57 protein-coding genes and 1 pseudogene (1 of these 58 cut by a window edge) are annotated in these 55,375 nt (G+C 62.8%); 22 read left to right on the top strand and 36 right to left on the bottom strand.

What is annotated here, in order from left to right; translation table 11 throughout:
• The 5 genes from FJ958_RS22250 to FJ958_RS22230 all read left to right on the top strand — a co-directional run.
• On the top strand, positions 1-1,258 hold the 3' portion of the coding sequence (locus FJ958_RS22250) for a cytochrome b N-terminal domain-containing protein (RefSeq protein ID WP_140745477.1). 44 nt of this gene lie to the left of the window's left edge; only the last 1,258 of its 1,302 coding nucleotides appear in the window; the start codon falls outside the window, past its left edge; the stop codon is at positions 1,256-1,258.
• A 27-nt stretch (positions 1,259-1,285) separates the two neighbouring features.
• The gene (locus tag FJ958_RS22245; protein ID WP_140745475.1) at positions 1,286-2,143 is read left to right on the top strand and encodes a cytochrome c1; all 858 of its coding nucleotides are present in this window, start codon (positions 1,286-1,288) and stop codon (positions 2,141-2,143) included.
• Positions 2,144-2,279: 136 nt separating this feature from the next.
• Positions 2,280-2,975, top strand: coding sequence for a phosphatase PAP2 family protein (locus FJ958_RS22240; protein WP_140745473.1), 696 nt, complete (start codon positions 2,280-2,282; stop codon positions 2,973-2,975).
• A gap of 139 nt (positions 2,976-3,114) precedes the next feature.
• Entirely contained in the window at positions 3,115-3,570 is a 456-nt protein-coding gene (locus tag FJ958_RS22235) for a hypothetical protein (protein ID WP_140745471.1), read from the top strand.
• Between the two features lie 77 nt (positions 3,571-3,647).
• Positions 3,648-4,193 carry an adenine phosphoribosyltransferase gene (locus FJ958_RS22230; RefSeq protein WP_140610724.1) on the top strand — a complete coding sequence of 182 codons (546 nt, stop codon included), beginning with the start codon at positions 3,648-3,650 and terminating at the stop codon, positions 4,191-4,193.
• Between the two features lie 110 nt (positions 4,194-4,303).
• On the opposite strand, the gene FJ958_RS22225 is transcribed toward FJ958_RS22230, so the two are convergent.
• From FJ958_RS22225 to FJ958_RS22210, 4 genes and pseudogenes are all read right to left on the bottom strand, one after another.
• Entirely contained in the window at positions 4,304-4,771 is a 468-nt protein-coding gene (locus FJ958_RS22225; protein WP_140745470.1) for a MaoC family dehydratase, read from the bottom strand.
• Entirely contained in the window at positions 4,768-5,265 is a 498-nt protein-coding gene (locus FJ958_RS22220; protein WP_181176475.1) for a MaoC family dehydratase, read from the bottom strand. Before FJ958_RS22220 ends, FJ958_RS22225 begins: the two co-directional genes overlap by 4 nt.
• A 229-nt stretch (positions 5,266-5,494) precedes the next feature.
• Entirely contained in the window at positions 5,495-6,469 is a 975-nt protein-coding gene (gene corA, locus FJ958_RS22215; protein ID WP_140745468.1) for a magnesium/cobalt transporter CorA, read from the bottom strand.
• A 308-nt stretch (positions 6,470-6,777) separates the two neighbouring features.
• Positions 6,778-6,999, bottom strand: a pseudogene (locus FJ958_RS22210) (DUF933 domain-containing protein); the annotation flags it as partial.
• A 146-nt stretch (positions 7,000-7,145) separates the two neighbouring features.
• Between FJ958_RS22210 and FJ958_RS22205 the strand changes: the two are divergent.
• The gene (locus tag FJ958_RS22205; RefSeq protein WP_140745466.1) at positions 7,146-8,069 is read left to right on the top strand and encodes a three-Cys-motif partner protein TcmP; all 924 of its coding nucleotides are present in this window, start codon (positions 7,146-7,148) and stop codon (positions 8,067-8,069) included.
• Here the strand turns inward: FJ958_RS22205 and FJ958_RS22200 are convergent.
• From FJ958_RS22200 to FJ958_RS22180, 5 genes are all read right to left on the bottom strand, one after another.
• Positions 8,024-8,776: a DUF5131 family protein gene (locus FJ958_RS22200; RefSeq protein ID WP_140745464.1), complete on the bottom strand. Its 753-nt coding sequence runs from the start codon at positions 8,774-8,776 to the stop codon at positions 8,024-8,026. The genes FJ958_RS22205 and FJ958_RS22200 overlap by 46 nt on opposite strands.
• A gap of 133 nt (positions 8,777-8,909) precedes the next feature.
• Entirely contained in the window at positions 8,910-10,013 is a 1,104-nt protein-coding gene (gene ychF, locus FJ958_RS22195) for a redox-regulated ATPase YchF (protein ID WP_140745462.1), read from the bottom strand.
• Positions 10,014-10,188: 175 nt separating this feature from the next.
• Positions 10,189-10,911: an aminoacyl-tRNA hydrolase gene (pth, locus tag FJ958_RS22190; protein WP_140745460.1), complete on the bottom strand. Its 723-nt coding sequence runs from the start codon at positions 10,909-10,911 to the stop codon at positions 10,189-10,191.
• Between the two features lie 23 nt (positions 10,912-10,934).
• Positions 10,935-11,576: a 50S ribosomal protein L25/general stress protein Ctc gene (locus FJ958_RS22185; protein WP_140745458.1), complete on the bottom strand. Its 642-nt coding sequence runs from the start codon at positions 11,574-11,576 to the stop codon at positions 10,935-10,937.
• Between the two features lie 238 nt (positions 11,577-11,814).
• Positions 11,815-12,243, bottom strand: coding sequence for a MarR family transcriptional regulator (locus FJ958_RS22180; protein ID WP_140745456.1), 429 nt, complete (start codon positions 12,241-12,243; stop codon positions 11,815-11,817).
• A gap of 148 nt (positions 12,244-12,391) precedes the next feature.
• Here FJ958_RS22180 and FJ958_RS22175 point away from each other — a divergent pair, with 148 nt between their 5' ends.
• Entirely contained in the window at positions 12,392-13,249 is an 858-nt protein-coding gene (locus tag FJ958_RS22175; protein ID WP_140745455.1) for an alpha/beta hydrolase, read from the top strand.
• Positions 13,250-13,380: 131 nt separating this feature from the next.
• Here the strand turns inward: FJ958_RS22175 and FJ958_RS22170 are convergent, their stop codons facing one another.
• The gene (locus FJ958_RS22170) at positions 13,381-14,622 is read right to left on the bottom strand and encodes an MFS transporter (RefSeq protein WP_181176474.1); all 1,242 of its coding nucleotides are present in this window, start codon (positions 14,620-14,622) and stop codon (positions 13,381-13,383) included.
• 178 nt (positions 14,623-14,800) lie between these two features.
• Between FJ958_RS22170 and FJ958_RS22165 the strand changes: the two genes are divergently transcribed.
• Complete coding sequence (locus FJ958_RS22165) at positions 14,801-15,691, top strand: helix-turn-helix transcriptional regulator (protein WP_140745538.1); 891 nt, start codon at positions 14,801-14,803, stop codon at positions 15,689-15,691.
• Here the strand turns inward: FJ958_RS22165 and FJ958_RS22160 are convergent.
• From FJ958_RS22160 to FJ958_RS22130, 7 genes are all read right to left on the bottom strand, one after another.
• Positions 15,688-16,623 (bottom strand): ribose-phosphate pyrophosphokinase, encoded by a 936-nt coding sequence (locus tag FJ958_RS22160; RefSeq protein ID WP_140745451.1) that lies wholly within the window; start codon positions 16,621-16,623, stop codon positions 15,688-15,690. The genes FJ958_RS22165 and FJ958_RS22160 overlap by 4 nt on opposite strands.
• Positions 16,624-16,779: 156 nt before the next feature.
• On the bottom strand, positions 16,780-17,412 hold the full coding sequence (locus tag FJ958_RS22155; protein WP_140745448.1) for a hypothetical protein: 633 nt from the start codon (positions 17,410-17,412) through the stop codon (positions 16,780-16,782).
• 43 nt (positions 17,413-17,455) lie between these two features.
• A complete protein-coding gene (locus FJ958_RS22150; RefSeq protein ID WP_140692183.1) occupies positions 17,456-18,607 on the bottom strand; it encodes a Xaa-Pro peptidase family protein in 1,152 nt (383 codons plus the stop codon).
• Positions 18,607-19,401: a peptidoglycan editing factor PgeF gene (gene pgeF / locus FJ958_RS22145; protein ID WP_140745446.1), complete on the bottom strand. Its 795-nt coding sequence runs from the start codon at positions 19,399-19,401 to the stop codon at positions 18,607-18,609. Before pgeF ends, FJ958_RS22150 begins: the two co-directional genes overlap by 1 nt.
• Positions 19,402-19,505: 104 nt before the next feature.
• A complete protein-coding gene (locus FJ958_RS22140; RefSeq protein ID WP_140745444.1) occupies positions 19,506-20,594 on the bottom strand; it encodes a class I SAM-dependent methyltransferase in 1,089 nt (362 codons plus the stop codon).
• A complete protein-coding gene (gene lgt / locus FJ958_RS22135; protein ID WP_140745443.1) occupies positions 20,591-21,451 on the bottom strand; it encodes a prolipoprotein diacylglyceryl transferase in 861 nt (286 codons plus the stop codon). The genes FJ958_RS22140 and lgt overlap by 4 nt, the downstream gene beginning before the upstream one ends.
• A 130-nt stretch (positions 21,452-21,581) precedes the next feature.
• Positions 21,582-21,821, bottom strand: coding sequence for a BrnA antitoxin family protein (locus tag FJ958_RS22130; RefSeq protein WP_140745442.1), 240 nt, complete (start codon positions 21,819-21,821; stop codon positions 21,582-21,584).
• Positions 21,822-22,035: 214 nt separating this feature from the next.
• Between FJ958_RS22130 and FJ958_RS22125 the strand changes: the two genes are divergently transcribed.
• The 3 genes from FJ958_RS22125 to FJ958_RS22115 all read left to right on the top strand — a co-directional run bounded on the left by FJ958_RS22125 (position 22,036) and on the right by FJ958_RS22115 (position 23,541).
• Positions 22,036-22,338, top strand: coding sequence for an accessory factor UbiK family protein (locus tag FJ958_RS22125; protein ID WP_140745441.1), 303 nt, complete (start codon positions 22,036-22,038; stop codon positions 22,336-22,338).
• 323 nt (positions 22,339-22,661) lie between these two features.
• Positions 22,662-23,162, top strand: a complete 501-nt coding sequence (locus FJ958_RS22120; RefSeq protein ID WP_013893499.1) for a YbjN domain-containing protein — start codon at positions 22,662-22,664, stop codon at positions 23,160-23,162.
• A gap of 19 nt (positions 23,163-23,181) precedes the next feature.
• The gene (locus FJ958_RS22115) at positions 23,182-23,541 is read left to right on the top strand and encodes a tRNA-binding protein (protein ID WP_140745440.1); all 360 of its coding nucleotides are present in this window, start codon (positions 23,182-23,184) and stop codon (positions 23,539-23,541) included.
• A 158-nt stretch (positions 23,542-23,699) separates the two neighbouring features.
• Here the strand turns inward: FJ958_RS22115 and FJ958_RS22110 are convergent, their stop codons facing one another.
• The 4 genes from FJ958_RS22110 to FJ958_RS22095 all read right to left on the bottom strand — a co-directional run bounded on the left by FJ958_RS22110 (position 23,700) and on the right by FJ958_RS22095 (position 27,734).
• On the bottom strand, positions 23,700-24,722 hold the full coding sequence (locus FJ958_RS22110; RefSeq protein WP_140745439.1) for a glycosyltransferase family 1 protein: 1,023 nt from the start codon (positions 24,720-24,722) through the stop codon (positions 23,700-23,702).
• A 310-nt stretch (positions 24,723-25,032) separates the two neighbouring features.
• Positions 25,033-26,448 (bottom strand): ATP-binding protein, encoded by a 1,416-nt coding sequence (locus FJ958_RS22105; RefSeq protein ID WP_140745438.1) that lies wholly within the window; start codon positions 26,446-26,448, stop codon positions 25,033-25,035.
• Between the two features lie 46 nt (positions 26,449-26,494).
• Positions 26,495-27,214, bottom strand: coding sequence for a response regulator transcription factor (locus tag FJ958_RS22100; RefSeq protein WP_140745437.1), 720 nt, complete (start codon positions 27,212-27,214; stop codon positions 26,495-26,497).
• Positions 27,201-27,734, bottom strand: coding sequence for a MarR family transcriptional regulator (locus tag FJ958_RS22095; protein ID WP_181173109.1), 534 nt, complete (start codon positions 27,732-27,734; stop codon positions 27,201-27,203). The genes FJ958_RS22100 and FJ958_RS22095 overlap by 14 nt, the downstream gene beginning before the upstream one ends.
• Positions 27,735-27,995: 261 nt before the next feature.
• Here FJ958_RS22095 and FJ958_RS22090 point away from each other — a divergent pair, with 261 nt between their 5' ends.
• The 3 genes from FJ958_RS22090 to FJ958_RS22080 all read left to right on the top strand — a co-directional run bounded on the left by FJ958_RS22090 (position 27,996) and on the right by FJ958_RS22080 (position 30,130).
• Positions 27,996-28,889: a branched-chain amino acid aminotransferase gene (locus FJ958_RS22090; RefSeq protein ID WP_140692193.1), complete on the top strand. Its 894-nt coding sequence runs from the start codon at positions 27,996-27,998 to the stop codon at positions 28,887-28,889.
• A 145-nt stretch (positions 28,890-29,034) separates the two neighbouring features.
• Positions 29,035-29,352: a hypothetical protein gene (locus tag FJ958_RS22085; protein WP_140745436.1), complete on the top strand. Its 318-nt coding sequence runs from the start codon at positions 29,035-29,037 to the stop codon at positions 29,350-29,352.
• 139 nt (positions 29,353-29,491) lie between these two features.
• Complete coding sequence (locus tag FJ958_RS22080; RefSeq protein ID WP_140745435.1) at positions 29,492-30,130, top strand: MBL fold metallo-hydrolase; 639 nt, start codon at positions 29,492-29,494, stop codon at positions 30,128-30,130.
• Between the two features lie 394 nt (positions 30,131-30,524).
• Here the strand turns inward: FJ958_RS22080 and FJ958_RS22070 are convergent, their stop codons facing one another.
• The 3 genes from FJ958_RS22070 to FJ958_RS22060 all read right to left on the bottom strand — a co-directional run bounded on the left by FJ958_RS22070 (position 30,525) and on the right by FJ958_RS22060 (position 31,893).
• A complete protein-coding gene (locus FJ958_RS22070) occupies positions 30,525-30,956 on the bottom strand; it encodes a BA14K family protein (RefSeq protein ID WP_140745433.1) in 432 nt (143 codons plus the stop codon).
• Positions 30,957-31,142: 186 nt separating this feature from the next.
• Positions 31,143-31,355 carry a cold-shock protein gene (locus FJ958_RS22065; protein WP_006202521.1) on the bottom strand — a complete coding sequence of 71 codons (213 nt, stop codon included), beginning with the start codon at positions 31,353-31,355 and terminating at the stop codon, positions 31,143-31,145.
• A 325-nt stretch (positions 31,356-31,680) separates the two neighbouring features.
• Positions 31,681-31,893 (bottom strand): cold-shock protein, encoded by a 213-nt coding sequence (locus tag FJ958_RS22060; RefSeq protein WP_006202520.1) that lies wholly within the window; start codon positions 31,891-31,893, stop codon positions 31,681-31,683.
• A 484-nt stretch (positions 31,894-32,377) separates the two neighbouring features.
• Between FJ958_RS22060 and FJ958_RS22055 the strand changes: the two genes are divergently transcribed.
• Positions 32,378-32,782, top strand: a complete 405-nt coding sequence (locus FJ958_RS22055; protein ID WP_140745432.1) for a Kazal-type serine protease inhibitor — start codon at positions 32,378-32,380, stop codon at positions 32,780-32,782.
• 261 nt (positions 32,783-33,043) lie between these two features.
• Positions 33,044-34,678, top strand: a complete 1,635-nt coding sequence (locus FJ958_RS22050; RefSeq protein ID WP_140745431.1) for a tetratricopeptide repeat-containing sulfotransferase family protein — start codon at positions 33,044-33,046, stop codon at positions 34,676-34,678.
• Between the two features lie 244 nt (positions 34,679-34,922).
• On the opposite strand, the gene FJ958_RS22045 is transcribed toward FJ958_RS22050, so the two are convergent.
• From FJ958_RS22045 to FJ958_RS22010, 8 genes are all read right to left on the bottom strand, one after another.
• Positions 34,923-35,276 carry a DUF1428 domain-containing protein gene (locus tag FJ958_RS22045; protein ID WP_140745430.1) on the bottom strand — a complete coding sequence of 118 codons (354 nt, stop codon included), beginning with the start codon at positions 35,274-35,276 and terminating at the stop codon, positions 34,923-34,925.
• 100 nt (positions 35,277-35,376) lie between these two features.
• The gene (locus FJ958_RS22040) at positions 35,377-35,799 is read right to left on the bottom strand and encodes a glyoxalase/bleomycin resistance/extradiol dioxygenase family protein (RefSeq protein WP_140745428.1); all 423 of its coding nucleotides are present in this window, start codon (positions 35,797-35,799) and stop codon (positions 35,377-35,379) included.
• 149 nt (positions 35,800-35,948) lie between these two features.
• Positions 35,949-36,131, bottom strand: a complete 183-nt coding sequence (locus FJ958_RS22035; RefSeq protein WP_140745426.1) for a hypothetical protein — start codon at positions 36,129-36,131, stop codon at positions 35,949-35,951.
• A 141-nt stretch (positions 36,132-36,272) separates the two neighbouring features.
• Complete coding sequence (locus FJ958_RS22030; RefSeq protein WP_140745424.1) at positions 36,273-37,799, bottom strand: ABC-F family ATP-binding cassette domain-containing protein; 1,527 nt, start codon at positions 37,797-37,799, stop codon at positions 36,273-36,275.
• Positions 37,800-38,052: 253 nt separating this feature from the next.
• Positions 38,053-38,970, bottom strand: coding sequence for a DMT family transporter (locus FJ958_RS22025; protein ID WP_140745422.1), 918 nt, complete (start codon positions 38,968-38,970; stop codon positions 38,053-38,055).
• 387 nt (positions 38,971-39,357) lie between these two features.
• Entirely contained in the window at positions 39,358-42,564 is a 3,207-nt protein-coding gene (gene uvrB / locus FJ958_RS22020) for an excinuclease ABC subunit UvrB (RefSeq protein WP_140745420.1), read from the bottom strand.
• Positions 42,565-42,689: 125 nt separating this feature from the next.
• Positions 42,690-44,336: a DUF2778 domain-containing protein gene (locus FJ958_RS22015; RefSeq protein ID WP_140745418.1), complete on the bottom strand. Its 1,647-nt coding sequence runs from the start codon at positions 44,334-44,336 to the stop codon at positions 42,690-42,692.
• Positions 44,337-44,845: 509 nt separating this feature from the next.
• Positions 44,846-46,102, bottom strand: a complete 1,257-nt coding sequence (locus FJ958_RS22010) for a hypothetical protein (protein WP_140745417.1) — start codon at positions 46,100-46,102, stop codon at positions 44,846-44,848.
• A 152-nt stretch (positions 46,103-46,254) separates the two neighbouring features.
• On the opposite strand from FJ958_RS22010, the gene FJ958_RS22005 reads away from it, so the two are divergent.
• On the top strand, positions 46,255-47,283 hold the full coding sequence (locus FJ958_RS22005; protein WP_140745415.1) for a CapA family protein: 1,029 nt from the start codon (positions 46,255-46,257) through the stop codon (positions 47,281-47,283).
• Positions 47,284-47,513: 230 nt separating this feature from the next.
• Here the strand turns inward: FJ958_RS22005 and FJ958_RS22000 are convergent, their stop codons facing one another.
• Positions 47,514-48,008: a DUF2314 domain-containing protein gene (locus FJ958_RS22000; RefSeq protein WP_140745414.1), complete on the bottom strand. Its 495-nt coding sequence runs from the start codon at positions 48,006-48,008 to the stop codon at positions 47,514-47,516.
• 450 nt (positions 48,009-48,458) lie between these two features.
• On the opposite strand from FJ958_RS22000, the gene FJ958_RS21995 reads away from it, so the two are divergent.
• The 3 genes from FJ958_RS21995 (at position 48,459) to FJ958_RS21985 (ending at position 51,169) form a co-directional block, all read left to right on the top strand.
• Positions 48,459-48,701, top strand: coding sequence for a DUF1344 domain-containing protein (locus tag FJ958_RS21995; RefSeq protein WP_140745412.1), 243 nt, complete (start codon positions 48,459-48,461; stop codon positions 48,699-48,701).
• A gap of 204 nt (positions 48,702-48,905) precedes the next feature.
• The gene (locus FJ958_RS21990) at positions 48,906-50,531 is read left to right on the top strand and encodes an FAD-binding oxidoreductase (RefSeq protein ID WP_140745410.1); all 1,626 of its coding nucleotides are present in this window, start codon (positions 48,906-48,908) and stop codon (positions 50,529-50,531) included.
• Between the two features lie 14 nt (positions 50,532-50,545).
• Positions 50,546-51,169 (top strand): hypothetical protein, encoded by a 624-nt coding sequence (locus FJ958_RS21985; RefSeq protein WP_140745408.1) that lies wholly within the window; start codon positions 50,546-50,548, stop codon positions 51,167-51,169.
• A gap of 45 nt (positions 51,170-51,214) precedes the next feature.
• Here the strand turns inward: FJ958_RS21985 and FJ958_RS21980 are convergent, their stop codons facing one another.
• Complete coding sequence (locus FJ958_RS21980) at positions 51,215-51,736, bottom strand: hypothetical protein (protein WP_140692237.1); 522 nt, start codon at positions 51,734-51,736, stop codon at positions 51,215-51,217.
• Between the two features lie 308 nt (positions 51,737-52,044).
• On the opposite strand from FJ958_RS21980, the gene FJ958_RS21975 reads away from it, so the two are divergent.
• Positions 52,045-52,716, top strand: a complete 672-nt coding sequence (locus tag FJ958_RS21975; RefSeq protein ID WP_140745406.1) for a hypothetical protein — start codon at positions 52,045-52,047, stop codon at positions 52,714-52,716.
• On the opposite strand, the gene FJ958_RS21970 is transcribed toward FJ958_RS21975, so the two are convergent.
• Both FJ958_RS21970 and FJ958_RS21965 read right to left on the bottom strand, forming a co-directional pair.
• Positions 52,710-53,840 carry a hypothetical protein gene (locus FJ958_RS21970; protein WP_140745404.1) on the bottom strand — a complete coding sequence of 377 codons (1,131 nt, stop codon included), beginning with the start codon at positions 53,838-53,840 and terminating at the stop codon, positions 52,710-52,712. The genes FJ958_RS21975 and FJ958_RS21970 overlap by 7 nt on opposite strands.
• A gap of 6 nt (positions 53,841-53,846) precedes the next feature.
• Positions 53,847-54,281, bottom strand: a complete 435-nt coding sequence (locus FJ958_RS21965; RefSeq protein ID WP_140745402.1) for a hypothetical protein — start codon at positions 54,279-54,281, stop codon at positions 53,847-53,849.
• Positions 54,282-54,987: 706 nt separating this feature from the next.
• Here FJ958_RS21965 and FJ958_RS21960 point away from each other — a divergent pair.
• On the top strand, positions 54,988-55,375 hold a 388-nt coding region (locus FJ958_RS21960; protein ID WP_181176471.1), incomplete at its 3' end, for a diacylglycerol kinase family protein.

The following is a 55,375-nucleotide window of genomic DNA, read 5'->3' as shown; positions in this document are numbered from 1 at the left end:
ACGCTGGTTCGATGCCCGCATGCCGCTGCCGCGGCTGGTTTATGACAGCTTCGTCGCCTACCCGGTGCCGCGCAACCTCAACTACATGTGGACGTTCGGCGGCATCCTGTCGATCATGCTGGTCTCGCAGATCATCACCGGCATCGTGCTGGCGATGCATTATACGTCAGACAGCACTCTCGCCTTCGATTCGGTCGAGAAGATCATGCGCGACGTCAACTCCGGCTGGCTCTTGCGCTACATGCATGCCAACGGCGCCTCGTTCTTCTTCATCGCCGTCTATGTCCACATCTTCCGCGGCCTGTTCTACGGCTCATACAAGGCGCCGCGCGAGCTGCTCTGGATTCTCGGCTGCATCATCTACCTCTTGATGATGGCGACCGGCTTCATGGGCTATGTGCTGCCGTGGGGGCAGATGAGCTTCTGGGGCGCCACCGTCATTACCGGCTTCTTCAGCGCCATTCCACTGGTCGGCGACTGGATCCAGCAGTTGCTGCTCGGCGGCTTCGCCGTCGACAATCCGACGCTGAACCGCTTCTTTGCGCTGCACTACCTGCTGCCGTTCATGATCGCCGGCGTCGTCGTGCTGCACGTCTGGGCGCTGCATGTCGTGGGCCAGTCGAACCCGACCGGCATCGAGGTCAAGTCGAAGACCGACACCGTCGCCTTCACCCCCTACGCGACCATCAAGGACGCGTTCGGCATGATCGTGTTCCTGTTCTTCTTCGCCTATTTCGTCTTCTACCTGCCGAACTATCTCGGCCATGCCGACAACTACATCGTGGCAAACCCGCTGAAGACGCCGGCCCACATCGTGCCGGAATGGTACTTCCTGCCGTTCTACGCAATCCTGCGCGCCATCACCTTCAACATCGGGCCGATCAACTCCAAGCTCGGCGGCGTGCTGTGCATGTTCGGCGCCATCGCCATGCTGTTCTTGGTGCCCTGGCTCGACACCTCCAAGGTGCGTTCGGCGGTGTACCGGCCCTGGTACAAGCTGTTCTTCTGGCTGTTCGTGGCCGATGCCATCCTGCTTGGCTGGCTGGGATCGCAGCCGGCGGAAGGCAGCTATGTGTTCATGGCGCAGATGGCGACGCTGTTCTACTTCGCCTTCTTCCTGATCATCATGCCGGTGCTCGGCCTGATCGAGACGCCGCGCAGGGTGCCGAACTCGATCACCGAGGCGGTTCTGGAGAAGAACAAGGGTGGCAGCGGGCATCCAGCGGGCGCCATGGCCGCACCACAGACCAAGGGCTGAGCGGTAGAGAATCTAAGGGGATTTGGCATGAAAAAGATTCTCACCTCGCTTGCGCTGATCGGCCTTGTGGCCGCCGGTACGGCGGCATTCGCGGCCGAAGAGGCGCACAACGCCGGGGCTCCAACGCATTTCCCGATCAACGAGCCGAAGGAAATGAGCTGGAGCTTCACCGGCCCGTTCGGCACCTATGACAAGGCGCAGCTGCAACGCGGCCTGAAGGTCTACAAGGAAGTCTGCTCGGCCTGCCATTCGATGAATTTGGTGGCGTTCCGCACACTTTCGGATCTTGGCTACAACGACGCGCAGATCAAGACGCTGGCGGCCGGATACACCGTCCATGACGGCCCCAACGATGCCGGCGACATGTTCGACCGTCCCGGCAAACCATCAGACCATTTCCCGGCGCCGTTCGCCAATGAGGAGGCCGCCGCTGCCTCCAATGGCGGCGCTGCTCCGCCCGACATGTCGCTGCTGGCCAAGGCGCGCGGCGTCGAGCGCGGTTTCCCGCAGTTCGTCTTCGACATCTTCACCCAGTATGACGCCGGCGGTCCCGACTACATCCATTCGCTGCTGACCGGCTACGACCAGACGCCGCCGGCCGGAATGGTCGTCCCTGAGGGTACGCACTACAACCCGTACTTCATGTCGGGCGTGTCGCTGAAGATGCCCAAGCCGCTCTCCGACGGCCAGGTGACCTATGATGACGGCTCGCCGCAGACCATCGACCAGTATGCCCGCGACGTCTCCGCCTTCCTGTCCTGGGCGGCCGAGCCGCACATGGAAGACCGCAAGAAGATGGGCTTCCGTGTGCTGGTGTTCCTGCTTCTGTTCGGCGCCCTGGTCTACATGACCAAGCGCAAGGTGTGGGAAGGCGTGGCGCACTGAACCGCGCGCATGGTCAAGGGAAACCAGAAAGGGCGCCGCGAGGCGCCCTTTTTGCGTCAGTGAAGACCGCCTGCGTCACATGGCCGTCACCGCATGTGGCGATCCTGCGCTGCCCTCATCGAAAAAGGATCGCGCCATGAAGAAATATGCATCGCTCGCCGCAGCATTTCTGTTGCTCGTCGTCGGCTCGACCGCCCGCGCCGAGGACGCAAAGCCCTTCATCACCAACAAGGATGTCGACCTGACTATGATCCTGCCGCCGCCTCCAGCGAATGATTCGGCGCAGACCAAAGCCGAGCTCGGCGAGGTGCTGACATTGCAGGTGACGCGTACGCCTGAAATGGAAGCCCGCGCGGTCGCCGACGCCGAGGAAAATGTCTGGCGCTTCGCCGACGTCATGGGACCAAACTTCACCAAGGACAAGCTGCCAAAGTTCAGCGCCTTCTTCGATCGCGTGGTCGAGACCGAAGGCGCCGTTGTCGATCCGGCCAAGGACGTCTGGAAGCGTCCTCGTCCGCATCAGTTGAGCGACCTGGTCAAGCCGGCGGTCAAGCTGTCGAGCTCCGGTTCGTGGCCGTCAGGTCACGCGACCGTGGGCACCATGATGGGCATCATCTTGTCCGACATGGTCCCGGAGAAGCGCGCCGAGATCATGGCACGTGCGGCGGAATTCGCCCACAACCGCATCGTCGGCGGCATCCACTTTCCCTCCGATGTCGAGATGGGCAAGATTTCCGGCAGCGTCATCGCGGCGGTCCTGCTCAACCGGGATGACTTCAGGGCGGAATACGAGGTAGCCAAGGCCGAGCTGCGTTCCGGGCTCGGCATGTAGGCTTCTGTCGACCGGATCTCTTGAGAAAGGGCGCCCCGGGCGCCCTTTTGATTCTGGTGTCGTGGCCCGCGATTGTTTCCGAGACGGCGAAATGGTCCTATGGTTCATCTCTCGGCGAGGGTACCGGGAAGGGCCGACCATGCAGGACAGCCAACGCAGCGCCGACGAGGATGCAATCCGGGTTGTCATCGCGCGCCAGTTCGCCAGTCTGAGCTGGGGCCACGATGTCGCGCCGGGCTGGGACGATTTTGCCGGTGATTTCCTCCCCGGCGCCAGCCTTTACCCTGCCGCACGGCCGGCAAGACCGGTCGGTGTCGCTGATTTCGTCGCGCGAATGCGCGCTCTGTCGGAGACGTCGCTGCTGACGTTCGATGAGGTTGTGCTTGGCGTCACCGTTCAGGTCTTCGGCAATATCGCGATCGCGGCCGCCGCCGCCGAGATGACCGAGAACGGAGCCGAGACCAGCCGCTCCGTGGAAATGCTGCTGCTGGTGAAGAGCGAAGGGCAGTGGAAGATCGCGGCGCAGGCATGGGACAGAGCGAGCGAGGCCAATCCTCTGCCGGATGCGCTTGTCTCGGCCGCGACATCGCGCTAGCCGTTGCCGGTCGCGCCGGGTTACGATCGGCCCTGCGCCGTTTCTCACCCGTCAGCTGGATCATCCGGAGCCTCCTCATGAAACCTTCGCTCGAAGACACGCTGCTGGCGTCGATCCGCACCATTCCGGACTATCCCAGGCCCGGCATCCTGTTTCGCGACATCACCACGCTGCTCGGCAATGCGCGCGCCTTCCGCCGCGCCATCGACGAGCTGGTGCATCCCTATGCCGGCCAGAAGATCGACAAGATCGCCGGCATCGAGGCGCGCGGCTTCATCCTGGGCGGCGCGATCGCCCATCAGCTTTCGGCCGGCTTCGTGCCGATCCGCAAGAAGGGCAAGCTGCCCTTCGAGACGGTGCGCGTGGCCTACAGCCTGGAATACGGGCTGGACGAGATGGAGATGCATAGGGATGGCGTTTCACCTGGCGAGAAGGTGATTCTGGTCGACGACCTGATCGCCACCGGCGGCACGGCGGAAGCGGCGGTCAAGCTCTTGCGCCAGATCGGCGCCGACATCCTGGCCGCCTGCTTCGTTATAGACCTGCCGGATTTGGGAGGGCGCGCCAAGCTCGAGGCACTCGGCGTACCGGTGCGGACGCTGATCGGGTTCGAGGGGCATTGAGCGGGCGAGGACGGCACCTGCCTGCCGGGTCCCCGCTGCTTCGCAGCGTCCCGGCGTTCGCCGGCCTTTCATCGTGCCACCGGCACGATGAATTCGCTTACGCGAACCGGCTACTCACCCACCTTCACGAGCACGGCGCTCTCGAATTCCAGCACCTTGTCGCCGGTCGAATCGAAGGCATCCGAACGCAGCGCCAGCAACCGCCAACCGGGGCGTGAAGTGATCGGGCGGTGGGAAACAGCGGTGCGGGTGAAAGTCACCGTCTCGCCGGCATAGACCGGCTTTAGCCATTTGAGGTTCTTGAAACCAGGCGAGGGACCGAATTCCGGCACCGGGCCTGGACCATCCCAGCCTTCGGCGTCCATAGGCTTTTCCAGATTGTATTTCATCCAGGTGGCGGCAGTGTGCCAGCCGGAGGCGCAGAGGCCGCCAAGCACGCTGTCCTTTGCCGCCTCCTCGTCGACGTGGAAGACCTGCGGGTCGTATTTGCGGGCGAATGCCTTGATCTCCTCGGGCTCGAACCTGTGCGAGCCGAGGGTGACGGTGGTGCCGATGCGGAAGAATTCGTCGAGGGTCACGCGACGGCCTCGCGGGTGAGGAACATGCCGGTGTTCTCGAGCTCGAAGACGCTTTCGCCACGCTGGTTGAAGAGCTCGGCGCGCATGGTGACCAGGCCGAGCCGCGGCCTCGACCTGGACAGGCGCTTGGCCATGATGGTGCTGTGGCCGGTCAGCGTGTCGCCGGCCAACACCGGCTTCTTCCATTTGACATAGTCGATGCCCGGCGAACCCTGTGAAGTCGAGTCCAGCAGGAATGCGTCGCACCACATGCGCATGAACATGGCGCAGGTATGCCAGCCGGACGCCGCCAGCCCGCCAAGGATGGACGCCTTGCCGGCATCCTCGTCGAGATGCATCGGCTGGGCGTCGAACTCCGCGGCGAATTCGATGATCTCTTCGGCGCTGACCAGCTTGGTGCCGAGATCGAGCGACGTGCCCTCGACGAAATCATCATAGGTCCAGGTTTTTCCGGGAGCAGAGATCTTTTCGGAAGCAGAGATCTTTGCGGTCATCAGGCAAAATCCGGTTGAAAGACGAGCGATTGCGACGGATCGGAATTCCCGGATGCAGGCCGAAGGCTGTCAGGTCAAGTATTTTCTAGTGCGCCAGGCCCGGCAGGGCCTGCCGCGCGAGGCGGTGAGAGTGGAAACTCCACGAGCACGCCTCTTTCCGTGCAGGCGGGGAATGGGATGGCAAAATCGTAACGGCCTGATCCGCGACCTGCTTGGCTGCCGAGGGCGCTCAGAGCCAACCGCGGCGGCGGAAGTACCAGAAGGGCAGGATCGCCGACAGGATCATCAGGCCGATGGCGAAGGGATAGCCGAGCTGCCATTTCAGCTCGGGAATGACGTCGAAATTCATGCCGTAGATCGAGGCGACCAGCGTCGGCGGCAGGAAGATGACGGCGGCGACCGAGAAGATCTTGATGATGGCGTTCTGCTCGATCGAGATCATGCCGAGCGTGGCATCGAGCAAGAAGGAAATCTTCTGCGACAGGAAGGTGGCGTGGTCGGCGAGCGATAGCACGTCGCGCGACATCGTCTTGATGCGGGCGCGGACATCCTTGCTCATCTTGGTCTGTGTGGCGACATGGGCGAGGAAGCCGGCCAGCCGCTGCAGCGAGATTAGGCTGTCGCGCACGGAAGAGGCGATGTCTTCCTTGCGCCCGATGGCCTTCAGCAGTTCCTGGAAGTCTCTGTTGCGCTTCGATACCTTGGTCGAGCGCGCTTCGAAAATGTCGCGCGAGATCGCCTCCACGTCGCGGCCGGCGCGCTCGAGGATGTCGGCCAGGCGGTCCACGATCGCTTCCAGCAGGCCGATCAGGATGGTGTCGCCGCTGGTGCAGCCCATCGCCACCTTCTCGGCGCGCAGCGGAAAGGTCTTGAACGCCTTCGGCTCATGATAACGAACCGTGATCAGCCTGTTGCCGGAGAGCGCGAAGGTGACCGGCGACATCAGGGGATCGTCGACCTCGGTCTGGGCGGGCAGGGTGGCGGTCATGAAGTAGGCGCCGTCCTCGATGTAGAGGCGGCTGGAGATCTCGATCTCCTCCATCTCCTCGCGGGTTGGGATGGCGATGCCGAGCCAGCTCTCGATGGTGGTTTCTTCTTCCTTGGTCGGATTGATCAGATCGGCCCAGACGACCCTGTCGCCATCTGCCAGCAGGTCGTCGACGATGCGCAGGCGATCATTGTCCACGACAAAAGCCTTGATCATCGCCAGATCTCCCCTGCTGGATTAAAAGGGCGTTTTGGATTGATGCTGTGTCGGAATGCACGGCCCTTCGTCGCATGCGCCGAGCGTGCGTCCGCCGCTTAGACCTGTGACATGACAAAATCAAGACGAGCCCGGACTGGAGCCGGGACGGCATCGCCCGCTCAGAAAAAACGCGTCCAGCAGCCGGTACCAGGAAAGCTTCGCCGGCTCGGCTTCCGGTGGTCGGTATCGTTCAAACCGCCGCTGAACGGCGGTCCGCAGCCGAAGATCGAACGTCACGCGCCACCAGCGGCGCGCCTTCCGTCAGATCAGGTGTTGAACTTGAACAGCATGACGTCGCCATCCTGGACGACATATTCCTTGCCTTCGTCGCGCGCCTTGCCGGCTTCCTTGGCGGCCACTTCGCCGCCCAGCGTGACATAGTCATTGTAGGCGATGGTCTGGGCGCGGATGAAGCCGCGTTCGAAATCGGTGTGGATGACGCCGGCGGCTTGCGGTGCCTTGTCACCCTTGTGGACGGTCCAGGCGCGCGGCTTAACTTCGTTACTCTGATTCCGGTTACTCTTTCGTAGAGGTGAAAAGCAATTCTCAAGATTGCTGCTGTTTATCTCGTGTATGCCAAATTATCTAGACACTTGTCTAATTTCCGGATTGGATAACGCATTCGGATTGGGGGATGAAATTGGCGAAACATATCTTTGGCGGTCCTGATACGTCAAGAAAGCTCAGATGTCTGCAAGAGTATTTACAGGCGTTTTCGATTGCGCTTCAGAATCAGGAGTTCGCTTGCATCTACATTGACGCATTTGCTGGTTCTGGTACGCGCACGGAGGTACGTCCCGGTTTGCCACTATTCGGACCGGATTTTGCAGAGCCAGAGGAAATAACGACACCAGGATCAGCACGGATCGCTATCGAGATCGATCCGCCAATGCATTCTATTGTTCTAATTGAGCAAGACTCGTCCCGGTTCTCAGAACTTAAAAATCTGGTGGATGAGTATCCAGATCGCAAAATCATCGTGCGAAATGGTGATGCTAATAAACTCGTACAGCGTTTGTGCGTAAATACGACTTGGCGAGGTTCAGATATTGTGGGCCGTGGAATACGTGGGGTTATCTTTCTAGATCCGTACGGTATGGAGGTGTCTTGGGAGACGGTAGAAGCAATTGCCAAGACCGAAGCACTGGATTGTTGGTATTTCTTCCCGCTGTTGGGCCTCTACAGGAATGCTCCGCACGATCCGGCAAAACTCGATCTTGCTAAGCAAGCAAGTCTAGATAGGGTCCTGGGTGCCGCTGACTGGCGCTCCCGTTGGTACAATCATGAAGTTATGTTGACAGATATTTTTGAAACTCAAGGGCAAGCGGTGCGTCGGGCCGATGTAAGCGCAATTGAGGCCTATGTGAAAGAGCGCCTCGAAACCACTTTCAAAGGAGCTGTCCTCGATCCAGTTCGGCTTCACCATAAAAATGGCGCACCGCTTGCGTCGCTTTTCTTTGCGGTCTCGAATACTAGCTCAGCAGCTGTGAAGCTGGCGACCAAGATGGCATCTCACATTCTCAATTCTGGTAGGTCATCCCACAAGCGCTCACGGTAGGTACGCCCCGTCGCTTTCTTATTCTTCCCACCCCATTGTTTGAAAAAGAAAGCCGCATCAGCATCAGTACACTGATCGAAAATCTCATCAATCCAAATTGGGTCCATTGGGCGGGCGTTGGGGCCACTCTCTCCGCCGACGATCGCCCAATGAATACCCGCGAGGCTTCCGCCTGCTACGGAGCCGATCAACGGCTCATAGGACACAAATCTGACAATCGCCGGGACAGATCGAAGTTCGTCCAATCTGTAAAGTACACGGCTGTCCTCTACGCTTGTTCCGAGCCAGACGTTTGGCAGCACTTTGAAACTGTCTGTCGACAGGATTTCAGCCATCCTATCTGGCCGCTTGGTTAGGATTTGATAGGTGTGACGCGGGGTGGTTTCCATGACGGACCAAACTTCATGGATAAAGTCCGCGGGCACGCCTGGATGGAAAAGGTCCGACATCGAATTAACGAAAACGCGTCGGGATTTTTTCCACGAGGCCGGAATGTCCAGAGATGAATGGTCAAGTTTGATCTCGCCGGTCCACTTTGCCCTTCCACCGCTTTTTCGAGTTAACCCCGTGTACTTCTCAGCTCCCATCGCTTGGAGGCGGGAGGCCATGCGCATCGCATAGCAGTTCGTGCACCCTGCCGTGAGGATAGTGCATCCGGCAACTGGGTTCCACGTTGCGTCGGTCCACTCAATAGATGTCTCAGCCATCACAAACTCTTCTCTAAGTCGGCTTTGAGACTGCCCGAAAGTTGTAGATACTCGATAATTTGCCCTAGGAATTTGTTCATATCAAGGGCCTAACAGTGTGACGAGTTCACTCGGACACGCTGGCGGTAGGCAATCAAGTGTTGAACTTGAACAGCATGACGTCGCCGTCCTGGACGACATATTCCTTGCCTTCGTCGCGCGCCTTGCCGGCTTCCTTGGCGGCCACTTCGCCGCCCAGCGTGACATAGTCATTGTAGGCGATGGTCTGGGCGCGGATGAAGCCGCGTTCGAAATCGGTGTGGATGACGCCGGCGGCTTGCGGTGCCTTGTCGCCCTTGTGGATGGTCCAGGCGCGGGTTTCCTTCGGACCGGCGGTGAAATAGGTGATGAGCTGCAGCAGTTCGTAGCCGGCGCGGATGACCTTGTTCAGGCCCGGCTCGTCGAGGCCTAGCGAGGACAGGAATTCCATCTCCTCCTCGTCGCTGAGCTGGGCGACCTCGGCCTCGATCGCCGCCGAGATGACGACGGTGCGGGCGCCTTGCGCGGTCGCCATTTTCTCGACGGCCCTTGTGTGCTCGTTGCCGGTGGCGGCGTCGGCCTCGGCGACGTTGCAGACATAGAGCACAGGGTGCGAGGTCAAGAGGTTCAGTCCCTGCAGGATGCGCAGGTCCTCGGCCGAAATGCCCTTGAGCAGGATGCGGGTCGGCTTGCCGGCCTGCAGCAGCTCGAGCGCGGCCTCCATCATCGGCAGCACCGATGTCGCTTCCTTGTCCTTGGTCGAGGCGCGCTTGCGGATCTGCACGATGCGGCGCTCCAGGCTGTCGAGGTCGGCGAGCATCAGCTCGGTCTCGACCGTCTCGGCGTCGGCGACGGGGTCGATGCGGCCCTCGACATGGGTGATGTCGTCATCCTCGAAGCAGCGCAGCACATGCACGATGGCGTCGACCTCGCGGATGTTGGCGAGGAACTGGTTGCCCAGCCCTTCGCCCTTGGAGGCGCCGCGCACCAGGCCGGCAATGTCGACGAAGGAGATGCGGGTCGGGATGATCTCCTTCGACTTGGCGATCTCGGCGATCTTCTGCAGGCGCGGATCGGGCACCGCCACCTCGCCGGTGTTCGGTTCGATCGTGCAGAACGGATAATTGGCGGCCTGCGCCGCAGCCGTTCTGGTCAACGCGTTGAAGAGCGTCGACTTGCCGACGTTGGGCAAGCCAACGATGCCGCATTTGAAACCCATTTTCGTCCAGTCCTATCGGGAAATCGAAATTTGATCAGGGCTATGGGGGTAGGGGTGAGGAACGTCAAGCCCTTCGAATCGGGCCCTTCGAAGATCGGGCCCTTCGAAGATCGGGGGCGATGTAGTTTGGTGCAGCGGTCCGCATCGCCCATATCGACGCCGGCCGCCCTGGTTCCTAGTCTTTTCCGAACAGTTTCTTCAGCATGGCGGCCATCGGTCCGGTTTCGGGCAGCTTGGCAGGCGCCTGCTGCTGCCGCGCCTGGCGGATGTGGCTTTGCTGTTTGGGCGCCTGCTGCTTTTGCGGCGGCTTTTCCGGCTCGGCTGCTGCCTTGCCCTGGACGGCGAGCGCGGCCTTGTTCATGAAGCCGGATTCATCGCCCTTGACGATCATCGCGGCATTGTCGGCGATCGCGTCCAGCAGCGGTTCCAGCCATTCACGGTCGGCCTTGGCGAAATCGCCGAGCACATGGTGCTGGACCATTTCCTTGACGCCGGGATGGCCGACGCCGATGCGCACGCGACGATAGGTGTTGCCGACATGGCCGTCGATCGAGCGGATGCCGTTGTGGCCGCCGGCGCCGCCGCCGGTCTTGATGCGCAGCTTGCCCTCGGCAAGGTCGATCTCGTCGTAGAAGACGGTGAGCGCGGACGGTTCGAGCTTGTAGAAGCGCAGCGCCTCGCCGACCGACTGGCCGGACAGGTTCATGAAGGTCTGCGGCTTGATCAGGATGACCTTTTCGCCGCCGAGCATGCCCTCGGCGATCAGGCCTTGGAATTTCTTCGACCAGGGCGAAAAGGAATGGCGGCGGGCGATGGCGTCCGCCGCCATGAAGCCGACATTGTGCCGGTTGCTGGCGTACTTCGCGCCCGGATTGCCGAGTCCTGCAAACAGCAGCATCGTCAGCTCCGGGCGGGAAAGACTTACTTCTCTTCGGCGGCGGGAGCCGCTTCGGGAGCAGCCGCTTCAGCCGTCTCTTCCGTCTCCGGCTTCATCGCCGCCGAACCGGCAATGGTCGCGATGGTGAAGTCGCGATCGGAGATGACCGGCTTGACGCCGGCCGGCAGCTTGACCGCCGAGATGTGGATCGAATCGCCGATATCGGCGCCGGTGAGATCGACGGTGATGAATTCCGGGATCGCATTGGCCGGGCAGTGGAACTCGACCTCGTGACGCACGATGTTGAGCACGCCGCCGCGCTTGATGCCGGGCGACTTGTCTTCATTGACGAAGTGCACGGGCACGTCGACATTGACTTCGGTGTCCTTGCCGATGCGCAGGAAATCCACGTGCATCGGGAAGTCCTTGACCGGGTCGAGCTGGAAGTCCTTCGGCAGGACCTGGATCTTCTTGCCGTCGACATCGATCGTGGCGACTGTGGTCAGAAACCCGCCGCCATGGATCTTGTAGTAGATGTCCTTGTAGGTGAGAGCGATCGCCAGGGGAGGCTGCTTGTCACCGTAGATTACTGCAGGCACTTTACCGTTGCGGCGAACTGCACGGGCGGACCCCTTACCGACCTGTTCGCGCGCTTCGGCCTTGAGCTCGTAAGCATCGTGGCTCATGGCTTTTCCTTTCGCGTGTTATGGAGCGTTTGCGGAGAGCAGTGTGCCCAAGCCGTAAACGTCGAAAGCCGCCTGTCCTCGATGCCCGAATGCCGGAACCGCGGCGAGCGGATCTTTGTTCGGGATCACAAGGGGAAGGCAGCCTTCCGCCGCGTTGCCTCCAAGGGTGTCTACGCGGGTGGCGGCTCTATAGCGGAAGGCGGCCGGGGGTGCAAGCCATGGCCGGAAACGGCACTGGCTACTGGTCGCCGGTCAGGGCATCGCGCAGCGCCTGGACTTGCCGATTGAGGGCGTTGAGGTCGGCCAGCGTCATGCCCGAGCGCTCGATCAGGGTTTCGTTCAGGCAGTTGCACCGGACAAGCAGAGCGCGCCCGGCGGCCGTCAGGTCGACCTGGACCTGGCGCTCGTCGGTCCGGCTGCGCTGGCGGGTCACCAGTCCGGCCTGCTCCATCCGCTTCACCAGCGGCGTGATGGTGCTCGATTCCAGGGCGAGCCGGTGGGCGATCGTGCCGACCGAGATGCCGTCGGCTTCACCCAGTGCGTTGAGCACGAGATATTGCGGATAGGTGATCCCCATCTCGTTCAGCATGGGTTTATATGTGCGGTTGATGGCCATGCTCGTGGCATAAAGCGTGAAGCAGAGCTGACTGTCCAACGGGAGAGGCACGACGCATTCCTTGTTTTGCAACTTATGGGCTCAGTACCACGAAAATGATATCGCGATACGTATTTTTGTGGACAGAGGGCGTGAGCCGCGTTAGCGATATTAATATCGCGATATTGTTTATCGCGACAACTGTCGAAGGGAGATTGAGATGATAGCGCAGACCAAGTCCGGCTCGGGCAGCGGCACGATCACCACCAAGGACGGCACGCAGATCTATTACAAGGACTGGGGAACCGGTCAGCCGATCGTCTTCCACCATGGCTGGCCATTGAGCAGCGACGACTGGGACGCTCAGATGCTTTTCTTTCTGTCGAAGGGCTACCGCGTCATCGCCCATGACCGGCGCGGCCATGGCCGCTCGACCCAGACGGATATCGGCAACGAGATGGATACCTATGCGGCCGATGTGGCTGAACTTGTCGCGCATCTCGACCTCAAGGACGCCATCCATGTCGGCCACTCGACCGGCGGCGGCGAGGTGGCGCGCTACGTCGCGAAGTATGGCTCGGGCGGCCGTGTCGCCAAGGCGGTGCTGATCGGCGCGGTGCCGCCGATCATGCTCAAGACGCCGGCCAATCCCGGCGGCCTGCCGATCGAGGTGTTCGACGGTTTCCGCTCCGCCCAGGCAGCCAACCGCGCCCAGTTCTTCCGCGACGTCCCGGCCGGTCCGTTCTATGGCTTCAACCGTCCAGGCGCCGAGGTTTCGCAAGGGGTCATCGACAATTGGTGGCGCCAGGGCATGATGGGCGGCACCAAGGCGCATTATGATTGCATCAAGGCCTTCTCGGAGACCGACTTCACCGAGGACCTCAAGAAGATCGACGTGCCGGTGCTGGTCATGCATGGCGACGACGACCAGATCGTCCCGATCGCCGACTCGGCGCTGCTGACCATCAAGCTGCTCAAGAAGGGCGAGATCAAGGTCTACAAGGGTTATCCGCACGGCATGGCCACGACGCATGCCGATGTCATCAACGCCGATCTGCTGGCCTTCATCAAGGCATAGGTCCCGAACCAAACAGAAAGAGCACCCGCCAACGGCGGGTGCTCTTTCGCGGATAGGACGCGGATGGTCTAACTCATTGCTTTCACGCAATTCCGGACGGAAAACCTCTACGCACTTTTCCCGAAATTGCTCTAAGCGGCGGGTTCCACCTTCCGGGCTTCTCTCATGTTGGGCAGGAACACTGTCAGCAGGCCGAGGAACGGCAGGTACGAGCAGATCTGGAAGACGAAATCGATGCCCTTCATGTCGGCGACGACGCCGAGCACGGCGGCCGCGATGCCGCCCACGCCAAAGGCGAAGCCGAAGAAGATGCCGGCGATCATGCCGACGCGGCCCGGCACCAACTCCTGCGCGAAGACGACGATGTTGGAGAAGGCCGACGACAGGATCAGCCCGATCAGCACCGTTAGCACCATCGTCCATTCCATGTTGGCGTAGGGGAGCGCCAGCGTGAAGGGCAGCACGCCGACGATCGAGAACCAGATCATCGCCTTCTGCCCGTAGCGGTCGCCGAACGGGCCACCGAGCAGGATTCCCAGCGCCGAGGCGCCGAGGAACAGGAACAGCATCACTTGGCTCATCTGCACCGACACGCCGAACTTATGGATGGAATAGAAGGTGTAGTAGCTGGCGAGACTGGCGATATAGGCGTTCTTGGTCAGCACCAGCAGCGTCAGCACCGCCAGCGCCCACATCACCTTGCGGCGCGGGAAGGGCGAGACGAAACTTGCCGCCTTGCGGATGCCCTGCGCGGCGCGCAGACGGCTGTACCAGCCGCCGACCTGCCACAGGATGAAGATGCCGATCAGCGAGCCGATGGCGAACCAGGCGATGCTGGTCTGGCCGAAGGGCACGACGATGAAGGCGGCCAGCAGGGGCCCCATGGACTGGCCGAAATTGCCGCCGACCTGGAACAGCGACTGGGCCAGGCCAAACCGGCCGCCCGAAGCGAAGCGGGCGATGCGCGAGGATTCGGGATGGAAGATCGCCGAGCCGATGCCGATCAGCGAGGCGCCGATCAGGAGCAGGTAATAGTGCCCGGCATAGGCCAGCACGACAAGGCCGATCAGCGACGCCGCCATGCCGTAAGGCAGGGAGTAGGGCATCGGCCGCTTGTCGGTGATTGCGCCGATGATCGGCTGCAGCAGCGAGGCCGTCACCTGGAAGGTGAAGGTCAACAGGCCGATCTGCCAGAAGTCGAGGCCGTAATTGTCTTTCAGAAGCGGATAGATCGCCGATAGCAGCGACTGCATGATGTCGTTGATGCAATGGCAGAGGCTCACCGCCAGAATGACGGTGAACGCCGTCGCCTGGGCTGAAACGTGACTGGCGCTCGCGGGTGTCGCGACGCTGCTCGCTGTCGTATCGGTCAAGATAGGCTCCGTAGTTTTTTTGGCGGCAGAGCCGCGGGACTGAGGCTGCGGGGCTTTCTCGCCCCGCAGCGGTAACGTGGCGGGACGCTCCCGCAGGCAGCCTTATAAGCCGGTTGCCAGGCTACTTCTTTCGTGGTTTGGTCCAATAGTTTCGCAAGTGGGCCAGCTGAGCATGATGATACCGCACGGTAAGGAGCTTTTCGGCGCCGGTCGTACGGATCTCGAGCAATTGCACGGGCTGCGTTGGCAGTGGCTGGAGCAGGCGGTTGGACCGGCGGTGGTCTTGCCGACCGAATATCCGGATGGCTACCACGTGCCGCATCACCACCACAGCCGCAGTCAGTTGCTGCATGCGCTGGTGGGCGTCGTGCTGGTGACGACGCGGCACGGGCGCTGGATGGTGCCGCCCGACCATGCAATGTGGATTCCGGCCGGCATCGAACATTCCGTCGAGATGTTGGGCGATGTCTCGATGCGGTCCGTCTATGTCATGCCGCGGGCGATTCCTGGCCTGCCGGAAGGCATGCGCGTGGTCGGCGTCACCGACCTCATGCACAGCCTGATCGTGGAATCCGAGAAGCTGCCGCAAGGTGGCGAACTGGAAGGGCGCGGCGGCCTAATCATGAACCTTCTGCTGCATGAGATTCCGCAGCTGCCGGAACGGCCACTGGGTCTGCCGTTCCCGTCCGATCCCAAACTGGCGGCGCTCTGCCGGCGCTTTGTCGCGGCACCCTCGCCACACGCAACGATCGACGAATGGGCCGATGCCGTCGGCATGAGCCGGCGCTCCTTCACGCGCGCCTTCCAGCGCCAGACCGGATTGTCGCTGTCGACATGGCGCCAGCAGGCCTGCCTGTTCGCGGCGCTGCCGCGGCTGGCCGACGGCGAGCCGATCACCAGGGTGGCGCTCGATCTCGGCTATGACAGCGTGCCGGCCTTCATCACCATGTTCAAGCGCATGCTCGGCTCCTCGCCGCGCGGCTACATGCGCGGCGCGCGCGACAGCGGGGAAAGCCCGCGGCGGATGGCGCCCGATTCCGGAACCAGATTGCTGCCGCCGGGAGCTTAATCGAACAGGCTCGATACCGATTCCTCGGTCGCCGTACGCGAGATGGCCTCGCCGATCAGGTCGGCGATCGAGATGACACGGATGTTGGCGGCGTCGAGCACGGCCTGGGTCGGCTGGATGGAATCGGTGATCACCAGCTCCTGCAGCTTCGAGCCGCTGATGCGGGCGACCGCGCCGCCCGAGAGCACGCCATGGGTGATGTAGGCGGTGACACTGGTGGCGCCGTTGGCCAGCAGCGCATCGGCGGCATTGCACAGCGTGCCGCCGGAATCGACGATGTCGTCGATCAGCAGGCAGTCCTTTCCGGCGACCGCGCCGATGATGTTCATGACTTCCGATTCGCCCGGGCGCTCACGGCGCTTGTCGACGATGGCGAGCTGCGCGTCGAAGCGCTTGGCCAGCGCGCGTGCCCGCACCACGCCGCCAATATCGGGCGACACCACCACGACGTTGCCGAGCTGCTTGTATTTCGCCTTCACGTCGCGGGCCATCACAGGCACCGAGAACAGATTGTCGGTCGGAATGTCGAAGAAGCCCTGGATCTGGCCGGCATGAAGGTCCAGCGTCAAAACCCGGTTGACGCCGGCGCGGGTGATCATGTTGGCCACCAGCTTGGCCGAGATCGGCGTGCGGCCGGAGGCGCGGCGATCCTGCCTTGCATAGCCGAAATAAGGGATGACCGCCGTGATGCGCCTTGCCGACGAGCGCATGAAGGCGTCGATCATGATGAGCAGTTCCATCAGGTGATCGTTGGTCGGGAACGAGGTCGACTGCAGGATGAAGACATCCTCGCCGCGCACGTTTTCCTGGATTTCGACGAAGATTTCCTGGTCGGCGAAGCGCCTGACACTGGCCTTGCCCAGCGGGATGTTGAGATAGCGGGCGACCGCTTCGGCCAGCACCCTGTTGGAATTGCCCGCGAAGAGTTTCATGCACCGTTCCTGGTGGAGGGGTGGAGAGGCCTGACGGACTCTCCTGTACCTTTTAACCGGGCTTTTAGCGGCCCGCGCCGGTATTGCAAGCGCCGAGATCGGGAATCCGCCGGCTAAGCTCAAGAAAGCTGTTGGGCAACGCCGGCTGGCAACACCTCAACTCGCCTTGCCGCCAAGAAACGCCGCGAACTGGTCGATGGTCTGGTCGGCGATCGCCTGCATGGTGGCGGGCGAGACCGCCTTCCAGCTGTCGCCGCCCCCGCTGTTGCCGGAATTGACCGCAGGCGCCTTCATCTGGCCGTTGATGCGGTGCAGGCGGTTGCCGGAGGGGTCGTAGACGTCCCAGACATAGATGACGGTGGTGTCCTTGCCCTCCGAGATCGCCGAGAAGTAGCCCTTGAGCACATGGGTCGCGGTCTGATCCTGACTGCCGGCAAGCGTGATGCCGCGCTGCTTGGCGCGCGCCTGCAGTTCCGCCGTCAGCGGGGTGGCGGCTTCCACCGAAGCGCCAACGATCGGCGCGATCTGCAGCCGGGTTTTGGCAAGGATGGCGGCGGCCTGTGCGGGCGTGACCGGAGTGGTGGCGGCAGGCGCACCCGCCGTGGTGGTGGCGGGCGCGGCTGATGACGCCGGGGCCGGAACAGCCGCCGCCGCGCCGCCCTGCGCTGCCGGCGCCGAGGTGGCCGGCGGGGTGATTGCGGAAGGTTCGAGAACGTCCTTTGCGTTGGTGCAGGCCGCCAGAGCCAGTGCCACAAGCAATGACACGGTCGTCACACGCGATCGTCTCATTTGCCTTCTAACTCCTTGGCGAAGAACGCCTCCCATTGTGGTTTCACTGCACGATCAAGTCGAGATCATGGCGGGAGAGCGGCTTCGGCTGGGATTCGGTTGTCAGGTAGGTGCGGCCAAGCGTCATCGCCGTCTCGGTGTCGGAATCCATGATGATCATGTGGGCGAACAGGGTCATGTTCGGCGCGATCGGCTCGGGATTGCCCTGGATGAACATCGGCATGTCCATCCAGGACGGTGTGAAGCGCGCGCCGACCGAGTAGCCGCAGGCGTTCAGCCGATGCTTGGTCAGGCCATGCGCCTCCATGGTGCGGGCATGGGCGTCGAAGACGTCGCCGAATGTGTTTCCGGGCGTCATCGCCTTTTCGACGGCGAGAAGCGCGGCGCGCGCCGCGTCGAACAGTTCCTGATGGCGCTTGGAGACCTTTCCGGTCAGCACCGTGCGCATCATCGGCGCATGGTAATGATGGAATACGCCGGCCCATTCGAGCGTCAGCTGATCGTTCTTGGTGAGCTTGCGGCGGCCGGCCTTGTAGCGGCACAGCAGCGCGTCGACACCGGAGCCGATGATGAATTCGTTGGCCGGATAGTCGCCGCCGCCGGCAAAGACGGCGCCCTGCATGGCGGCGAGAATCAGGGCTTCGTCGCCGCCTTGCTTGATCAGCGGCAGTGCCGCGTCCAGCGCGTCGTCGGAGAGGTTGGCGGCCTTCTCAGCCTTGGCGATCTCGGCCGGGCTCTTGAACAGGCGCAGCCGTCCGACGATGCCGGATGCGTCGGCGATCTGGCCGAAGGTCTGCAGCTGCTCGTCCAGCCGGCGGCCATTGTAGGCGGTCAGCCCGTGGGTGTCGTATTCGACGCCGATACGGGCGCCAAGCAGGTCGAGTTCGTTGAGCAGGTTGCGCAGGTCGACCGCCGGGTTGGCGCCGTTGCGGTCGGTCCACAGCACGATGTTGTCGATGATCGAGGTCTGGCGCGCCTGGCGCAGATCGGCTGAGCGGGTGAGCAACACCATCGAGCCGTCGGCCTTCACCACCAGGCACTGGAAGAAGCAGAAGCCGAACGTGTCATAGCCGGTCAGCCAGTACATGCTCTCCTGCGCGAACAGCAGGATGGCGTCGAGCTTCTTTTCGGCCATCTCGATCATCAGGCGGTCGCGCCGCGCGTCGAATTCGGATCGTTCAAAATGCAGCGCCATTATGCCCTCTCCAAAACTATCGCCGAAACCTGCCGGCCGTAATCGGGCTCCTTGCGGTGCGTGGTGCGCCGGTAGGAGTAAAACAGATCTTCCTCGGCATAGGTGCAGCGGCCGAGGCCCTCGGCGATAACGCCAGCCTTGGCCAGCCGGTCGACCGTGTAGCGGTTGAGGTCGAACAGGGCGTGGCCGGCATTGGCGGAGGGCTTAAAATAGGCGGCGTTTTCATCATCGGCCTCGACGAAGCGGGCGACGAATTCAGGCCCGACCTCGTAATTGTCAGGTCCGATCGAAGGACCGAGCACGGCGACGATGTTCTCACGCCGGGCGCCAAGGCTTTCCATGGCGAGAACGGTGTTTTCGAGCACGCCGGTGAAGGCGCCCTTCCAGCCGGCATGCACCGCGCCGATGATGCGTGCTTGGGCATCGGCAAAGAGCACCGGGCCGCAGTCGGCGGTCGAGGCGCCGATGGCGATGCCGGGCCGGTCGGTGACGATGGCGTCGGCCTTGGGCCGCTCGCCGGCAAAGGGCTCCCGGACAATGATGACGTCGGGCGAATGGATCTGCCAGGCGGTCAACAGATGGTTCGCCGGCACGCCCATCCAGGCAGCGACACGACGGCGGTTCTCGGCGACCAGCGCCTGGTCGTCATACGATCCGGTGCCGATGTTGAGGCCCTGGTAGATGCCGGCCGAGACGCCGCCGACGCGGGTGAAATAGCCGTGGCGGATGCCTTGTGCCTGCGCCTTGTCCAGCAGCGGCGACCGAACGGGATCCGGTTTGGTCTGATTCAGCATGCGGGCGTTGTTGTCCGTGTGAGCGGTTTCGTCAAGAAAAAGCGGCCGGCGGTCCGGCCGCTTTTTTTACCGGACGGGAGATTGGGAGGGGGAGCGGTGAAAAGTCAATCCGTCGTGGCAAAAGGCCGGACGGCGACGCCGCGCGGCAGGACGGCAAGCACCTTGAACAGCTCGCCCATGGCCTGCGGCCCGGCGAGGCGTTCGACATCGCCGGTGATCTTGTCGCGCGCCGCCTGACTGGCATCGGCGCCAAGCCTGCCGGCACGCTCGAGAATGCCCATGCCAAGCAGGAAATCGCCCTGCGTCGACAGGTGGGCGTCGAGACCGTGCCCGCGCACGGTCGCGGCAAGGGCGGCGAAATCGACATGGGAGGTGAGATCGGCTTCGCCCGGATTGGCCAGCACATGTTCGTGATTGTGCCGGCGCAAGGCCTGCAGCGTGTCGCCGACACCCGGCTGCAGATGGCCATAGTCGAGGAACAGCCCGGCGCCACCGTCTCGGGCCATGCGCTCGGTGATGGCCGCCATCAGGGCCGTGCGGGCCGGTGCCACTTCGGCGACCGCGCCTTGCGGTGCATTTGCGGCATCGGCCGGCAGCAGCGCCGGGTCGACGGAACCGGCACCGGCGAAGAAGCAAAGATTGTTCTCATCATCGAGGCCGATCATCCGCTCGCGCCAGCTAGCGCCGGCGCGCACGAACTGGCGGATGGGGACGGCGTCGAACAGTTCGTTGCCAACGATCAGCAGCGGCTGATGAGGGAGGGTCTCGATCGTCTCGTGCCACTGAGCCGCGAGCGGTGTCGTGCCAAGCGTCTGCTTCTGCACCTCGGTCAGGCGCGGGCTGGTCTCGATCATGGCGAAGTCAGCACCATTGGCCAGCGCCGGGTCGAGCCGCGACAGGGTGCGCAGCATGTCCTTCATCAGCGTGCCACGACCTGGGCCGATCTCGGCGATGGTCACCGGCATCGGGCGGCCGATCGCCAGCCACGCCTGGTAGAGCCAGACGGCGATCAGTTCGCCGAACATCTGGCTGATCTCCGGCGCGGTGACGAAATCGCCGGCGGCACCGAAGGGCTCGCGCGTCATGTAGTAGCCGTCCGAGGGGTCGAACAGGCACATCGCCATGTATTCGTTGACGGGAAGGGGACCAAGCGCTTCGATCAGGTCGACGATCCGGGCCTTCAGCCGCGTCATGTCGCCTGCGGCTGCGACTGCGTCACCGGCTTGGCGGTGGCCATCGCCCAGATGCCGGCCAGCACCATCGGCGTCGACAGGATCATGCCCATGGTCAGCCAGTTGGTGCCAAGGAGATAGCCGAGTTGCTGGTCCGGCTCGCGGAAGAACTCGACGAAGATGCGCGACAGGCCGTAACCGCAGATGAAGGCGCCGCCGACGAAGCGCGGCGTCTTCAGCTTGAGGCGCGAATGGGTGAGGATACGCAGCACGACAAACAGCACCAGGCCCTCGAGCAGCGCCTCGTAAAGCTGGCTGGGGTGGCGGGTAAACGGGCCGCCATTGGGGAATTCGATCGCCCATGGCACATCGCTCGGTCGGCCCCAGAGCTCGGAATTGATGAAGTTGGCGACGCGCACCAGGCCGAGGCCGACGGGCACGCCGGCGGCGACGACATCGAACAGCGACCAGGTGCGGATGCCGCGCCTGATGGAAAACAGCGTCATGGCGAGAATGACGCCGAGCAGGCCGCCGTGGAAGGACATGCCGCCTTGCCAGACGGCGAAGATGTCGAGCGGATGCGCGATGTAGCGCGGCAGGTCATAGAACAGCACATAGCCGGTTCGGCCGCCCAGCACGACGCCGATTGCCGCCCAGACGATGAAATCGTCGAGATCCTCCGGCTTCATCGGCACGACACCGTCCGCCCAGAGCTTGGGGTTGGCGGCCAGCCGCTTGGCGTACCACCAGGCAAACAGGATGCCGACGATGTAGCCGACGCCATACCAGTGCACCGCCAGCGGTCCGATCTGGATCAGGATCGGGTTGATGTTGGGAAAAGGCAGCGAGGCCAGCGGTAGCAGGAAATAGTCGTTCAACGGGAGCTCTCGGTTGCGAAACGCGTTTGCGCGTGGACCATGCGGCAGGGTTTGGGCAGGGTCAAGGCAAGGCGGTTGCCGTCAAATGTCGCGACCGGATCACCCGGACGGGCCATCGCCGTGCGGATGCTCACCCCTGAGGCTTGGCAGCCACCAACTTTCGTAATGCATCGTTGATCCTGTCCTGCCAGCCGGGGCCATCCTCCTGGAAATAGTCCAGCACGGCTCGGTCGATCCTGATCGAAACGAGCTCACGGATATTCGGGGCGGTCGAGGGTTCCCGGGGCGGTGCCGCCGGCTTCTTGACCGGCTTGAAGGCCGCTTCGGCGGCTGCCATCGGATTTGTTGGTCGGCGTGGAGGCGTTGCCATTGGTTGACCCTGATTGGAGTGTGCTGACGCTATATGAGACGACAACACAATAGGCGATTTGGCGTCCTCGAGTACAGGTTGGAGCTGTTTGACAACTGCCTATAGGTACGGCAGCGCCATGCGCCATAGCAACGCAGATGCCGCACCAAGCCTCAACGTTCTTGCATTCTCCGCGCGGCGCCACTACGTCAATTCGAGCAAGCGAGGATTTGCCATGTCGACCGGACCGAACCGCATTCTCGACGAATTCGCCAAGCTCATGACCGATGCAGCCGGTGCCGCCCAGGGCGTGCGGCGCGAGGTGGAAACCGCCTTCAAGGGGCAGGCGGAGCGTATCCTCAATTCGATGGACGTGGTGCAGCGCGAGGAATTCGAGGCCGCGCGCGAGATGGCAGCCAAGGCTCGGGACGAGAATACCCGCCTTGCCGCCCGCATCGAAGCGCTCGAAGCCAGGCTCGCCGAACTGGCCGGTGATGCCGCACCAGCGGCGGCGGCGAAGCCGCGTGCAAAAAAATAATCATTAAACTTTTCCACATAGTCCAATTCTGAAAAGCGCTTTGCCGTGAATCGCTTAACGGCATTGCATGAATCTTTGTGACAGCGCCTTTCCACATGCGAATGACGCAGTGCGAAAAATTGGGCTGTTCACGCGACTCCCGATCAATAGACTGAATTTGTTGCATGATTCGGAGCAGGATCATGCGGCCGGGCGGTGGGGTCCGGTCTGGGGTCTTTGCGTCGAGAAGTCCTGGCCGTCCGAGTTCTAGATCAGATTGTTCGTTGTGTGTGCCCTCCCGCGGAGCGTGTGGCGGCGCTCCTTAGAACGACAGGAAGCATTCCATGGAACTTCTCGAACTCGAATTCTCCCGCGAAATCCATCCGGTGGATGTTATCGAGCAGGTGGCCCACAACAATGACTGGTCCTTCGAACGGGCCGGCGATGACGAAATCTCGATCTCGGTTGCCGGCAGCTGGACCGACTACCATGTCTCCTTCTCCTGGATGGAGGATTTCGAGGCGCTGCATCTGGCCTGCGCCTTCGACATCAAGGTGCCGGAGACCCGCGCCTTGGAAGTGATGCGGCTGTTGTCGCTGATCAACGAGCAAATGCTGTTCGGCCATTTCGACCTCTGGGAGCAGGAAGGCGCGATCATGTTCCGCCAGTCGCTGCTGCTGGCGGGCGGAGTCGAGCCGTCGAGCCAGCAGGTCGAGGTGCTTTTGTCCTCGGCGCTGGAAGCCTGCGAATGCTATTTCCAGGCTTTTCAGTTCGTCGTCTGGTCGGGAACCTCGGCCAAGGATGCGCTGGCCGGTGTGCTGTTCGAGACCTACGGCAACGCCTGAGCATCGGTAAGACAGAGACATGAGTTCGAGCAGCGAGCGCAAGCCCGAGATCAGTTTTGCCGATTTCGATCGTGTCGACATCCGCGCCGGCACGATCGTCGAGGCCGAACCGTTTCCCGAGGCGCGCAAGCCGGCGTTCAAGCTGAAGATCGATTTCGGGCCCGACATCGGCATCAAGAAATCGTCGGCGCAGATCACCAAATACTATGCGCCGGAAACGCTGGTCGGGCGGCAGGTGTTCGCGGTGGTCAATTTCCCGCCGCGCCAGATCGGGCCGTTCATGTCGGAAGTGCTGACGCTGGGCTTTCCTGACGAGGAGGGTGCTGTCGTGCTCGGCGCCATCGAGCGCAGGGTGCCGGACGGCGGGCGGCTGTTCTAGGATGCGTTGATATTCAGGTGATGCCGGCCTGCGAACGGCGGTCTCCTGCGCTTCCGGTGCTCACGTACCCAAAAGTACGCTCCGCTCCGGTTCTCGGAGCCCACCATTCTCGGCTCGGCCTGACCTGAATCTCAACACATCCTGGGCCGGCACAACTCTCAGGCCGCCAGCTTGCGCGTCCTGCCGAGCGCTTCCCCGACCGTGTCGAGGAACATTTCCGCGCAGGCTTTCCAGCTGTAGCGCATGGCGCGTTCGCGGGCCTGGGCGCGGTCGACCTTGAGGGCGGCGAGCGATGCTTCGCGCAAATCGTTGGAAACCGCGCCGCCAATGCCGTCGCCGACGATGTCGATCGGCCCGGTGACCGGATAGGCGGCGACGGGCGTGCCGCTGGCCAGCGCCTCGATGATGACATTGCCGAATGTGTCGGTGCGGCTGGGGAAGACGAAGACGTCGGCCGAGGCGTAGATCTCGGCCAGCTCGTCGTTAGGACGATGGCCCAGGAAATGCGCCTGCGGATATTTCGCCTTGAGCTTTGCAAGCTCCGGGCCTTCGCCGACGACCACCTTGCTGCCGGGCAGGTCGAGGTCGAGGAAGGCCGAGAGGTTCTTTTCGATGGCGACCCGGCCGACGCAGAGGAAGACCGGGCCGGGGAAGCCGAGGTCCTTCCGTTTGTCCGGTCGGAAATGGTCGGTGTCGACGCCGCGCGTCCACGGCCTCAGCTTGTTGAAACCGCGCGCCGAAAGGTCGTCGGCGAGCGACTGGGTTGCGACCAGCGTGCCCTGGCCGGAATTGTGGAAGTCGCGCAGCCAGCGATAGGCCCAGCTTTCCGGCACCGGCAGGCGGGCGCTTAGATATTCGGGAAAGCGCGTGTGATAGCTGGTGGTGAATGGTCGGCCGGCATTGCGGCAATAGCGCCGCGCCATGATGCCGAGCGGCCCTTCGGTGACGATGTGGATGTGATCGGTCTTGTAGCCATCGATCAGCCGCGCCACGTGGCCGGGCGTGGTCAGCGCCAGCCTTATGTCGGGATAGGTCGGCAAGGGCAGCGTGCGAAAGATGTTGGGCGTCAGGAAATCCACCCCGACGTCAAAGGATCTCAGAGTTTCGGTGAGCCGTTCCAACGTGTGGACGACGCCATTGACCTGTGGGCGCCAGGCGTCGGTTACCATCAATATGCGCATGGCGGCCCTTTGCTGGAAAGGTCGACGGTTGCCTTGAAACGATGCCGAAACGGCGACCAGCCGGCTGCAGCAGCTTCGCTCCAGCGCACCCGGGCGGGCACGGGGTCGAAGTGGGCCGGCAAGGACGAATCGAGTATGATCGCACGTTTCATGCGCGCTCTTCACCACGATTTCATGACGGGCGGATGAAGCCTGATGCTTGACGTGCCTGGAGCAGCTCACCGTTCAGGGAAACGGCGAACTCCTCTAACTTTTGTCTTTGACGCAATTCCGGACGGAAAACCGTTTTCACACTTTCCTGGAATTGCTCTTAGGCCGGAACCTTGATCACCGCGCGCAGGCCGCCAAGCGGACTGACGTCAAGGGTGATGTCGCCGCCGTGGCTGCGGGCGATGTCACGGGCGATCGACAGGCCGAGGCCGGTGCCGCTGGCATCGAGGTTGCGGGCCTCGTCGAGCCGCACGAAGGGCTTGAACACGTCCTCGCGCCTGTCGGCCGGAATGCCGGGACCATCATCGTCGATGGTGACCACAAGCGAGCCACGGCCATGATTGGCGCTGACCTCCACCGTCTTGGCATAGCGGAAGGCGTTGCCGATGACATTGGACAATAGCCGGGCGAAGGCCTTGGGGCGCACATGCACGGTCGGGTCGCCGGAAAGCGTCGTCGACAGCTTGCATTTGCGCAGGCTCGCTTCTTCGCTGAGCTTCTGGAAGTAGGCTTCGAGATCAAAGCGCCCGGGATCCTCCGAGGCCTCGCCGCGGGCGAAGGAGAGATAGCCTTCGAGCATCGACTGCATGTCGTCGATGTCCTGGTTCAGCGCCGCCTTGGTCTCAGCCTTGCCGCCGGCCAGCGCCAGCTGCAGCTTGAAGCGGGTGAGGATGGTCCTGAGATCGTGGCTGACGCCGGTGAGCATCGCGGTGCGCTGCTCGATCTGGCGCTCGATGCGCTCGCGCATCTGGATGAAGGCAAAGCCGGCGCGGCGCACCTCCTCGGCGCCGCGCGGGCGAAAATCGCGCGGCATCGGCCGGCCCTTGCCGAAGCTTTCGGCGGCCTCGGCGAGCGTCAGGATCGGCCGGATCTGGTTGCGCAGGAAGGGGATGGCGATCATCAACAGCACCAGCGAGGTGCCGACCATCCAGATCAGGAAGATATGGGTATTGGAGGCATAGGCCTGACTGCGGCGCACGAAGACGCGCAGCACCTTGTTCTCAAGCTGGACGCGCACCTCGACGATGTTGGAATTGCCCACCGTGTCGATCCAGAACGGTCGATTGATCTGGCGGGTGATCTCGGCGGAAAGAACGTCATCGAGGATCGAGAAGAACGGTTTTGGGCCGGGCGGCGGCAACGGATCGGGCGGCAGGAGGTCGACCTTCAGCTGCATGCGGTCCTGCGCGATGCGGATGATGTTGGCATAGTCGGCGTCGTGCGGATAGGTCTCGATCATGTCGATGATGGCGGCGATGTCGCGTACGGTGGCCTGCGACAGGCGCTGCGTCACGGTTGCCCAATGGCGCTCCATGAAGACGAAGGCGACCACCGATTGCAAAAGGATCATCGGCGCGATGACGATGATCAGCGAGCGCGCATAAAGGCGCTTGGGCATATAGAGCGAGACGAGGCGCCAGAACCGGTTCCAGATGCGCGGCACCGCCTTGAGCGTTCGCGTGGCGCGTGCGCTCAAGCCGTCATTTCCCGGCTGTTCCAGTCCCGTGGTCGCCATTGGCCCGTTTCATCCGTCGGCGGCCATTGCGGCCGCGGCCGGTATTCTATTCCACGCTGAGCCGATACCCAATACCGCGCACGGTCTGCAGCCAGACCGGATTGGACGGATCACGCTCGATCTTGCGGCGCAGCCGGTTGATCTGAACGTCGATGGTGCGCTCGCCGACCTCCGAATCGTCGCCGACGAGTTCGTGGCGCGGGATGGTTTCGCCGGCGCGCGCGGCAAAGATCGCCAGGATCTCCTGCTCGCGGTCGGTCAGCTTCAGCGCCTCGCCGCCGCGCTTCAGTTCGCGTCTGGCGATCTGGAAGGTGTAGGGGCCGAAGACCAGCTGTTCGACCTTTGGCGTTGCCGTCGGGCCGCCGCGGCGCAGGATGTTGTTGATGCGCAGGATCAGCTCGCGCGGATCGAAGGGTTTTGGCAGATAATCGTCGGCGCCGGCCTCGAGCCCCGAAATGCGGCTGTCGGTTTCCGACAACGCCGTCAGCATCAGGATCGGCACGTTCTTTTCGGCACGCAGCGCCTTGGTCAGATCGACGCCGCTTTCGCCCGGCATCATGACATCGAGCACAAGCAGGTCGAAGTCGAGGCCGGCGAGCTTGCGGCGGGCCTCACCGGCATTGCCGGCGACGGTGACGCGGAAACCGTTTTCGGTCAGATATTGCTTGAGAAGATTGCGGATGCGGGTGTCGTCGTCGACCACGAGCAAATGCGGCGCGTCGTCATCCGGTGCGGTCGCCTGGTCGACCCTCTCAGTGCTCTCCATGGCTTTTTCCTGACATTTTTGCGGATCCAACGTCGATCTGAGCTCTCAGTTCCGGATTGACCATCGCTTCGAGGAAGCGTTCCACCAAGGCCCGTTCGGTGGCGCCGGAATCTTCCAATGCAGCACGGATGCGGCGCGACTGTGGCCGCGCCAGCGCCAGCGCCAGCGCACGGCCCTTGGCCGTCGGATAGAGCTCACGCTGGCGGCGGTCGCGCGGACCTTGCAACTGCACGACATGATCGGTGTCGATCAGTTGCTTGAGCACGCGCGCCAGGCTCTGCTTGGTGATCTTCAGCACGTCGAGCAGTTCGGCGACCGTCAGGCCTGGCCGCCGGTTGACGAAATGCAGCACACGGTGATGAGCGCGGCCGAAGCCATAATCGGCCAGGATCTGATCGGGATCGGAAGTGAAGTCGCGATAGGCGAAGAAGAACAGCTCGATGATGGCGAAGTCGATGCCGTCCTCGACTGACATTGCGGTCCTGATCGGTTTTCCGGCTGCGTGGCTTCGATCCGTCATCATTTCTCCATGGGAACAGGAGATTATGTCAGTACTATTGACGTAATTTCCCTGCAATGATAATTTTTGACAAGCTTTTGGGCGGATTGCGAACAAAAAGGCAAGACGGGCGGGTTTTTCCGGAATTTCCTGAGTTTGCCAGAGCGCGATTATCCGCTTACGCTTCGAGACACCGGCTGGCGTCTCCAATCTCACGGCGCGGCCAAAAAGAACACGCAACGACACTGAAGATATGCGGGCCGGCGCCCGCGGGAGGTTACCATGGCATCCGTTCCCTTCGATCAACTGGACGGCTTCATCTGGATGAACGGCGAGTTCGTTCCATGGGGCGACGCCAAGATTCATGTGCTGACCCATGGCCTGCATTACGCCAGCGCGGTGTTTGAAGGCGAACGCGCCTATGGCGGCGTGATCTTCAAGCTCAACGAGCATACCGAGCGTCTGCATGAATCGGCGCGCCTGCTCGGCTTCAAGATCCCCTATTCGGTGGCCGAGCTCAATGATGCTTCGACCAAACTGTTGAAGAAGCAGGGTTTCCAGGACGCCTATGTCCGGCCGATCGCCTGGCGCGGCAGCGAGCAGATGGGTGTTTCGGCGCAGAACAACCGCATCAATGTTGCCATCGCCATCTGGCAGTGGCCGAGCTATTTCGATCCGGCGCAGAAGCTGAAGGGCATTCGGCTCGACGTGGCGGAATGGCGCCGGCCCGACCCGCGCACCGCGCCGTCGAAGTCGAAGGCCGCTGGCCTCTACATGATCTGCACCATGTCCAAGCACGCCGCCGAGGCCAAGGGATATGCAGACGCCATGATGCTCGACTGGCGCGGCCAGGTCGCCGAAGCGACCGGCGCCAACATCTTCTTCGTCAAGGACGGCAAGATCCATACGCCGAAGCCCGACTGTTTCCTCGACGGCATCACCCGCCGCACGGTCATCGGCCTGGCCAGGGATCGCGGGCTGGAGGTCATCGAACGCGTCATCATGCCGGAGGAACTCGAAGGCTTCGAGCAATGCTTCCTGACGGGAACCGCGGCGGAAGTCACGCCGGTTTCTGAGATCGGCCCCTACCGATTCGAGGTCGGCGAGATCGCCAAGAACCTGATGAACGACTATTCTGTGGCCGTTCAGCCCAAGCATGCGATCGCCGCAGAATAACGAAAGTCACAGCTTTTCGCGCAAGTAGGGGCGGTTTTCGAACCGCCCCTTTTATTTCAGCGTTTGTGCATTTGACTTTCATCCAATTCGGCGTCTCATGATGGCGTCGGCCCGGGAGGCTGGCAGCTATGGAGGGACTGGCAATATGGACATGAACACGCTTCTTCCGATCATCATTCAGATCATTACAGGCATCATCGGTGGCCAGGCGGTCGGCGCGGCGATCAAGACGGCGGCGATGGGACAGCTTCCCAAAATCCTGGCCGGAGCCGTTGGCGGTGTCGGCGGCGCGGCGATCCTCGGCAGCCTGCTCGGCGGCGGCACGATCACTCCGGAAGCGGCCGCGGCGGCGACGAGCGGTCTCGGCAGCGCGCTCAACCTGAAGAACATCGTCGGCGGCGCCGGCGGCGGGGCGATCCTGACCGCCATCGTCGGCGCGGTCATGGGCGCCATGAAGAAGTAGGCGATTTCTGTCTAAGATTTTCGAATGGGCGGCTTCGGCCGCCCATTCCGTTTTAAGACGACTGACTGTTCGTCTTTCGAGGGGTGGACGCCTCTCACCGGCGCCTCTACATCACCGCTTGGACATCGAAAGGACGATCATGGGTCAGCTCAATGCCGGCATCGTACCGGTCACACCGTTCCAGCAGAACTGCACCATCCTGTTCGACATGGACGACAAGCACGGCGTCGTCGTCGATCCGGGCGGCGACATCGACAAGGTGCTGGGCGTGTTGAAGGACAATGCGATCACGGCCGGGGCCATCTGGATCACGCATGGCCACATCGATCACGCCGGCGGTGCGATGGAGCTCAAGGCGGCGCTGGGCATCGAGATCGTCGGCCCGCACGAGGCTGACAAACCCTTGCTCGACAATCTGGAAAACCAGGGCAGGCGCTACGGCATCGCCGGTTCGCGCAATTGCGTGCCCGACCGGTTCCTGACCGAGGGGGAGAGCGTGTCGTTCGGCTCGCATCGCTTCGAGGTGCTGCATTGCCCCGGCCACGCGCCGGGCCACGTCGTCTATTACAACCGGGCGGCCAAATTCGCCCATGTCGGCGACGTGCTGTTTCGCGGCTCGGTCGGCCGCACCGACCTGCCGGGTGGCGACCATGCGGCGCTGATCGCTTCGATAAAGGACAAGCTTCTGCCGCTTGGCGACGATATCGGCTTCATCTGCGGCCATGGGCCGGGCGGCCGCTTCGGCGAGGAGCGGCGGACCAATCCGTTTTTGGTCTAATTCAATAGGGATTCAGACGATCCCGAACCAACTTAACCAAGCCGTTTCCGAAAGCTGGCGCTGCCCCTCATTGTCCTGCCGGACGTTCGTCGTTCGAAAAGCCAAGCAATTGGCTTTTTCGTCCGCTGTGCGGACCACTTCTCAACTCCCCGTATAGGGACGGGGAGAAAGACAGCCTGCACCGAGGATTTCGCCAATCTCCAGCGTCGCAGTACCAGCGCCAGCATTGCGGTCAGTTCTCTTCTCCCCGTCCCTATACGGGGAGAAGGTGCCGGCAGGCGGATGAGGGGCGGCGCTGACTTTTGCAAACGCAGATTGCCGCCTCAAAATCCTAGAGCCCAAACAAAAAACGCCGGCCTTGCGGTCAGCGCTCTTTGTTTGGGGCAGGGAAGCCTCAGTTGGCCGTGCAGAAATGCTGTTCGCCGTCATTGCCGGTGAAGGTGCCGGTGCGGGAATTGAAGGTGCGGTAACGGTCCGAGCAATACTCGTACCAGCCCCGCGTCCACGGCTCGGCATACCGGTCGGCATACACCACCCGAGGCTCCGCGTAGTAGCGGCGGACAGGGGCCGGGCGCACGCTCACGTCACGATCATAGTAGTAACCGTCATCGTAATAGTCAGACGGCGGGGGTTGCTGGTTGGCCAATGCACCGCCGATCAGCGCACCGGCGGCGAGGCCGAGGACGCCGGCTGCGACGGCGTCGCCATGGCCGTGACCGTGATGATGCCAACGATGCCAGTCATCGGCGTTGGCCGCGGGCAGGGCCACAAGCATCGTGGCGGCCACGGCGGCGGACAGCACGGCTGTCTTGAAAATTCGGTTCATGTCGATCTCCTTCGTGCCGGCCCGTATGATTTTTCGGGGATGCGGTCCGGCTTTACGAAAGATTAATATGAGACCGTGGCTGAACGGGGGCTGAACGGATTAATGTGCCGCGCCGCCACAAGCATCAAAAAACGCACGCTCCAGAAAGCGGACCTGGCCTGCCGGAGCGTTCGGCCTGAAGCCGGCTCAGCCGATCGACAGGTTGACGGCCTTCGGACCCTTGCCGCGTTTATCCGGCTCGGTGTCGAATGTCACTTTCTGCCCATCTTCGAGACCGGGAAGACCCGACGCCTGCACGGCCGAAATATGGACGAAGACATCCTTCGCGCCATCGTCCGGCGTGATGAAGCCGAAGCCTTTGGCATGGTTGAAGAATTTGACGGTGCCGGTCTGCGGCATGGGAAGCTCCTTTGATCCCATAAACTCCAGTCTCGGGCCGGCAAATGCCCGAGAGGAAATTTGTCCTTTATTTTAGCGTCATCGGCAAGAGAAAGTTTTGCGGGGACTTAAAGCGCGTTGCGCTTTAAGTCCTTGTTATGACGCATGTCGTTGACCCAAAACCGGAACCGTTTTGGGGCGACATGCTTTTATTCTGTTCCGCGCGGATATGAAAAAGGCGCGACAAAAAACGCCGCGCCTTCAAAAATCTGTCTGCGGGCCCAGAGGCTGGGCAAGCTCCGACCCTCATTCGCCCGCCATCAAGAGCGGGCGGCGTCCCGATGGTTCAGGCCGCGCGGAGATTGACCGCCTTCGGGCCCTTGCCCATGCGGTCCGGCTCGACGTCGAAGGTAACCTTCTGGCCGTCGACGAGCGTGCGCAGGCCCGATGCCTCGATCGCGGAAATGTGGACGAACACGTCCTTGGCGCCGCCGTCGGGCGTGATGAAACCGAAGCCTTTGGTCGCGTTGAAGAATTTAACGGTGCCGGTCTGGGCCATTGGGGAAACTCCTTCACCCGTTCAGTCTTTGGTGGTCCTGCCCGCCACCTGGCGTCGAGGGCAGTTCCCGGTGGTTGCTTTCGGCAGTCATGCATTGGCGCATTGTCAAAACCCCCCGCCGAAAAACGGGGCCGTCAGAGATTCACAGTATCGGGGAAAGGTCGTCCAAAACGTTCCGCTCTCCGGGTCGCAAATGCCCGAACACGGAATTTATCGCATGGAAACGTGAAGGTTGCAAGATAGCGCCGCGGGCCGCCACTATGAGCGCATCCCGACGCAAGAATCGACCGATTTGAGCGTCGACCGGCCGCAGATAGGCCTCGTTGCCGGGCGGGTCATCGGCCCACAGCCGCAGTCACGCATGGGCCAGGGACGTCTTCGATCTCGCCCGCCACGCCCCATACCCTTTTCCCGTGTGGTGAACCGCGACGGGGTTGCATTTGACAAGGGAATGGCCAGGATCGGGACCGAGGGAGAGATCAGCATGAAGTTTCTGGCGTCAATCTTTTCGCGGCAAGGGTTCGCCGTTCTGTTTCTGTCGGCGCTTCTGGCCGCCTGCACCGTCGTCGTTGATGATGGGCCGGGGCCACGCCCGCGTCCGCCGCGCCCCGAACCGCAATTCTGCACCAAGCAGTATGAGCCTGTCTGCGCCCGGCGCGGCGGCGACCGCCAGACCTTCGCCAATGCCTGCCTTGCCGACCGCGCCGGCTACCGCATCGTGCGCGACGGCCCCTGTCGCGACGGCGGTGGAGGTGGCGAAGAGCAGACCTTCTGTACCCGTGAATACGCGCCCGTCTGCGCCCGTCGGCATGGCGAGATGCGCACCTTCCCCAACGCTTGCGAGGCCCGCGCGTCGGACTACCGCATCGTTGGCGATGGGCCGTGCTGAGGGACTGTTGCCCTCTTCCTTCCAGCAGGGAAGAAGGCAGGCGCCGCTTGCGAGCGAGCCCATTTGCCGGCAACGCAATGGCCGAGGCAGACAAGCAAAGCCTTGAACCTTTTGCGCCAATGGCCTAGATCGCGGCAGGCGGACAAACACGGCAGGTTTCCCATTAACAGAGATCAGAGAAGAGCGGCGGGTGCGGGAGCCAGGCCTGGCGCGGCCAAGTCTGGCGCGGGAGGCCAGCCGCCGCTGGGCCTCGACCAGTATGTGCAGCAGGCGCTGCAACTGCACCAGGCCGGGCGCCGGCAAGAGGCTGAGTCAATCTACCGGCAGGTGCTGGCGCGTCAGCCCAAACACGCGGCGGCCGCGCATTTCCTGGGATTGCTGCTGCATCAGACCGGGCGTAGCGAAGAGGGGCTGGAACTCCTCGAACAGTCGGTGAGCCTGCAGCCGACGAATCCCGATTTCCTCAACAATTTCGGCACGGTGATGCGCGACCTCGGTCGCGTCGCGGCGGCGATCGATTTCTTCCGGGGCGCGGTGGACCTGCGGCCGGAACAGCTGGCGGCACGCGACAATCTCGGTTCGTCGCTGAAGCAGCTCGGCCAGTTCGAGGAGGCCGAAGAGATCTATCGCGGCACGATCGCGCGCAATCCATTTCATGTGCGCGCCCGCATTGGGCTTGCCGAAACCCTGCAGGAAGCCGGGCGGCTGGACGAGGCGCTGTCTGCCTTCCGCGAAGCGCTGGCGATACGCCCGAAGGATGCCGACTTGTTGCATGGGCTCGGCGTCGGGCTGATGGAAAAGGGCCAGCTCGACGAGGCGGCGGATCTGTTCCGGCAAGCAGTGGAGGTCCAGCCCGCCATGGCCCGTGCCTGGCTGATGCTGACGCAGGTCAAGCGGCAGAAGGAGCGCGACGCCGAATTGGCCGGCATGGAGGCCCAGCATGCCAAGGCGCCGCAGGACAGCCTGGCCCGCATGCAGCTGTCCTTCGGCCTCGGCAAGGCCAACGACGATCTGAAGGACTATAGCAGGGCCTTCGACTATTTCGCCGAAGGCAATGCCATCCGCCGCAAGGGCATCGACTACGATCCCTTGAAGACACGCGCCGAGTTCGAGGCGATGAATACGGTGTTCGATGCCGGCTTCTTCGAAAGGCACAGGCCGAGCGCGATCGCCGATGACGCGCCGATCTTCGTCGTCGGCATGCCGCGCTCGGGCACGACGCTGGTCGAACAGATCATCGCCAGCCATCCGCGGGTCTATGGCGCGGGTGAGCTCAGCATCCTGAAGAAGGCGGTGGGCAAGCAGTTTCCGTCGAACATGCCGGGTGGTTTCCCCTGGGGCGTATCCGACGCGGATGATGCGGATTTCGCCGAGGCGGGGCAGGCCTATCTCGACATGCTGCATGCCCACTATCCGCATATGCGCCACGTCACCGACAAGATGCCGGGCAACTTCCTGCTCGTCGGCTTCATCCACATGATGATGCCAAAGGCCAGGATCATCCACTGCGCCCGCGATGCGGCGGCAACCTGCCTCTCGATCTATAAAGTGCATTTCCGCGGCGACAGCCATCGCTATGGCTATGACTTGGCCGAACTCGCCGATTTCCACAATCTCTACACAGACATCATGGCGCATTGGCACAAGGTGCTGCCCGGTGTCGTGCATGATGTGCGCTACGAGGATTTCGTCGCCGACCAGGAAGGGCAGAGCCGGGCGCTCATCGACTATCTCGGGCTGCCCTGGGACGACGCCGTGCTGTCGTTCCACGAGACCGACCGGCCGGTGCGCACGGCTTCCGCCGCGCAAGTGCGCCAGCCGATGTATCAAGGCTCGGTCGACCTGTGGAAGCGATATGGCGACAGGCTGAAACCGCTGCTCGACAGACTGGATTAGCGCCCCCCTTATGGATTAGCCGAAGCCCACCCAGCTTCGTCATCCACGGGCGGAGCAGCCGCGAAGCGGCGTCGCGAAGACCCGAGGATCCATGCCGAGACGTCGATCGAAGGATGCAACGGCGCAGAATTCTGCACCGTTTTCAACGCTTTAACGTCACGGCATGGATCCTATGGTCTGCGCCGCGTCTCTGCGCTCCTTGCTCCGCCATAGGATGACGAAGCGATAGCGTTGCGCCAGTTTCTCAAAGCTCCATGAAGGGCTGGAAGCCGCCGAAGATCATGCGCTTGCCGTCGAACGGCATTGTTTCCATGTTCGGCTGCAGGCGCGGGTCGGCCATCACCTTGGCCACGACCGCGTCGCGGTTCTGCCTGGATTCATAGAGCACCCAGGCGAAGACGACGATCTCGTCCTCCTTGGCCTGCACGGCGCGCGGAAACGAGGTGATCTCGCCATAAGGCACGTCATCGCCGACGCATTCGACATAGGCGAGCGCCCCGTGCTCCTTCCAGACGGTGCCGGCGAGATTGGCCAATTTCTTGTAGTCGTCGAGCTTTGCCTTGGGCACGGCCAGCACGAAACCATCGACATAGGACATTGTGGGCTCCTTTGTTGAAGTCGGGCGCCGGGCCGGCAGGATGCAACCCGGCGCAGGTGAGCGCATCACGCCCTTGGGGAAAGGGCGCCGGCTCGCCAGTTTACTTGACCGGTGCGTTCATCGCCCAGGCAACGCCGAAGGGATCCTTCACCTGGCCCCAGCGATCGCCCCAGAACATGACCTGCAGCGGCGTCACGACCTCACAGCCGGCGTCGACGGCACGCTTCCACCAGGCATCGATATCGTCGCTGCCGAGATGAAGCTGCAGCGTGTAGCCTTGCGCCGCCTGATGTGGATGGCCGTGTTCGGGATAGGCATCGCCGAGCATCAGCGTCGAGCCGTTGACGTGGAGATGGATGTGCATGGTGCGGCCCTTCTCGTCCGCCGGATAGGAAAAGACCTGCTCGGCGCCGAAAGCCTTCTTGTAGAATTCCGCGGCCTTGAAGGCGCCGTCCACCTGGAGATAGGGCGTCAATCCGCCGAGCACTTCCGCCCTGGGCTGAACTGGGGTCTGGTCAGTCATGTCTTGCTCCTCTTTGCGTTCGTTTGGCCTCGCCAATCGTAGGACGGATGAGGTGACGGCAATCCTACATGGCCGTTAAATTTTTCTCGCAGACCGAGCCTTGAGAGGCGGGCCGCCAGCGGGCTTGACGCATGATTGACTGGCCGTGGTCATATGACCTTGGCAGAGAAGGTGGCCGCGCGACGGCTGTTCTTGGCGTCGAAGAGTTTCGGAAAGCCGACGTCCTTGCGCAATTCGGCCGGCAGCGCAAGCAGGATGCGCTCGCTGCGGTAGCGGGCGCGCGCCGCAGCGTATTGGGTTGCGATGCGACCGATGGATGAAAGGACCGACATGGTAAGTTCTCCCTGGTTGGCGCCGGCATCATCGTGTCGGCATTCCAAGGACGTGGCATCGGGCGGCGATCCGACAGATCGGGCAGAATTTTCTGTACGGGTGTGCGCCGGTCCGTTGTTTTCAACGGGCCGGCTCGTTTCTCAGGCCGCGGCCTGTGCCACCTGGCGGAAGAAATCCTCGGGGTCCTCGACCTCGGTCAGCCGCCGCTTCTCGATCAGCCAGAAGCGGTTACCGATGGCGCGGATGAAGGAGCGGTCGTGGGAGGCGAGCACGCAGCTTGCCTGGTGCTTCAGCAATTCCTCTTCCAACGCTTCCTGGCCGTCTATGTCGAGATGATTGGTCGGCTCGTCGAGCAGATAGAAATTGGGATTGTCGAGCCTGAGCGCCAGCATCACCAGCCGCGCCTTCTGGCCGCCGGACAGCACGCCGATCTTGCGCTCCTGCATGTCGATGCTAACGCCGGCGCCGGCGAGCAGCGACCGCGCGCGCTGCTCCCCGACATCATGGCGGCGCGAGAGCATCATCAGCGGCGTGTCGTCGCCGCTGATGCCTGATAGGGCCTGATCGCTGTAGCCGAGCACCGTTGACGGCGTCACCTTCACGTTCTCGGCGGTTTCCGGCTCGAGGATGGCGTTGCGGATCAGGGTGACGAAACGCGACTTGCCGACGCCGTTGCGGCCGAGCAGCACGATGCGGTCGCCCTGGCAGATGTGGCGCCTGCCGGTCCTGAACAGCAGCGTGCCGTCGGGCGTCTCGACGGCCGCGTCGTCGAGCGTGATCAGCACCTTGGCGTGCGTGCCGCGATTGGCGAGTTTGATGGCGCCCGCCGAGCGCTCGCGATGCGCCGCGACAGCCGCGTCCTCAAGCTTTTCCGCGCGCTCCTTGAGCTGCCTGGTCTTGATGGTCAGCAGGTCGCTGCCGGAATTGATGCCGATGTTGTTGAGCTTGGCCGCCTGCTTGCGCAACTGCTGCGCCACCTTCATGTCGCGCTCGAACTTGCGGGCCGTCGAGGCGTCGACTTCGTCGAGTGCATTCCTGGCCCGTGAATAGGGGAGAGAAAACACCGGCGACTGTTCCGGGCGCAGGAACAGCGTCCGGTTGGTGGTCGCGTCGAGGAAGGCCCGGTCGTGGCTGGCGATCACCACAGGCACCTCACGCGGCAGCGCGTTGAGCCAGGTTTCCAACTGGCTGATGCGCGCGAGGTCGAGGTGATTGGTAGGCTCGTCGAGCAGCAGCACATCCGGGTCAGTGACCCAGACGCGGGCGATCAGCGACAGCCTTTGCCAGCCGCCGCTCAGCGCCTGCATGGGGCGCACACGCATGTCCTCGGGTACGTCGAACGAGTCAAGAACGACGTCGACACGCCACATCTCGCTGTCGGCCTGTCCGGGCGGCAAGGCGTCGGCCACCACCTGCTGGAAGGTGCGGCCAAACAGGGCAGGGGGAACCGACTGTTCGACATGGCCGACGCGCAGGCCGCGCGTGCGGGTGATGTCGCCTGATGTCGGTTCCATCTCGCCGGTCAGGCATTTCAGCAAGGTGGATTTGCCGCGGCCGTTGGCGGCGACGATGCCCAGCCTGTCGCCGCTGCCGATGGTGAGGTCGAGGTTGGAGAAGAGCGGCGCGCTCATGGTGACGCCGAGGGATTTGAGGCTGATCAGGGCCATTGCGATTTCTCTGGTCTGTCCGGAGGCAAACTCCGGTTCGATGCACTTTGACGGTCCGCGTGCCGGCCATCAGGCTCAGGCATTGCGCACCACGAAGGGCAGACCAAAAAATCGAAGCGGGAAAAACCCGGACCGTCCTGGTCAGCCCTGCAAGCAAGCTTGCAGGGCGGAAATCGGGCCACGCTGACGATGGTGACGATAGAACGTAAACACGTGAGCCCTCCTTTCAAAGACGTTTGAGTGTCGGGATTGGCTACACCAAAGGCGGGGCGGATGGCAAGGCCTCGGCCTGTGGCACCACCTTGGCGCTGCGCGGGAATGGGTCCAGCACCAGCACGCACCCGCCGATGATCGCCACCGCGCCGAAAGCCTGGATGACGGTCAGCGCCTCGCCAAGCATGACGGTGCCGACCAGCACCGCGATCGTGGTCACGGCGAATTCGACGCTGATCGCCCTGGTCGCGCCGATGCTGGCCACCAGCCGGAAATAGACGATATAGGTCATCGCGCTCATCATGCAGGCGAGGATAGCGAGGTAGAGGAAGTCAATCGTACGCGGCATCGCCGGCACCGGCACGGCGAGGAGCAGCGGCAGCGTCATCAGGCCGCCGAACAGGAAGACGGCACTGGTGACTTCCCACGAGCCTGCAGAGCGCAGATGCCGGTTGGCGTAATTGCTGCCGAAGGCGGCCGAGAACGAACTGAACAGGGAGGCAGCGCAACCAAAGGCAAATGGCGCCGTGATCGGGACGGCGGGAAAGCCGACCAGAACGATGATGCCGGCGGCCCCGAGCAACAGTCCCGCCAGCCCGCGAAGCGTGATGCGCTCGAGCCCCCACAGCTGGGCGATGATCATCGAAAACAGTGGGATCGCGGCGACCAGGATTGCCGCCATCGCCGTACCGATGCGCGGCGTGGCGTAGGACAGGCCGATCAGTTGAGCCGCCACGGTCGTCGCGCCGACCACGGCGAAGGGCCGCCAGCCGGCGCTGAAATCGAGCTTGCGCCTCGTCGCGGCGGCAAGCAGAAAAAGCGTGATGCCGGCGACGAGCGAACGCAAGGTGACCGCACCGACCCAGCCAAAGGCATGCACCACCTTGAGCAGCACCAGGAACGACAGCCCCCAGGTGACGGCCAGGAAGACGTAGGCGGCGATGTCTCTGGGTTTCATGGGCGGTGGGGAAGGTTGTTGCGGATTGCTGCGGCCTATCGTTTCCGCCGGAAGGTGGCAAGCTCGAGCTCATGGGCCAGCCGACGGGACGACGAGCCGGACTGCCGGCGTTTGCGCTGCCCCTCATCGCCCTGCCGGGCATTCGTCGTTCGAAAAGCCAAGCAATTGGCTTTTCGTCAGATGCGCGGACCACTTCTCAACTCCCCGTATAGTGGCGGGGAGAAGGACGCTGCCAACTTATACTTCGCCAATCGCCAGCGTTGCAAGACGGGCGGCGAGGTCGCGGCCAGCCGACTTCTCCCCGTTTACGGGGAGAAGGTGCCGGCAGGCGGATGAGGGGCAGCGCGACGCTCGTTTTCAGAAGCCACGCGCCTGAACTCCCTCTCCCTATCGTCCCGGCCGACCTGTCTTGCCTGGCCGGCGTTTTTCGCGGCGGGCGTCGCCGGGATCCTCATAAGAGCCGATGCCAGCGCGTTCGCGCTTGACCGGCTTCTCGCCCTCGATCGGCGTCTCGGTCCGCCGAACCGTCATCTCGTCCAGGGAATTCTTCTTGAACAGCGGCTTGGTGGTGTCGCCGGGAATGCCGAAGTCGGAGCCGTGTGCTTCCTCCGCCGACTGTTTCTTGAACAGCGAACGTGACACCGCACCCGCCGGCGTCGGCATGTCGGTGCCAGGCCCCATGTCGTCGATCGACGGCTTGGCGAATAGCGGCTTCTTCACCGGCACCGCGCCGTCGGCGCCCATCTCGTCGAGCGCGGGCTTGCGGAAGAGGTTGGGCCGGGCAGCCTTGGCTGCCTCTTCGGCTGCACGTGCTTCATCAAGCTTGCGGAAACGCTCCTGTTCCTCTGCCGTACGATGTTTGGCCACGCCCTTGTTGTGTTTGCCCTTTTCGCGGCCCGAGGCGGGACTTTGGCCTTCCACCTCGCGCGCCAGCGGATCGTCGGAGATCGACAGTTCCATCTCGCGCAGCCGCTTGATCTCGTCGCGGATGCGGGCCGCCTTCTCGAAGTCGAGATTGGCGGCGGCGTCGCGCATCTGCTTGTCCAGCGCGTCGAGATGGGCCTTGAAATTGTTGCCCATCATGGCGCCGGCACTGTCGGTGAACTGCGAGATGTCGGCGCGGACGTGGTCCTTTTCGTAGACCGAGTCCAGGATGTCCGAGATCCGCGACTTCACCGATTCCGGCGTGATGCCGTTGGCGGCGTTCCACTCCATCTGCTTTTCACGGCGGCGGTTGGTCTCGGCCATCGCCCGTTCCATCGAGCCGGTGACCTGGTCGGCGTAGAGGATGACCTTGCCGTCGACATTGCGGGCGGCGCGGCCGATGGTCTGGATCAGCGAGGTCTCCGAGCGCAGAAAACCTTCCTTGTCGGCGTCGAGAATGGCGACGAAGCCGCATTCGGGAATGTCGAGGCCCTCACGCAGAAGGTTGATGCCGACCAGCACGTCGAAAGCGCCGAGGCGCAGGTCGCGCAGGATCTCGATGCGCTCCAGCGTGTCGATGTCGGAGTGCATGTAGCGCACGCGCACGCCTTGCTCGTGCAGATATTCGGTCAAGTCCTCGGCCATGCGCTTGGTCAGCACCGTTACCAGCGTGCGATAGCCGGCCTTGGTGGTCTCATGGATCTCACCGACGACATCGTCGACCTGGCTCTTGGCCGGACGCACCTCGACCGGCGGATCGATCAGCCCGGTCGGGCGGATGACCTGTTCGGCGAAGACGCCGCCGGCCTGCTCCATTTCCCAGCCGCCGGGCGTCGCCGACACGGCGACGGAGAGCGGGCGCATGGCGTCCCATTCCTCGAAACGCAGCGGCCGGTTGTCCATGCAGGACGGCAGGCGGAAGCCATATTCGGCCAGCGTCGCCTTGCGGCGGAAGTCGCCGCGATACATGCCGCCGATCTGCGGCACGGTGACGTGGCTTTCATCGATGAAGACCAGCGCATTGTCTGGAATGTACTCGAACAGCGTCGGCGGCGGATCGCCCGGCTGCCGGCCGGTGAGATAGCGCGAATAGTTTTCGATGCCGGCGCAGGAGCCGGTCGCTTCCAGCATCTCCAGGTCGAAGCGGGTGCGCTGCTCCAGCCGCTGCGCCTCCAGCAGGCGGCCGGCGCGTTCGAGTTCGACCAGCCGCAGCTTGAGCTCTTCCTTGATCGACTTGATCGCCTGGTTCAGCGTCGGGCGCGGCGTCACATAGTGCGAGTTGGCGTAGATTTTGACGCTTTTCAGCTCGCCGGTCTTCTGGCCGGTCAGCGGATCGAACTCGGTGATTGCCTCGATCTCGTCGCCGAACATCGAGATGCGCCAGGCGCGGTCCTCAAGGTGGGCGGGGAAGATCTCGATCGTGTCGCCGCGCACGCGGAACGAGCCGCGCACGAAATTGATGTCCTGCCGCTTGTATTGCTGGGCGACGAGATCGGCGAGCAGGGCGCGCTGGTCGAGCCGGTCGCCGATCTGCATCTGGAAGGTCATCGCCGTATAGGTCTCGACCGAGCCGATACCGTAGATGCAGGACACCGAGGCGACGATGATGACGTCGTCGCGCTCGAGCAGCGAACGCGTCGCCGAGTGGCGCATGCGGTCGATCTGCTCGTTGATCGAGGATTCCTTCTCTATGAAGGTGTCGGTGCGCGGGACGTAGGCTTCCGGCTGGTAATAGTCGTAGTAGGAGACGAAATACTCGACCGCATTGTCGGGGAAGAACTTCTTGAACTCGGAATAGAGCTGTGCGGCCAGCGTCTTGTTGGGCGCCAGGATCAGGGCAGGGCGCTGCGTCTCCTCGATCACCTTGGCCATGGTGAAGGTCTTGCCGGAGCCGGTGACGCCGAGCAGCACCTGCGTACGATCATTGTTGTCAACGCCTTCGACCAGGTCCTTGATGGCCGTCGGCTGGTCGCCGGCCGGTTCGAAGTCCGACACCATTTTAATGGCGATGCCGCCTTCCGATTTTTCCGGGCGGGCAGGGCGATGCGGCGTCCACAGCACGCCGTCCTTGTGCAGCGGATTACCAGATTCGATCAGCGCCGACAGCGCGGCCACCGTGGCGGTGACGCCACTGGAGGTCATCGTCTCGGCCTCTTCCAGCGAGATATCGAGGCCGGCTACCGGATTGAGGCCGACTGCCGCGCGTTCACGGGCGGTGGCCGCGCCACCCATCGAGGTGCCGCGTGCGGTTCGGCCCGGCGCGGCGGAGCGCTCGGGAATCTTCTTCGACTTGGCGCTATCCCTCCCCCTTGAGGGGAGGGTGGCGGCGGAGCCGCCGGGTGGGGTCGGTTCGACCGGATTCGGCGCCTTTCTATGTCGAGCGCTTCCTCCGGCGACCCCCTCTGTCGCCTTCGGCGACATCTCCCCCTCAAGGGGGGAGATCAGGTGGCGCCCTTCGCGCTCGGCCTCCCGCTCGATCTGCTCGGCCCAATCGGAGATCGAACCGGTCAGCGGCGTGCCGGACAGTTCGGGTTGCGGCATCTCGGCGAAGCCGCCCTTGTGCAGTGGCTCCGAAGCGTCGAGGAAATCGGTCAGCGGGCTGCGCCGCTTCGGCGCGGCGCGGTCGTCATTCGCCGTCGGCGGCGTTCTTTTGTCGGGGGATTTGGCCATGTCCCGAATATGGGATTTCCTGGCGAAAATGGAAAGAGCGGGATGCAGCGAGGCGCTGCGCCTGCTCCGGCTCCTGACAGCAGGCTGTCAGGAGGAGGCAACTCCCTGGCGGCGCCTTTCAGTCTTCAGGCACCGCGTGCGTTGTCCGACGCCACCTGGGTCGGCGATCCGCTTAAGCGCGGCACTACGACGAGTCGTGTGACCTTGCCCTTCTTGAAGGCGGCGAGGAAGCGCGCATAGTCCCTGAAGACGACGCAGCCGTTGGACTCGGCGCGGCCGCCGCGCAGCATGTAGGTGTGGGCGAGCAGGCCGTTACGGTTGTATTTGTTGCCGCCGCCCACTGGTGTCAGGCGGAGGGCCTCGACGCCATGGAAGCGGGATTCGCGCAGCGACAGATTATAGGTATTGGGCGGCGTCGGACCACGATCCTTCACGTGAACATAGCGCGGCTGGTCGACCATGGCGCCGAGGCCTGAATGCGCCTCGAGCCGCTGGCCATCCGGCATGTAGACGGTCTTGGCCGAGATGTCATAGACGGCTACGCCGTGGCCGGCTCCGCTTCCGGCGCTCGGCCCGCTGAACAGGTTCCTGAACGCCTGGCCAAGGCCGCCCGAAGGTGTGTCGGGCTTGGCATAGGCCAACGCGTCGCCGCCGTCACCAGCCCGCCCTTGCCGGGCCGGCTGCCTGGCCTGCTGGACCGGTTTGGCCTGCAGGAGCGGCTTTTGCTCTACGATCCTGGGCTGTGGGGCCGGCTTCTGCTCCACGATCCTGGGCTGTGGAGCCGGCTTATCCTGCTCCACGGCCTTGGGCTCCGGCGCGTCGTATTGCGGGCGACGGGTCGGCAGCGGCACGTCGTCGGTGAGCGCGTCCGGCAGCGAAGCGGCATCGCCGGGCTGTTCCTGCTGGGTCTCGACAGGCGTAACCGCGACGTCGGCAGAGGATTCGGTCATCGGCAGCGGCGAGGCGAATGCTTCGTCCTCGACCGGCATCGACTGGACGAGGGCAAGCGCCAACTGCGCGTTGTCAGGTGTATCCGACTGGGCGAAACCCATCGGCGCCGGCGCGGTCTGTACGACAACGGAACCCGTATCGAGACGGGCGAAGCGCTCCGCCGCCGGTGCCGGCATGTCATCCGACAGGCTGGCCACCTGGACGGACGGCACCAGCGATGCCTCGGTGATTTGCGGCGTGGCGCTGGAAATCACGGGACGGGCGTTGGGGGCGGCAGCCGGCTTCCCCGCGCCGGCGAAGGCCGCAGCGAGCCTGGACGGCGACAGCGACGCTTCCATGCGTTCGAAACGCTCCTGCGACTTCGACTTGACGGTCGGCGGGGCGACAGCAGCAACCGGCTTTGCCTGTGCCACAAGGCGCGTGGATTTCTCCGCCCGAGGGCTCACCGCGGCGAGCTTGAAGCAGCCGGCGCCGCATTGCACGGCATGGTCATGCAGGGCTTGCACGCCGCCATGGGCGTTGGCCAGCACGAAGGCCGAAGAACTGAGGAAATGTTGTTTCAGCGGATCGGCGAGGGCGAGCGTGCGCGACATGGACAGCGTCTGCGGCAGGCCGCTCGATGCCGAGGACAGCGAGGCGCCGATTGAGCTGAGGCCCGCCATCGTGCCGACCAGCCACAGGCCTACGGCGGCACCGACGCCGGGCACCGCCACCCAGCGGACGATCCGTTCAGGGTTGAAGGATGAGGCACGTGGCGCGTCACCGGCGGTCTCGCCGTCCCAACGCTTGTCCCCGACGATTTTCTTACTCAAGAACGCCATGCAACCAATCTTGCTCCAATCGGCTCCCACGTCCGCGGCTGTGATAGCCGCGACGACCATTCTGTGAGTGATCCCAGGTGGTCCCCGACGCGTTTGCCGCGCCTGTCGTTAGTTGCCGATTGCTTCAAAATATGGACAAAGTTGGTTAACCAATCCCTCTCAAAACCAACAGAGAGACGTGGACTTTGTGCCGAAAAAGGCTCGTCCACGATCATGCACGCGGTATTGCAGCCCTTCCAAGGGTGTTTTGCTGCCTGTTTTTGCCGGCCAAGTCAAGCAAAACAGGCTTTGCTAATGTTTGTGGTAAGGCGGTTCGGCTGTGCCTGCGGCAATCGGGCACGCCATCCGCCGTCCGCCTGCTCGCTGAAAACGCCTCGGCATCCCCGCAAAACTGTTGCCATGTTGCCACGATTTTCGGGCCGGCAGGCTCAAGGCTGCTGCCTTCCTTGTGCTGCGTGCCCGCAGGTGCGGCGGGGCAATGGCGCGCCAACTGCGCAGGAAGTCAAGCCTCAGTTGAACCAGAGGGCGAAGGTCAAAAAGCCGCCGCCGCCGAACTCGCGCTGGATCTGATCGAAATCCTCGCTGGTCAGGATCTTGCCGCTTTCGAGGTAGGGCGCGATGCCGGGGCCGGTGATCGACAAAACGAGGTCGAAAGGCTTGGGCTCGTCGAAGAAGCGCTTCATGTTGATGCCCTTGCCGGTGATGCGGAAATGCGGCAGCAGCACACGCCCTTCGAGCAGATCCTCGGCCATGGTCAAGGTGGCGAGCCAGGCCTGCACCTGTTCCTCGCCGACTTCGAGACCGGTGAGCGGGTTCTCGCCCTTCTGCCGCGGGCCGGGCAGCCATTCGCGGTCATTGTCTGTCTCGGCGCGGATCGCCTTCCAGTCCTCGCGCGACAGCCGGATCATTTCGAGCAGTTCGCGGCGCGCCGCCTTGCGGCGCTCCGGCTCGACCACTGGCCAGTTGATGAGATGCACCATCGAAATGAAATCGGCGATGCGCCATTCCGAGGAGAAGATGTTGCTGCCCACGTCGCTCGGCGGCGGCACGAGAATGTCCTGCAACGGCAGTTTGGCAAGTGGGAACAGCATGTGGAAGGAGCCGTCGAACATGCTCCTGAAATCATGCGCCAGCCAGAAATCGGCCTGCGCCATCAGGAACTCGGCATAGCCTTGCAGCCAGTAACCGTCCGCACGATCGAAGCGGAAGGTGAGCGCGGGCGTGGCGTCGCCCTGCGAGATGCTGCCGCGCGACAGCGCGGCCATGATGGCCGCCATGCTTTCGTCGGGCGCGATCGTGCCGTCCTCATTGAGGTCGATGCCGACATGGGTGAGGTCGATGACCATGCCGATATCGGCATCGGCCGGCACCGAACCAAGCGTGGTGGCGGATTTCTCCAGCCGATCGCGGAAGGCGACCAGGATGGCGCGGAACTGCTCATAGGTGAGCGGCTCGGGGTTGGGATTTTCTGGTACTGGCAATTGCATCAGCGGCAGCATGAAGGATCGCGGGCTCTCGAAGCCATGGCGGTGCAGGCCGCTGGCCAGCAACTCCAGCGCGGTGAAGAACTCGCCGGCGCCGGCGGCATAGGCCGATGCGGGATCCTTCGGCGCGGCCGCCTCCAGCGTCGACAGGGCGCTGTCGCGCGCGGCCACGGTCTTCGCCTGGAAAAGCGCGGTTGCCGCTTCGGGCATGGGGGCGCCGGCGGAAGACAGGGGCACAATGACAATGAAGGCGGACGCCAGCAGGCTCGCTATTCGTATCATCTTTCCCTCCCAAGCGATGTCGTCCGGCGCGACCATACACAAATTTGCGATGCCGCGCCTGTCAGGGCCGCCGCGCTGTCCACATCGTTGAGCGTCGACGGCTTCAACCCGCCCGCTGGAAAGTCTAAACAAGGCAAACGATTGGGCATTGCGTGTCGAACTATCCGCTCTCCTACAAGCTGTCCTGGCTGCCGCGATTCCTGAAACCGTCGCTCGGCGGCGATGCCAGCGGGTTTGCGCCGATGGCGGGGACGTTGATGGAGCCGCCGCCGGAGCGGACGGTGCGGCTTGCCTTCATCGGCGACATCTCGGCGGTGGCCAACGGCAGCGCGCCGGACTGCGATCCGGCGATCAAGGCGCTGCTTGGCGCCGCCGATCTGGTGATCGGCAATTGCGAAAGCCCGGTCGTGGACAGGCCGAGTGCCGTGCTGGGGACAAAGCTCGGCACGCATCATGCCATGAGCGAACGGTTTCTGGCCGAGGCGCTGGCGGCGGCCGGTATCGCGCGTGAAAAGCTCGTGCTGTCGCTGGCCAACAATCATGTCCTCGACCAGGGCGTCGCCGGTTTCGACGAGACGGTGGCGGCGCTGAAGCGGCTCGGCATCCGCACCATTGGCCTGGCCGCCGACGGCCTGGTGCAGGCTGTCAAAGCCGGACCGTTGAGTGTCGGCTTCGCCGCCTTCACGCTGTGGCGCAATGCCGACGAGCGCCTGTTTGCCGGGCGCGTGTCGATGGACAGCGACCCGACGGGCTGGCCACGCGATCGTCTCGACCTTCTCTGCGCGATCCCGCATTGGGACTGGGAGTTCCGGCATTTTCCGCGCTCCGCGACGCGGGCATTGGCCAGACGCCTGGCCGGGCAGGGCGTCGGGGTGATCGCCGGCCATCACGCCCATGTGGTTCAGCCGGTGCAGCGGATCGGCGGGACGGTCGTCGCCTATGGGCTCGGTGATTTCCTCGGCACCGCTTTCGCCCGCCAACCCTGGCCGGGTCGCGTTGGCGGGATTTTCGCCGTCGACGTCAGCGCGGATGAAGGGACGCGTGGTGCCATTGCATCCTACCGGCTGCATCCCTTTGTGCGGCTGCGGGACGGAGATCATGAACGGCTGGTGCCGGTCGAGGCGTTGGCAGGTGCGATGAGGGGAAAGGTCGAGGGGCGGTTGAGGGCGGTCTTTCCATAGTGCTGCAACTGAAGGCCGGGCTATTTGCCTATCGCCCAGGTGGGTCGGCGCCAGCGTTTGCCTGAAAGGCGCGGCCTCGCGGCGCACGACAGGTGCGAGGCACCCTTGAATCTCTTCGCCACGCGTCTGAATCTCTTCGCCACGCGTCGAGACTGCATCCTCCGCAGCCTTGATGAATGCGGTTACCCAGTTCGGCACTATGATGCGCGTCAAGACGGAAGCTGGGCGGCTCAGCAGTCGAATCCGTATTTGCCGCGCATATAGTCGACCTCTTCCTTGGACATCTTCTTGAACATCACGCAGACGGTGAAGCTGCCGACCTGGCGGCCATTCCTGGTGTATCCCCAGTCGGAAATATCGTCCCGCGTGAACTCGATGTTCTGGCCGAGCACCACATTGTGCACGTGCTCCGGCTGGTTCGCCAATATGCCGACAAAACCCGCCTCGGTGCGGCGAAACGGTATGACCCAGAAGTGCTCGGTGACGTTGCCGTCGCGCACCTGGACCTTCAATTTGAACCTATCCGTGCCGGAGGGAGGCGCTTCCGCCAAGGCCAGGAATTCATCGAGCCTGGCGAGCGCCCGCGCGGTGGCCGCACTCATGTCCGGATCGCCCGGAGCAAAGATGACCGTTTTGTCGTCGCCCGGGTCCGCGCCTTGTGCGCCGGCCAATCCCGGAGCAAACGCCAGCATCAGGGATATCATGGTCCGGACTACGCGTTTCATCGAGGGCCCTCACCATAGTTGCCGCCACCATCCCGCATCCATTTCGGGTTTGCAACCGGGACGCGAGCCTCATCCGCTCAAGGGACATTCGAGCTGATCCCATGAAACAAAATTTGACCTTGTGGGACGCCGCCAGACAGTTTCGTGATCCTGCACCAGACGGATTGCGGCGGCTGCGTGATGCCTGCAACCCGCCAGCCACAATTGGCTAACCGACTCTTTTCGTGGAAAGAAGTGGGCTCATTGGGAAGGCCGAAACATCGGGAAACCACGTCGGCCGGAAGCAATGTGTCAGAATTAAGCTTATGATTTCCTTTGCTAAAATTCACTCAATGTGATTTGCGAGAAGCAGGTCTTCCGTTCCAGTCTCGGCTCGTTCGGTGCCGTCGTTCCCCAAGGCGGCGGCCCTCAAACAGCCGGACGAAACCGAAACAGCACGGAGTGCTATCGATGAAGAAGACCCTCGCAACCACCGCCGCTCTGCTCGCCTTCCTCGGCACGGCCTATGCCGCGACCGTTCAGGGCACCATCCAGGCCGTCGATCCGACGACCAAGTCGATCACCCTCGACGACGGCAAGATCTACCAGTTGTCGCCGGAGGCGACCGTCGGCAAATTGAAGGTCGGCGCCAAGGTGGCGGTGACCGTCGACGACAAGACCGGCATGGTGACGTCGATCAAGAAGGCTTCTTAGACGTGAACGTCATGCGTCGGCAGACCTGCTGACCTTATCTTTCAGACCCTGCTCCAATGCTGGCCGATTCCCCAGGGGATCGGCCATTTCATATTCTTGGTCACTCACCATCAGGCGATCAGGACGGCGAAACGCCGTTCCGGCAGCGCCGCTATGGTTTTTACCAAAGAGCCGCGCTATCCCTTGGCCAACGGGGGAATCTGCATGGCCGAGGAACAGAAGGGGTTTCGCTTGTCGCGGCGCTTGCTGCTCGGTGCCGCGGTGGTCGGCGGCGCGGTGCTTTGGGGCGGCACCACGATGGCGCGGCTGGCGCGCGGGCCCTCGGGGCTGAAGAACGCCGGGCGCATCGCCGATATCGACGGCATCGCCCTGCCGCTGAAGCCGCTGGAGAATACCCCCGTCTTCGATCCTTCGCTGCCCTGGTCGGCCAAGGGCGGCGACATCAACGACGCCAGCGGCCTGTCGAGGACGCCGGTCTATGGCGTCGTCGAGGTGAGTGAGGAAGGCCATGTCGCCAAGGCGCTGGCCTTCGCGCGCGCTAATGGATTGAAGGTCTCTCTGGCCGCAATTCGCCACTCCATGGGCGGACATGCCTTCGACGACAACGCACTGGTGCTCGACCTGCGAAAGTTCGACAAGGTCAGCATCGATGCGGCGGCCAGGACCATGACGGTCCAGCCGGGCGCGCGCTGGCACGATATCCAGAACATGCTGCATCCGCGCTTCGCGGTGAAGGCGATGCAGTCGACCGACATCTTCTCCGTCGGCGGCTCGCTGTCGGTCAACGCGCATGGCATGGACCATCAGGCGGGCTCGGTGGCGCGCTCTATCCGGTCGATGCGCGTGATGCTGGCCGACGGTTCGGTGACCATATGTTCGCCAACGGAGAACATTGACCTGTTCCGTCATGTCGTCGGCGGCTACGGATTGTTCGGCGTGGTGCTGGAGGCGACGCTCGATATCGTCGACAATGCCGTCTACCGGACCTCCCGGCAAATCATCAAATCCGACGATTTTCCGAAGTTCTTTGCCGAGGTGCTGGAGCCGAACAGAGACATCGGCCTGTTCTACGGCCATCTGTCCACGGCACCGGGCAATTTCCTCGAGGACATGATCGTCTATCGCTACGACAAGGTGGCAGAGCAGCCACCGACCGATCAGCCGGCGCTTGGCGAACCGGAAGGGGTAGGCCTGAAGCGGGTGATCATGAATCTGGCAAAATGGGGCAGCGCATTCCAGGAGCTGAAATGGTTCACCGAGAAGACGCTGGAGCCTAGATTCGAGAGCTGCACCGTAGCGCGCACCTCGGCCATGGCGGAAGGCGAGGCCTGCCTCGTCACCCGTAACAATCCGATGCATGATTCGGTGCCGTATCTGTTCAACGATCTGGCTGATGAGACCGACATCCTGCACGAATATTTTATTCCGCGCGCTGCCTATGTCGAGTTCATCGCCGAAGCCCGCGAAATCCTGCGCGACCAGCCGCTGCCGGTGCTCAACGCCTCGGTCCGCGTCGTCCACAAGGAGGATGTGGCGCTGACCTACGCGTCCGAGCCGGCCTATTCGCTGGTGCTCTACATCAATCAGGCGACCGACGCCGACGGCAACGCCAAGATGCGGGCGCTGACGCGGGCGCTGATCGACGTGACGATCAAGCATGGCGGGCGCTTCTTCCTGCCCTACCAGCTGCATTATACGGCCAGGGAATTGCTGGCATCCTATCCCGAACTGCCGGCCTTCCTGGCGGCAAAACGGCAATATGACCCGACGGAACTGTTTTCCTCGACCTTCTACCGTGCCATCAAGGCGCTGAGCAGGGTGGTGTCGTAGGCAGGAGAACAACCATGCGGATGGTATCAGCGGCAGCCCTCATTCTCATCGCGCTGTGCGCTGAACCGGCCGGAGCCGAGGACCTCAAGGCCTTCAGGTTGACCATCGATGGCGTGACGGTCGACATCGATCCCGGCGAAACCGCCGATGTGACGCTGCCTGGCGGCAAAAAGAGCAAGGTGACGCTCGAGCGCAACGACTTCGCCACCTTTTCGGGCGGCAGTTTCTCCTTCGTCCATCCGAGCGACATTTCGGTGACCAAGACCGATCTCGGCGAAAACATCACACAGTATCTGATGGCCTCGGCGCTGGGCACGATCGTCGTGGTGCAGGAATACGGCAAGATGAATCCGGTGTCGCTCAACCAGCTCATGCTGCAGGAGATGACCAAGGAATCGGTGCAGGCGGGTGCCGAACTGACACAGCAGCCGACGACGCGCAAGCTCGCCGACGGCAAGGAATTGACCGGCATCCGCGCCGAGGTGAAGACGCGCACGGATACCGCCTATTTCGAGATCGTCGGCTTCGGCCTTGCCGATCAGGGCCTGCTGTTCATCACACGCGTCGCCGGCGAGGACGCGGCCACCGAAAAGCCGCTGATCGACAAGTTCTGGGAGAGTCTGAAGGTGAAGATGTAGGTGCTGACGCACGTCGCGCTGAAACGTGCTTTGGATCCTTGTTGGCTACAGCCCCGTCGGCACCAGGCCGGCCAACCAGTTCACCGAGCGCTTTGCCGCGTCGGCGGTCGCCGAAGCGGCGCGGCCAAGATCTGTCTTGACCACGGCGTAGCCATTCTTGGTGCGATAGAGCGTGCCGGTTCCACCATCGACCACCTGTTCATAGGCGACGGGCCGGGCGGCGGCCGCGTCCATGGCCGTCGTCGGCGAGCCGACCGGGACGCTTGGCCGGTGGCTCAGCTCCGGCGGCAGCGGCCGTTCGGGCGCAACGGTCCGGTTGGCGGGCTTCAGTTCCGGGCGGGACGCCGTAGCGGCCAGTTGCGAGGAGGACGCCGAGCCCTTGGTGCGGCAGATGCCGGACACCAGGGGATAATTGAAATTATGCTGGCGCAGGATCTGGCTCTTCATCGCGGCTTCGCACTCGGCGATGGTCGACCATTTGGCCGGCGTCTCGCCAATATATTCGCAAAGCTTGGCGTCGCAGTCGCAGCCCACAATGGTCATGGCGACAAGGGCGGTCTTGATCAAGGTCTTGTCCCTTCGAGATGCCCCCCGGCAGCCCAGTCAGGTGCATGCCGCGTTCCAGGCGGCATGCGATCCTCCATCGCGCGCGATCAAGGCGGGATTTTGGCCTCGATCGCGGAATGAGTTTGACCGGGTTGAAAATGCTCCGCCGATGCCAAATGTGACAGGCCTCGCCTTGGCTGATTTGTCAGGCCGGAGGCAGCACTCGTCTCGGCAAAATCCCAGGGCGCACCGGTTCAAAATCCCCAGCCTATCTGATTTGAGGCGGAAATAATTCATGATAGTATAGTTTTTCATCAAGAGGATTTTCAATGCCTTCGAAGTGTTGGGCTTGCCAAAGCGATCTCGCCGATGGACAAATATTTTGCAATGAATGTAAAAATTGGCAAGGTTGGAGAAAGTATTTTAACATATCGACGCTCACCTTCTCGCTGATAATTGCGTTCGTGTCTGTGTTGGGCGCTGTCGGACCTGAGATAAAGCTGCTGTTTTTCCCTGGATCACCTAATCTTTCGGTTGCTGGATCGTACATAACCGGACAGGTGAAAAAAGGAGGCGCTTATTTTGGCGATTATACCTTGCAGATCTCGGCGACGAATACTGGAGAGGTAACCACGTCGCTCCGACCAAATCTGATTTGCAAAAACGTTAGCGATTCACAACGTCTGTTGGCTTTCGATGCCATTAGTCCAACAATCGTCGAGGCTGCAAAGTCCACGATTGTCAGCTACAAACGGCGATTTATCGAATTCCATAAAGGTCCGCCGACCGATGTTCAGATCAGCACCACTGGTACTTACAAATGCGATGTAGCTCTCCACCCGCCATCCAAGGTTATCATTGTCAATCACAATGACAACACCGCCGCTGAGCAGCTAAATTTTGCTATCATCTCCATCAATTCAATCGATCCAGACTGCACCATCGAAACTCTCACGGAAGCAACCTTGCAGAAATGTTCTGAAAATATCACCGCTCAGTAGTCGTAGACGTGTTCGAGCCTGGCGCCGGCCTTCATCAGCGCCGGCAGCACCAGATGCAGCTTGCGCACGGCCACGACCATGCCGGTGCGGCGTGTCGAGGGATCCGCCGGGAGCGGATAGCTGAACAGGATGCGCATGCCTTCGGGAACGGCGATCGAGTCCGTGGAAAGCACTGTCACCATGATCTCGTCATTGCCGCCGATCTCGACGAAGGAGACACCCTTGTCGATCAGGCGCGGAATCATGTCGGTGAACACCTGGTAGCGCTTGGTGACGAAGATGGTGCCGTCAGCGCCCATGTCGCGTTCGAGCAAAGTGTCGGGCTCGTTGCGGGTGGCTTCGCCGACCGGACCCCTGGCCCAGACGTGGACGTCGAGGAAGGCCGGATCGGCGGTGGCGGCAAGCGCCTGCTTGATCAGGTCGGCATAGCCCTGCTTGATGGTATCGGCGAGACCGAAGGCAAGCTTGCGTTCGCTGGTGCGGATGGAGCTGTCGCCAGGCGCCGGCTGCACGGCAAACAGGCCGGCGCGCTTTTCGGCATAGGGGAACTGGTACCACGGCACCTGGTCGAGGAAGGCTGCGTAGTCCGCCGCCACCTTGGCCTGGTAGATGTCGGCGGCGGTGCGCTTGGCCGACGTCGCCTCGGTGACGCGGCCGACGGTGTTCTCATAGGCCCACTGGAGGATATGCTCGATCGAGTGGCTGGTGCCGATGATGACCAGCATCTGGTGGTTGGCATAGTTGAACTTGTAGGCGGAACTCGCGCGGATCACCGTGGCGTAGTCCTGCCAGAAGCGGCCGACATAGGACCAATAGGGAAAGCCGCTCGGCTGATCCTTGGCGACGAAGCCGGCATATTCGCGCGCTGCGTAGACGATCGCCCATTCCGGATAGGTGAGGAAAGTCGATTCCTCCGGCCGCTGGTAGCCGGGGATTTCGGCGCGCACCTTTTCGGCCAGCGCCTTGGGCGGCGCGCCATCGGCGATGCCGGGCAAAGGCGACTTGTCGAGCGCCGGGGTGGTCAGGAAGCCATAGGCCAGCCCGGCGATCGGGATCAGGATGACGATGACGATCAGCCAGAGGATCGTCTTGACGAGGCGCTTCAGCCAGCGGAACAGGACCATGGCCGGTCAGGCCGTGGCGAAGTGGTCGTGTATGCGCTTCGACAGCCGGAAGCCGACATAGACGGCGAAGCCGCCGATGACGATGTGCGGCAGGTTGGCGAAGAAGCGGACGGGGAATTCGATGTCGTTGAGGGAACGGAAGCCGTTGATGAAGATGCCAGCATCGAGGCAGCCGGAACCTGTGATCAACCCGAGCACACCGTCGAACAGGTAGACCGAGCCGAACAGCTTGAAATAGAACACCGCCTGGCGGTGCGAGATGAAGGCAGCGGCCAGCGCCCAGGCGCCGGAGAAGGCGTGCAGCAGGTCGTCGTACCATTGCAGTGAGAACAGACCGAACAGATTGCCGTTGGCATCATTGAATGCGGGTATGTAGCCAATGGCGACGACGCCGAAGAACAGAAAGGCGTAGGCAACGGCAAGCTTCTGGATCAGCGTCATGAAGTATCCCCCTTCAACCGACACGGAAGGTTAGCCGATTTTTGGCGTCGGTTGCAGCCCCAACCGGAAACACTGTTAAAATTGTGGGGATAGGCAAAAGACAGTCGGCGCCGGGATTCCCAGCGCCTCCCTGTCAGATCAGGACACGGTCGCGGCAGCAACTTCCGTACAGTCGTCGCGCCATGCCGGCCTTGATTTTGACGGTCCTGCCAGAAGCCGCCCAGGGGCAGCATCCGTTCCAGACCACGCTGGCCTTGGCCCTTGCGGGCTTTGCCCTGAGTGCCATCGAAGGTTTTTGCCGTCCTTCATGGCAGCATCGGTCCGCCGTCGGCGTTGGCACGCTTTCCGCGGCCCCGTAGATCTCGGCTTCCGTCCCTCGCACAGGCAAGCCTGTTCTCGATCCGGGCCGTACGGGCCTCAGGAAATCCGCCTTTCACTTTCGCCTTTCGGCTCGATGATCGGTAGCCGCCTGAGATGGGTTGAACTTACGCCGGGTAAGGGTTCTGAGGAATGGGCCCGGGCCTGTGGATAGTGGGATTATCGGGGAGCGTTTGCCACTGGGCCCGGAATTTCGGCCCTGACTGCTTTAGACAGCCTGCCCCTACTTTTTAATGCTCCGATCGAAGGTCCCTCTTGCTCCGCCAATGGGCGCGGGCTTCAATGCCGGCAAAGGATCGAGCACAGCTCGGCGCGGGGAGGATGCGCATTGAAAGTTGGGGTGGTTCTCAATCCGATTGCCGGCGGCGGCCGGCTGAAACGGTATTGGCCTGAGGTCACCGCTTCGCTGAAGAAGCACTTTGGCGATTTCGAGATGCGCGAGACGCAGGCCGAGGGGGACGCCGAGCGGCTGGCGATCGATCTGGCGGCAAACGGTTTCGACCTGGTGATCGCGGCCGGCGGCGACGGCACGGCGAGCGAAGTGGCAGACGGGCTGCTGCAGGCCGGCGAGGAGGGCGGGCGGAAGACCGAACTCGGCTTGCTGCCCTGCGGCACCGGCATCGATTTCGCGCGCGGGCTCGGCCTGCCGAAGGAGGTCGATGCGAGCCTCGAGCGGATGGCCGAGGCGAAGGCGAGGGCCGTCGACGCCGGCCGCA

It is taken from the genome of Mesorhizobium sp. B2-3-5 (assembly GCF_006442395.1).
GTDB lineage: Bacteria > Pseudomonadota > Alphaproteobacteria > Rhizobiales > Rhizobiaceae > Mesorhizobium.
This window is presented reverse-complemented; position numbering and strand designations above follow the sequence as displayed.

Excerpts from the sequence above, each read along its gene's own strand:
- FJ958_RS22035 (WP_140745426.1), bottom strand. The coding sequence starts at position 36,131 with ATGTCGGTCCTTTCATCCATCGGTCGCATCGCAACCCAATACGCTGCG.
- FJ958_RS22080 (WP_140745435.1), top strand. The coding sequence starts at position 29,492 with ATGGGTCAGCTCAATGCCGGCATCGTACCGGTCACACCGTTCCAGCAG.
- FJ958_RS22240 (WP_140745473.1), top strand. The coding sequence starts at position 2,280 with ATGAAGAAATATGCATCGCTCGCCGCAGCATTTCTGTTGCTCGTCGTC.
- FJ958_RS22045 (WP_140745430.1), bottom strand. The coding sequence starts at position 35,276 with ATGTCCTATGTCGATGGTTTCGTGCTGGCCGTGCCCAAGGCAAAGCTC.
- FJ958_RS22070 (WP_140745433.1), bottom strand. The coding sequence starts at position 30,956 with ATGAACCGAATTTTCAAGACAGCCGTGCTGTCCGCCGCCGTGGCCGCC.
- FJ958_RS22110 (WP_140745439.1), bottom strand. The coding sequence starts at position 24,722 with ATGCGCATATTGATGGTAACCGACGCCTGGCGCCCACAGGTCAATGGC.
- FJ958_RS22010 (WP_140745417.1), bottom strand. The coding sequence starts at position 46,102 with ATGATACGAATAGCGAGCCTGCTGGCGTCCGCCTTCATTGTCATTGTG.
- ychF (WP_140745462.1), bottom strand. The coding sequence starts at position 10,013 with ATGGGTTTCAAATGCGGCATCGTTGGCTTGCCCAACGTCGGCAAGTCG.
- FJ958_RS22055 (WP_140745432.1), top strand. The coding sequence starts at position 32,378 with ATGAAGTTTCTGGCGTCAATCTTTTCGCGGCAAGGGTTCGCCGTTCTG.
- FJ958_RS22100 (WP_140745437.1), bottom strand. The coding sequence starts at position 27,214 with ATGGAGAGCACTGAGAGGGTCGACCAGGCGACCGCACCGGATGACGAC.
- FJ958_RS22235 (WP_140745471.1), top strand. The coding sequence starts at position 3,115 with ATGCAGGACAGCCAACGCAGCGCCGACGAGGATGCAATCCGGGTTGTC.
- FJ958_RS22185 (WP_140745458.1), bottom strand. The coding sequence starts at position 11,576 with ATGAGCCACGATGCTTACGAGCTCAAGGCCGAAGCGCGCGAACAGGTC.
- FJ958_RS21975 (WP_140745406.1), top strand. The coding sequence starts at position 52,045 with ATGCCTTCGAAGTGTTGGGCTTGCCAAAGCGATCTCGCCGATGGACAA.
- FJ958_RS22245 (WP_140745475.1), top strand. The coding sequence starts at position 1,286 with ATGAAAAAGATTCTCACCTCGCTTGCGCTGATCGGCCTTGTGGCCGCC.
- FJ958_RS21990 (WP_140745410.1), top strand. The coding sequence starts at position 48,906 with ATGGCCGAGGAACAGAAGGGGTTTCGCTTGTCGCGGCGCTTGCTGCTC.
- FJ958_RS22040 (WP_140745428.1), bottom strand. The coding sequence starts at position 35,799 with ATGACTGACCAGACCCCAGTTCAGCCCAGGGCGGAAGTGCTCGGCGGA.
- FJ958_RS22090 (WP_140692193.1), top strand. The coding sequence starts at position 27,996 with ATGGCATCCGTTCCCTTCGATCAACTGGACGGCTTCATCTGGATGAAC.
- FJ958_RS22160 (WP_140745451.1), bottom strand. The coding sequence starts at position 16,623 with ATGAAACTCTTCGCGGGCAATTCCAACAGGGTGCTGGCCGAAGCGGTC.
- FJ958_RS22150 (WP_140692183.1), bottom strand. The coding sequence starts at position 18,607 with ATGGCGCTGCATTTTGAACGATCCGAATTCGACGCGCGGCGCGACCGC.
- FJ958_RS22220 (WP_181176475.1), bottom strand. The coding sequence starts at position 5,265 with ATGACCGCAAAGATCTCTGCTTCCGAAAAGATCTCTGCTCCCGGAAAA.
- FJ958_RS22115 (WP_140745440.1), top strand. The coding sequence starts at position 23,182 with ATGAGTTCGAGCAGCGAGCGCAAGCCCGAGATCAGTTTTGCCGATTTC.
- FJ958_RS22015 (WP_140745418.1), bottom strand. The coding sequence starts at position 44,336 with ATGGCGTTCTTGAGTAAGAAAATCGTCGGGGACAAGCGTTGGGACGGC.
- FJ958_RS21995 (WP_140745412.1), top strand. The coding sequence starts at position 48,459 with ATGAAGAAGACCCTCGCAACCACCGCCGCTCTGCTCGCCTTCCTCGGC.
- FJ958_RS22120 (WP_013893499.1), top strand. The coding sequence starts at position 22,662 with ATGGAACTTCTCGAACTCGAATTCTCCCGCGAAATCCATCCGGTGGAT.
- FJ958_RS22230 (WP_140610724.1), top strand. The coding sequence starts at position 3,648 with ATGAAACCTTCGCTCGAAGACACGCTGCTGGCGTCGATCCGCACCATT.
- FJ958_RS21970 (WP_140745404.1), bottom strand. The coding sequence starts at position 53,840 with ATGGTCCTGTTCCGCTGGCTGAAGCGCCTCGTCAAGACGATCCTCTGG.
- FJ958_RS21985 (WP_140745408.1), top strand. The coding sequence starts at position 50,546 with ATGCGGATGGTATCAGCGGCAGCCCTCATTCTCATCGCGCTGTGCGCT.
- uvrB (WP_140745420.1), bottom strand. The coding sequence starts at position 42,564 with ATGGCCAAATCCCCCGACAAAAGAACGCCGCCGACGGCGAATGACGAC.
- FJ958_RS22025 (WP_140745422.1), bottom strand. The coding sequence starts at position 38,970 with ATGAAACCCAGAGACATCGCCGCCTACGTCTTCCTGGCCGTCACCTGG.
- FJ958_RS22175 (WP_140745455.1), top strand. The coding sequence starts at position 12,392 with ATGATAGCGCAGACCAAGTCCGGCTCGGGCAGCGGCACGATCACCACC.
- FJ958_RS22200 (WP_140745464.1), bottom strand. The coding sequence starts at position 8,776 with ATGGCTGAGACATCTATTGAGTGGACCGACGCAACGTGGAACCCAGTT.
- FJ958_RS22205 (WP_140745466.1), top strand. The coding sequence starts at position 7,146 with ATGAAATTGGCGAAACATATCTTTGGCGGTCCTGATACGTCAAGAAAG.
- FJ958_RS22060 (WP_006202520.1), bottom strand. The coding sequence starts at position 31,893 with ATGGCCCAGACCGGCACCGTTAAATTCTTCAACGCGACCAAAGGCTTC.
- FJ958_RS22030 (WP_140745424.1), bottom strand. The coding sequence starts at position 37,799 with ATGGCCCTGATCAGCCTCAAATCCCTCGGCGTCACCATGAGCGCGCCG.
- FJ958_RS22140 (WP_140745444.1), bottom strand. The coding sequence starts at position 20,594 with ATGACGCGGCTGAAGGCCCGGATCGTCGACCTGATCGAAGCGCTTGGT.
- FJ958_RS22125 (WP_140745441.1), top strand. The coding sequence starts at position 22,036 with ATGTCGACCGGACCGAACCGCATTCTCGACGAATTCGCCAAGCTCATG.
- FJ958_RS22130 (WP_140745442.1), bottom strand. The coding sequence starts at position 21,821 with ATGGCAACGCCTCCACGCCGACCAACAAATCCGATGGCAGCCGCCGAA.
- FJ958_RS22085 (WP_140745436.1), top strand. The coding sequence starts at position 29,035 with ATGGACATGAACACGCTTCTTCCGATCATCATTCAGATCATTACAGGC.
- pth (WP_140745460.1), bottom strand. The coding sequence starts at position 10,911 with ATGCTGCTGTTTGCAGGACTCGGCAATCCGGGCGCGAAGTACGCCAGC.
- FJ958_RS22105 (WP_140745438.1), bottom strand. The coding sequence starts at position 26,448 with ATGGCGACCACGGGACTGGAACAGCCGGGAAATGACGGCTTGAGCGCA.
- corA (WP_140745468.1), bottom strand. The coding sequence starts at position 6,469 with ATGATCAAGGCTTTTGTCGTGGACAATGATCGCCTGCGCATCGTCGAC.
- FJ958_RS21965 (WP_140745402.1), bottom strand. The coding sequence starts at position 54,281 with ATGACGCTGATCCAGAAGCTTGCCGTTGCCTACGCCTTTCTGTTCTTC.
- FJ958_RS22095 (WP_181173109.1), bottom strand. The coding sequence starts at position 27,734 with ATGACGGATCGAAGCCACGCAGCCGGAAAACCGATCAGGACCGCAATG.
- FJ958_RS22155 (WP_140745448.1), bottom strand. The coding sequence starts at position 17,412 with ATGAGACGATCGCGTGTGACGACCGTGTCATTGCTTGTGGCACTGGCT.
- FJ958_RS22000 (WP_140745414.1), bottom strand. The coding sequence starts at position 48,008 with ATGAAACGCGTAGTCCGGACCATGATATCCCTGATGCTGGCGTTTGCT.
- pgeF (WP_140745446.1), bottom strand. The coding sequence starts at position 19,401 with ATGCTGAATCAGACCAAACCGGATCCCGTTCGGTCGCCGCTGCTGGAC.
- FJ958_RS22065 (WP_006202521.1), bottom strand. The coding sequence starts at position 31,355 with ATGCCGCAGACCGGCACCGTCAAATTCTTCAACCATGCCAAAGGCTTC.